At 73.1% G+C, this 54,715-nt stretch carries 56 protein-coding genes, 1 rRNA gene and 1 riboswitch (1 of these 58 cut by a window edge); of the genes, 20 read left to right on the top strand and 37 right to left on the bottom strand.

Features of this window, described 5'->3' with window-relative positions; all coding sequences use genetic code 11:
* A protein-coding gene (locus tag ACIQUT_RS08345; RefSeq protein ID WP_403560742.1) for a YigZ family protein crosses the window boundary here: on the bottom strand, positions 1 to 47 show its 5' end (the start). Its footprint begins 580 nt before the window's first position; only the first 47 of its 627 coding nucleotides appear in the window; the start codon lies at positions 45 to 47; its stop codon lies off the left edge, out of view.
* 114 nt (positions 48 to 161) lie between these two features.
* Here ACIQUT_RS08345 and ACIQUT_RS08340 point away from each other — a divergent pair, with 114 nt between their 5' ends.
* Positions 162 to 566 carry a CoA-binding protein gene (locus ACIQUT_RS08340; RefSeq protein ID WP_403560740.1) on the top strand — a complete coding sequence of 135 codons (405 nt, stop codon included), beginning with the start codon at positions 162 to 164 and terminating at the stop codon, positions 564 to 566.
* On the opposite strand, the gene ACIQUT_RS08335 is transcribed toward ACIQUT_RS08340, so the two are convergent.
* The gene (locus ACIQUT_RS08335; RefSeq protein ID WP_403561635.1) at positions 544 to 1,143 is read right to left on the bottom strand and encodes a helix-turn-helix domain-containing protein; all 600 of its coding nucleotides are present in this window, start codon (positions 1,141 to 1,143) and stop codon (positions 544 to 546) included. The genes ACIQUT_RS08340 and ACIQUT_RS08335 overlap by 23 nt on opposite strands.
* Positions 1,144 to 1,250: 107 nt before the next feature.
* Here ACIQUT_RS08335 and ACIQUT_RS08330 point away from each other — a divergent pair, with 107 nt between their 5' ends.
* Positions 1,251 to 2,117, top strand: coding sequence for an EamA family transporter (locus tag ACIQUT_RS08330; RefSeq protein ID WP_403560738.1), 867 nt, complete (start codon positions 1,251 to 1,253; stop codon positions 2,115 to 2,117).
* 9 nt (positions 2,118 to 2,126) lie between these two features.
* Here the strand turns inward: ACIQUT_RS08330 and ACIQUT_RS08325 are convergent, their stop codons facing one another.
* Positions 2,127 to 3,032, bottom strand: coding sequence for an acyltransferase (locus ACIQUT_RS08325; RefSeq protein WP_403560736.1), 906 nt, complete (start codon positions 3,030 to 3,032; stop codon positions 2,127 to 2,129).
* Between the two features lie 155 nt (positions 3,033 to 3,187).
* Here ACIQUT_RS08325 and ACIQUT_RS08320 point away from each other — a divergent pair, with 155 nt between their 5' ends.
* A complete protein-coding gene (locus ACIQUT_RS08320) occupies positions 3,188 to 3,748 on the top strand; it encodes a gamma carbonic anhydrase family protein (protein ID WP_403560734.1) in 561 nt (186 codons plus the stop codon).
* A gap of 51 nt (positions 3,749 to 3,799) precedes the next feature.
* Here the strand turns inward: ACIQUT_RS08320 and ACIQUT_RS08315 are convergent, their stop codons facing one another.
* From ACIQUT_RS08315 to ACIQUT_RS08300, 4 genes are all read right to left on the bottom strand, one after another.
* Positions 3,800 to 4,468 (bottom strand): DedA family protein, encoded by a 669-nt coding sequence (locus tag ACIQUT_RS08315; protein ID WP_403560732.1) that lies wholly within the window; start codon positions 4,466 to 4,468, stop codon positions 3,800 to 3,802.
* 77 nt (positions 4,469 to 4,545) lie between these two features.
* Complete coding sequence (locus tag ACIQUT_RS08310) at positions 4,546 to 7,098, bottom strand: beta-glucosidase (protein WP_403560730.1); 2,553 nt, start codon at positions 7,096 to 7,098, stop codon at positions 4,546 to 4,548.
* A gap of 115 nt (positions 7,099 to 7,213) precedes the next feature.
* Positions 7,214 to 7,420 (bottom strand): hypothetical protein, encoded by a 207-nt coding sequence (locus ACIQUT_RS08305; RefSeq protein WP_403560728.1) that lies wholly within the window; start codon positions 7,418 to 7,420, stop codon positions 7,214 to 7,216.
* Positions 7,417 to 7,869: a DUF4442 domain-containing protein gene (locus ACIQUT_RS08300; protein WP_403560726.1), complete on the bottom strand. Its 453-nt coding sequence runs from the start codon at positions 7,867 to 7,869 to the stop codon at positions 7,417 to 7,419. Before ACIQUT_RS08300 ends, ACIQUT_RS08305 begins: the two co-directional genes overlap by 4 nt.
* A gap of 96 nt (positions 7,870 to 7,965) precedes the next feature.
* Between ACIQUT_RS08300 and ACIQUT_RS08295 the strand changes: the two genes are divergently transcribed.
* Positions 7,966 to 9,003, top strand: a complete 1,038-nt coding sequence (locus tag ACIQUT_RS08295; RefSeq protein ID WP_403560724.1) for a hypothetical protein — start codon at positions 7,966 to 7,968, stop codon at positions 9,001 to 9,003.
* A gap of 132 nt (positions 9,004 to 9,135) precedes the next feature.
* Complete coding sequence (locus tag ACIQUT_RS08290; RefSeq protein ID WP_403561634.1) at positions 9,136 to 10,437, top strand: MFS transporter; 1,302 nt, start codon at positions 9,136 to 9,138, stop codon at positions 10,435 to 10,437.
* A 38-nt stretch (positions 10,438 to 10,475) separates the two neighbouring features.
* Here the strand turns inward: ACIQUT_RS08290 and ACIQUT_RS08285 are convergent, their stop codons facing one another.
* From ACIQUT_RS08285 to tuf, 3 genes are all read right to left on the bottom strand, one after another.
* On the bottom strand, positions 10,476 to 11,267 hold the full coding sequence (locus ACIQUT_RS08285) for a spermidine synthase (protein ID WP_403561632.1): 792 nt from the start codon (positions 11,265 to 11,267) through the stop codon (positions 10,476 to 10,478).
* Positions 11,268 to 11,438: 171 nt separating this feature from the next.
* Positions 11,439 to 12,287 (bottom strand): patatin-like phospholipase family protein, encoded by an 849-nt coding sequence (locus ACIQUT_RS08280; protein ID WP_403560722.1) that lies wholly within the window; start codon positions 12,285 to 12,287, stop codon positions 11,439 to 11,441.
* Positions 12,288 to 12,408: 121 nt separating this feature from the next.
* A complete protein-coding gene (gene tuf / locus ACIQUT_RS08275) occupies positions 12,409 to 13,590 on the bottom strand; it encodes an elongation factor Tu (RefSeq protein WP_403560720.1) in 1,182 nt (393 codons plus the stop codon).
* A gap of 436 nt (positions 13,591 to 14,026) precedes the next feature.
* Between tuf and ACIQUT_RS08270 the strand changes: the two genes are divergently transcribed.
* The 5 genes from ACIQUT_RS08270 to lnt all read left to right on the top strand — a co-directional run bounded on the left by ACIQUT_RS08270 (position 14,027) and on the right by lnt (position 18,258).
* Positions 14,027 to 14,752: a TVP38/TMEM64 family protein gene (locus ACIQUT_RS08270; RefSeq protein WP_403560718.1), complete on the top strand. Its 726-nt coding sequence runs from the start codon at positions 14,027 to 14,029 to the stop codon at positions 14,750 to 14,752.
* 48 nt (positions 14,753 to 14,800) lie between these two features.
* Positions 14,801 to 15,673, top strand: a complete 873-nt coding sequence (locus ACIQUT_RS08265; RefSeq protein WP_403560716.1) for an undecaprenyl-diphosphate phosphatase — start codon at positions 14,801 to 14,803, stop codon at positions 15,671 to 15,673.
* A gap of 145 nt (positions 15,674 to 15,818) precedes the next feature.
* Positions 15,819 to 15,995, top strand: coding sequence for a hypothetical protein (locus tag ACIQUT_RS08260; RefSeq protein ID WP_360637197.1), 177 nt, complete (start codon positions 15,819 to 15,821; stop codon positions 15,993 to 15,995).
* Between the two features lie 84 nt (positions 15,996 to 16,079).
* Complete coding sequence (locus ACIQUT_RS08255) at positions 16,080 to 16,550, top strand: nuclear transport factor 2 family protein (RefSeq protein WP_403560714.1); 471 nt, start codon at positions 16,080 to 16,082, stop codon at positions 16,548 to 16,550.
* Between the two features lie 43 nt (positions 16,551 to 16,593).
* The gene (gene lnt / locus ACIQUT_RS08250) at positions 16,594 to 18,258 is read left to right on the top strand and encodes an apolipoprotein N-acyltransferase (RefSeq protein WP_403560712.1); all 1,665 of its coding nucleotides are present in this window, start codon (positions 16,594 to 16,596) and stop codon (positions 18,256 to 18,258) included.
* On the opposite strand, the gene ACIQUT_RS08245 is transcribed toward lnt, so the two are convergent.
* Entirely contained in the window at positions 18,182 to 19,087 is a 906-nt protein-coding gene (locus ACIQUT_RS08245; RefSeq protein ID WP_403560710.1) for a Gfo/Idh/MocA family protein, read from the bottom strand. The genes lnt and ACIQUT_RS08245 overlap by 77 nt on opposite strands.
* A 105-nt stretch (positions 19,088 to 19,192) precedes the next feature.
* On the opposite strand from ACIQUT_RS08245, the gene ACIQUT_RS08240 reads away from it, so the two are divergent.
* Both ACIQUT_RS08240 and ACIQUT_RS08235 read left to right on the top strand, forming a co-directional pair.
* The gene (locus ACIQUT_RS08240; protein WP_403560708.1) at positions 19,193 to 19,717 is read left to right on the top strand and encodes a DinB family protein; all 525 of its coding nucleotides are present in this window, start codon (positions 19,193 to 19,195) and stop codon (positions 19,715 to 19,717) included.
* Between the two features lie 106 nt (positions 19,718 to 19,823).
* The gene (locus ACIQUT_RS08235) at positions 19,824 to 20,381 is read left to right on the top strand and encodes a hypothetical protein (RefSeq protein WP_403560706.1); all 558 of its coding nucleotides are present in this window, start codon (positions 19,824 to 19,826) and stop codon (positions 20,379 to 20,381) included.
* A gap of 122 nt (positions 20,382 to 20,503) precedes the next feature.
* Here the strand turns inward: ACIQUT_RS08235 and ACIQUT_RS08230 are convergent, their stop codons facing one another.
* The 8 genes from ACIQUT_RS08230 to ACIQUT_RS08195 form a co-directional block, all read right to left on the bottom strand.
* Positions 20,504 to 21,127 carry a hypothetical protein gene (locus ACIQUT_RS08230; protein WP_403561630.1) on the bottom strand — a complete coding sequence of 208 codons (624 nt, stop codon included), beginning with the start codon at positions 21,125 to 21,127 and terminating at the stop codon, positions 20,504 to 20,506.
* Between the two features lie 95 nt (positions 21,128 to 21,222).
* Positions 21,223 to 21,891: a uracil-DNA glycosylase gene (locus ACIQUT_RS08225; RefSeq protein WP_403561629.1), complete on the bottom strand. Its 669-nt coding sequence runs from the start codon at positions 21,889 to 21,891 to the stop codon at positions 21,223 to 21,225.
* Positions 21,892 to 22,018: 127 nt separating this feature from the next.
* Positions 22,019 to 23,608, bottom strand: coding sequence for an ABC transporter substrate-binding protein (locus ACIQUT_RS08220; RefSeq protein ID WP_403560704.1), 1,590 nt, complete (start codon positions 23,606 to 23,608; stop codon positions 22,019 to 22,021).
* A 146-nt stretch (positions 23,609 to 23,754) separates the two neighbouring features.
* The gene (locus ACIQUT_RS08215; protein ID WP_403560702.1) at positions 23,755 to 24,516 is read right to left on the bottom strand and encodes an SDR family oxidoreductase; all 762 of its coding nucleotides are present in this window, start codon (positions 24,514 to 24,516) and stop codon (positions 23,755 to 23,757) included.
* A 19-nt stretch (positions 24,517 to 24,535) separates the two neighbouring features.
* Positions 24,536 to 25,297, bottom strand: a complete 762-nt coding sequence (gene fabG, locus ACIQUT_RS08210) for a 3-oxoacyl-ACP reductase FabG (protein ID WP_403560700.1) — start codon at positions 25,295 to 25,297, stop codon at positions 24,536 to 24,538.
* Between the two features lie 142 nt (positions 25,298 to 25,439).
* A complete protein-coding gene (locus ACIQUT_RS08205; RefSeq protein WP_179174794.1) occupies positions 25,440 to 25,823 on the bottom strand; it encodes a DUF3037 domain-containing protein in 384 nt (127 codons plus the stop codon).
* A complete protein-coding gene (locus ACIQUT_RS08200) occupies positions 25,820 to 26,671 on the bottom strand; it encodes a HipA family kinase (protein ID WP_403560698.1) in 852 nt (283 codons plus the stop codon). The genes ACIQUT_RS08205 and ACIQUT_RS08200 overlap by 4 nt, the downstream gene beginning before the upstream one ends.
* Positions 26,672 to 26,689: 18 nt before the next feature.
* Complete coding sequence (locus ACIQUT_RS08195) at positions 26,690 to 27,322, bottom strand: cysteine hydrolase (RefSeq protein ID WP_403560696.1); 633 nt, start codon at positions 27,320 to 27,322, stop codon at positions 26,690 to 26,692.
* A gap of 76 nt (positions 27,323 to 27,398) precedes the next feature.
* Between ACIQUT_RS08195 and ACIQUT_RS08190 the strand changes: the two genes are divergently transcribed.
* Positions 27,399 to 27,866 carry a pyridoxamine 5'-phosphate oxidase family protein gene (locus tag ACIQUT_RS08190; protein WP_403560694.1) on the top strand — a complete coding sequence of 156 codons (468 nt, stop codon included), beginning with the start codon at positions 27,399 to 27,401 and terminating at the stop codon, positions 27,864 to 27,866.
* Between the two features lie 94 nt (positions 27,867 to 27,960).
* Here ACIQUT_RS08190 and ACIQUT_RS08185 read toward each other — a convergent pair whose 3' ends face one another.
* Positions 27,961 to 28,860 (bottom strand): LysR substrate-binding domain-containing protein, encoded by a 900-nt coding sequence (locus ACIQUT_RS08185; protein ID WP_403560692.1) that lies wholly within the window; start codon positions 28,858 to 28,860, stop codon positions 27,961 to 27,963.
* A gap of 74 nt (positions 28,861 to 28,934) precedes the next feature.
* Here ACIQUT_RS08185 and ACIQUT_RS08180 point away from each other — a divergent pair, with 74 nt between their 5' ends.
* Entirely contained in the window at positions 28,935 to 29,894 is a 960-nt protein-coding gene (locus ACIQUT_RS08180) for a DMT family transporter (RefSeq protein WP_403560690.1), read from the top strand.
* Positions 29,895 to 30,048: 154 nt separating this feature from the next.
* Here ACIQUT_RS08180 and ACIQUT_RS08175 read toward each other — a convergent pair whose 3' ends face one another.
* Complete coding sequence (locus tag ACIQUT_RS08175) at positions 30,049 to 31,383, bottom strand: aminotransferase class I/II-fold pyridoxal phosphate-dependent enzyme (protein ID WP_403560688.1); 1,335 nt, start codon at positions 31,381 to 31,383, stop codon at positions 30,049 to 30,051.
* A gap of 122 nt (positions 31,384 to 31,505) precedes the next feature.
* Here ACIQUT_RS08175 and ACIQUT_RS08170 point away from each other — a divergent pair, with 122 nt between their 5' ends.
* Complete coding sequence (locus tag ACIQUT_RS08170; protein ID WP_403561627.1) at positions 31,506 to 32,174, top strand: pyridoxamine 5'-phosphate oxidase family protein; 669 nt, start codon at positions 31,506 to 31,508, stop codon at positions 32,172 to 32,174.
* Here the strand turns inward: ACIQUT_RS08170 and ACIQUT_RS08165 are convergent.
* Both ACIQUT_RS08165 and ACIQUT_RS08160 read right to left on the bottom strand, forming a co-directional pair.
* A complete protein-coding gene (locus ACIQUT_RS08165; protein ID WP_403560686.1) occupies positions 32,156 to 33,265 on the bottom strand; it encodes a DMT family transporter in 1,110 nt (369 codons plus the stop codon). The genes ACIQUT_RS08170 and ACIQUT_RS08165 overlap by 19 nt on opposite strands.
* Before the next feature lie 166 nt (positions 33,266 to 33,431).
* On the bottom strand, positions 33,432 to 34,397 hold the full coding sequence (locus ACIQUT_RS08160) for an EamA family transporter (protein ID WP_403560685.1): 966 nt from the start codon (positions 34,395 to 34,397) through the stop codon (positions 33,432 to 33,434).
* Positions 34,398 to 34,569: 172 nt separating this feature from the next.
* On the opposite strand from ACIQUT_RS08160, the gene ACIQUT_RS08155 reads away from it, so the two are divergent.
* On the top strand, positions 34,570 to 34,998 hold the full coding sequence (locus ACIQUT_RS08155; protein ID WP_403560683.1) for an SRPBCC family protein: 429 nt from the start codon (positions 34,570 to 34,572) through the stop codon (positions 34,996 to 34,998).
* A 198-nt stretch (positions 34,999 to 35,196) separates the two neighbouring features.
* The gene (locus ACIQUT_RS08150; protein WP_403560681.1) at positions 35,197 to 36,015 is read left to right on the top strand and encodes a PhzF family phenazine biosynthesis protein; all 819 of its coding nucleotides are present in this window, start codon (positions 35,197 to 35,199) and stop codon (positions 36,013 to 36,015) included.
* A gap of 34 nt (positions 36,016 to 36,049) precedes the next feature.
* Here ACIQUT_RS08150 and ACIQUT_RS08145 read toward each other — a convergent pair whose 3' ends face one another.
* Positions 36,050 to 36,874 carry a CPBP family intramembrane glutamic endopeptidase gene (locus tag ACIQUT_RS08145; RefSeq protein WP_403560680.1) on the bottom strand — a complete coding sequence of 275 codons (825 nt, stop codon included), beginning with the start codon at positions 36,872 to 36,874 and terminating at the stop codon, positions 36,050 to 36,052.
* A 79-nt stretch (positions 36,875 to 36,953) separates the two neighbouring features.
* Positions 36,954 to 38,495 (bottom strand): glutamate-cysteine ligase family protein, encoded by a 1,542-nt coding sequence (locus tag ACIQUT_RS08140; RefSeq protein ID WP_403560679.1) that lies wholly within the window; start codon positions 38,493 to 38,495, stop codon positions 36,954 to 36,956.
* Between the two features lie 493 nt (positions 38,496 to 38,988).
* Between ACIQUT_RS08140 and ACIQUT_RS08135 the strand changes: the two genes are divergently transcribed.
* Positions 38,989 to 39,606, top strand: coding sequence for a hypothetical protein (locus tag ACIQUT_RS08135; RefSeq protein ID WP_403560677.1), 618 nt, complete (start codon positions 38,989 to 38,991; stop codon positions 39,604 to 39,606).
* Between the two features lie 267 nt (positions 39,607 to 39,873).
* Positions 39,874 to 40,071: a DUF5999 family protein gene (locus ACIQUT_RS08130; protein WP_403560675.1), complete on the top strand. Its 198-nt coding sequence runs from the start codon at positions 39,874 to 39,876 to the stop codon at positions 40,069 to 40,071.
* A gap of 142 nt (positions 40,072 to 40,213) precedes the next feature.
* Here ACIQUT_RS08130 and gcvP read toward each other — a convergent pair whose 3' ends face one another.
* Positions 40,214 to 43,099, bottom strand: coding sequence for an aminomethyl-transferring glycine dehydrogenase (gene gcvP / locus ACIQUT_RS08125; protein ID WP_403560673.1), 2,886 nt, complete (start codon positions 43,097 to 43,099; stop codon positions 40,214 to 40,216).
* A 197-nt stretch (positions 43,100 to 43,296) separates the two neighbouring features.
* A riboswitch (glycine riboswitch) is annotated at positions 43,297 to 43,394 on the bottom strand.
* Between the two features lie 113 nt (positions 43,395 to 43,507).
* Here gcvP and ACIQUT_RS08120 point away from each other — a divergent pair.
* Positions 43,508 to 43,888, top strand: a complete 381-nt coding sequence (locus ACIQUT_RS08120) for a PRC-barrel domain-containing protein (protein WP_403560671.1) — start codon at positions 43,508 to 43,510, stop codon at positions 43,886 to 43,888.
* 62 nt (positions 43,889 to 43,950) lie between these two features.
* Here ACIQUT_RS08120 and ACIQUT_RS08115 read toward each other — a convergent pair whose 3' ends face one another.
* From ACIQUT_RS08115 to rrf, 11 genes are all read right to left on the bottom strand, one after another.
* Positions 43,951 to 45,405 (bottom strand): DNA polymerase IV, encoded by a 1,455-nt coding sequence (locus ACIQUT_RS08115; RefSeq protein WP_403560669.1) that lies wholly within the window; start codon positions 45,403 to 45,405, stop codon positions 43,951 to 43,953.
* Positions 45,406 to 45,552: 147 nt separating this feature from the next.
* Complete coding sequence (locus ACIQUT_RS08110; RefSeq protein WP_403560667.1) at positions 45,553 to 46,191, bottom strand: MerR family transcriptional regulator; 639 nt, start codon at positions 46,189 to 46,191, stop codon at positions 45,553 to 45,555.
* Positions 46,192 to 46,372: 181 nt separating this feature from the next.
* Positions 46,373 to 46,849 carry a bifunctional nuclease family protein gene (locus tag ACIQUT_RS08105; RefSeq protein ID WP_403560665.1) on the bottom strand — a complete coding sequence of 159 codons (477 nt, stop codon included), beginning with the start codon at positions 46,847 to 46,849 and terminating at the stop codon, positions 46,373 to 46,375.
* Between the two features lie 52 nt (positions 46,850 to 46,901).
* Positions 46,902 to 47,663 (bottom strand): MerR family transcriptional regulator, encoded by a 762-nt coding sequence (locus tag ACIQUT_RS08100; RefSeq protein WP_403560663.1) that lies wholly within the window; start codon positions 47,661 to 47,663, stop codon positions 46,902 to 46,904.
* A gap of 42 nt (positions 47,664 to 47,705) precedes the next feature.
* Positions 47,706 to 48,647 (bottom strand): FHA domain-containing protein, encoded by a 942-nt coding sequence (locus ACIQUT_RS08095; protein WP_403561625.1) that lies wholly within the window; start codon positions 48,645 to 48,647, stop codon positions 47,706 to 47,708.
* Positions 48,648 to 48,729: 82 nt separating this feature from the next.
* On the bottom strand, positions 48,730 to 49,512 hold the full coding sequence (locus ACIQUT_RS08090; RefSeq protein ID WP_403561622.1) for a DUF881 domain-containing protein: 783 nt from the start codon (positions 49,510 to 49,512) through the stop codon (positions 48,730 to 48,732).
* 314 nt (positions 49,513 to 49,826) lie between these two features.
* On the bottom strand, positions 49,827 to 50,159 hold the full coding sequence (locus ACIQUT_RS08085) for a small basic family protein (protein WP_112452698.1): 333 nt from the start codon (positions 50,157 to 50,159) through the stop codon (positions 49,827 to 49,829).
* Positions 50,156 to 51,064, bottom strand: a complete 909-nt coding sequence (locus ACIQUT_RS08080) for a DUF881 domain-containing protein (protein ID WP_403560661.1) — start codon at positions 51,062 to 51,064, stop codon at positions 50,156 to 50,158. Before ACIQUT_RS08080 ends, ACIQUT_RS08085 begins: the two co-directional genes overlap by 4 nt.
* Positions 51,065 to 51,160: 96 nt before the next feature.
* Entirely contained in the window at positions 51,161 to 53,656 is a 2,496-nt protein-coding gene (locus ACIQUT_RS08075) for a sugar phosphate nucleotidyltransferase (protein WP_403560659.1), read from the bottom strand.
* A gap of 101 nt (positions 53,657 to 53,757) precedes the next feature.
* Positions 53,758 to 54,348 (bottom strand): CDP-alcohol phosphatidyltransferase family protein, encoded by a 591-nt coding sequence (locus ACIQUT_RS08070; RefSeq protein ID WP_403560657.1) that lies wholly within the window; start codon positions 54,346 to 54,348, stop codon positions 53,758 to 53,760.
* Positions 54,349 to 54,469: 121 nt separating this feature from the next.
* A 5S ribosomal RNA gene (gene rrf, locus ACIQUT_RS08065) occupies positions 54,470 to 54,586 on the bottom strand.
* Positions 54,587 to 54,715 lie beyond the last annotated feature (129 nt).

Below are 54,715 nucleotides of genomic sequence, written 5' to 3'. Positions count from 1 at the left end.
TCGTGCACACCCTCGCGGGCCACCGTCGCGTACTGGTCGGACTTCACCGCTCCACCCTACGGGGAATCGGACATGCGTCCTTTCTGTTGTCGAATGCTGCGGTGCGGATCACCGGCCGCAACCGACGGGCAGGGCCCGGACGACTTCAGGAGGCGGCACGCGTGTACGGCGACCCGGCAACCATCCGCAGGATCCTCACCGAGCTCGGCGACACCTGGGCCGTCGTCGGCCTGTCCGACAACCGGGACCGGGCCGCGTACGGGGTCGCGCGCGTGCTGCAGCGGTTCGGGAAGCGGGTGGTCCCCGTCCACCCGAAGGCGGAGGCGGTGCACGGGGAGCAGGGGTACGCCTCGCTCGCGGAGATCCCGTTCAAGGTGGACGTGGTGGACGTGTTCGTCAACAGCGCCCTGGCGGGGCAGGTCGCGGACGAGGCGGTGGCCGTGGGCGCGGACGCCGTGTGGTTCCAGCTCGACGTGGTCGACGACGCCGCGTTCGCCCGTACCCGCGAGGCCGGCCTGGAGATGGTGATGGACCGCTGCCCTGCTATTGAGATTCCCGCCCTGTAGCGGCGCTGCCGACGGGCGGGATGGAGACGGCCAGGGTCATCTCCACCGGCTCCCCGCCGTCGTTGCGGTACGCGTGCCGGGTGTCGGCCTCGAAGGAGACGGCTCCGCCGGCCGGGACGGCGTACCGCTCGTCGCCGACCAGCAGGGTCAGCTCCCCGGCGGTGACGTGCAGCATCTCGAAGGTGCCGGCCGGGTGCGGGTCGGAGTCCCTGCCCTCGCCCGGCGCCAGGCGGTAGCTCCACATCTCGACGGGGCCGCGCCGGTCGTCGCCGAGGAGCATGCTCGCACCGCTGCCCGCCCCGGTGGCCCACATCCGTACGCCCTGCCCGGGCAGCACGACGTGCACGCGCGGGGTGCGGTCGCGGTCCAGCAGGGTGGTGATGCTCACACCCAGGGCGTCGGCCAGCTTCACGGTCGTGCCGACGCTGGGGTTCGTACGGGCCTGCTCGATCTGGATGATCATCCCGCGGCTCACCCCGGCACGGGCGGCCAGGGCGTCCAGGGTGAAGCCCCGATCGCCGCGCCAGTGGCGGAGGTTCCGGGCGAGCGCCTGTGTGAGCTGTTCGAAGTCCGACACCATTCCGTCCAAGATTCTGGATTTCCAAGTCCAATAGACTGAACTATCGTGCGGCGTACTCGACACTGCACCCCACCGTTCACCGCACTGTACTGCGAGGCCCCCGCATGACCGCCCTCTTCGCCCTGGCCACGGCCCTCATGTGGGGCCTCGCGGACTTCGGCGGCGGACTGCTGACCCGCCGGCTGCCCGCCCTGACCGTGGTCGTGGCCTCGCAGGTGCTGGCCGTCCTCGTGCTCGGCTCCGTCGTGCTGGCCACCGGGGCCTGGCGGGAAGCCGGGCCGCAGCTGTGGTTCGCCGTGGCCGCGGGGCTGGTCGGGCCCGTCGCCATGTTCAGCTTCTACAAGGCGCTGGCGCTCGGCCCGATGGGAGTGGTCTCGCCGCTCGGCTCGCTCGGGGTGGTCGTACCCGTCGGGGTCGGGCTCGCGATGGGCGAGCAGCCCGGGCTCGGCCAGGTCACCGGCATCGCGATCGCCGTCGTCGGCATCGTCCTGGCGGGCGGCCCGGAGCTGCGCGGGGCGCCCGTGCAGCGCCAGGCCGTGGTGCTGACCCTGACGGCCGCCTTCGGCTTCGGCGCCGTGATGGCGCTGATCTCGGAGGCCTCCAGCTCCGTGACCGGGCTCTTCCTCGCCCTGTTCGTGCAGCGGGTCACCAACGTGGTCGCGGGCGGCAGCGTGCTGTGGGTCCAGAGCCTGCGCGGCACCCCGGCCCTGCCCGAGGGCACCGGCCTGCGGACCCTGTGGCGGCTGCTGCCGGCCCTGGCCTTCGTCGGGCTCGCCGACGTCGCGGCGAACGGCACCTACTCCGTCGCCGCCCAGAACGGCCCGGTCACCGTGGCCGCCGTCCTCTCCTCGCTGTACCCGGTGATCACCGCGCTCGCCGCCTTCGCCGTCCTCCGCGAACGGCTGCGCGCGGTCCAGGCGGCCGGCGCCGGGCTGGCCCTCGCCGGAACGGTTCTGCTGGCGGCCGGCTAGCGACCCCGGTCAGCCGGACCGGCCGGCCGCGGCCGCGTCGGCCGTCCGCTGCCGCTCCGCACCGGCCGCGGCATCCTGACCGGCCGCGGCACCCTGCGCCTCGGCCACGGCCTGCTCCGCGTCGGCAACGGCCTGCTCCGCGTCAGCCGCGTGCTGCTCCGCGTCGGCCGCGCGCTGCTCCGCCTCCGCGAACTCCGCCAGAGCCCGGAGCTGCCCGGAGGTCATCCCGTCCGGGATCGGCACCGGGGGCGGCGTGCGCAGCGGCGGCTGCCAGCCCGTCTCCTCGGTCCACCGGCGCACGATCCGCGCCGGGGCTCCGGCCACCACGGCGTGGTCGGGCACCTCGCCGCGGACCACGGACCCCGCGGCCACCACCACGTTGCGGCCGAGCCGCGCCCCCGGGAGGATCACCGCGCCCGTGCCGAGCCAGCAGCCGGGGCCTATCTCCACCGGCTCGCTGCGCGGCCACTGCCGGCCGATCGGCTCGTGCGGGTCGTCGTAGCTGTGGTTGGTGGAGGTGATGTACACCCCCGGCCCGCAGAAGGTGTTGTTGCCGATGGTGATCGGGGCGTCGGCGATGACGTGGCTGTCCCGGCCGAGGACGACGCCGTCGCCGAGGACCAGTACCGGCTCGGTGCCGAGGTCGAGGCCCGGCAGCATCCCGGCCGTCAGGGTGACCTGCTCCGCGATGATGCAGCACGCCCCGAGGCGGATCCACGGCTCGCCGAAGACGGTGCCCTGCGGGAAGGCCAGCCGGGTGCCCTCGCCGATCGCGCCGAAGCGGAGCCCGCCCGTGGTCCGGTCGGTGACCGCACCGGCCTGCCGCATCCACCGCCAGACGCCGTGGGCGATCCGGCCTGCGACGCGGCGGCGCAGGGTGGTCAGGGATGAGAACGTGTTCTGGTTCTTCGGCACCGGGCCACGGTAACGCGCCGGGTGCCCCGGCCGCGCCGTGATCTTCACCCCATCGCCGGCCCCCGCCCCCGCGTGCCCTACGGTGCCGGTAGCGCGACACGTCAGGCACACCGGGCACACCAGGCCCGGAGGACACAGGACTGAGGAAGAGGAACATGACGGAACACGCGGACCTCGGCACGGCCGGCCGGGCATTCGTCGCGGGCGTGGGCGGCAAGAGCCCGCGGATCGACCCCACCGCCTTCACGGCGCCCACCTCCGTGGTGGTCGGCGACGTCACCCTGGCCCCCGGCGCCAGCATCTGGTATTCGGCGGTGCTGCGCGCCGACTGCGGGCCGATCGTCCTCGGCGCCGACAGCAACGTGCAGGACAACTGCACCCTGCACGTGGACCCCGGCTTCCCGGTCACGGTCGGCGAGCGGGTCTCCATCGGCCACAACGCCGTCGTGCACGGCTGCACCGTCGAGGACGACTGCCTGATCGGCATGGGCGCGACCGTCCTCAACGGCGCGGTGATCGGCGCGGGCTCACTGGTGGCCGCGCAGGCGCTGGTGCCGCAGGGCATGGTGGTCCCGCCCGGCTCGCTGGTCGCCGGGGTGCCGGCGAAGGTGCGGCGCCCGCTGACGGACGAGGAGCGCGAGGGCCTCAAGGTCAATGCCGCGATGTACGTGGAGCTGGCCGAGCAGCACCGCGCCGCGGTCGCCCCGGGCGAGTAGCGCGCCGGGCCGGGCCGGAGCATCCAGCCTGCCCGGCCCCGGCCCCTGCGCTCAGTGCTCGGCGGGCGCAGGCTCCGCAGCAGGCCCGGCAACGGGGTCGGTCGCAGGCCCGGCGGCGGCCGCCTTCTTCATCCGGCTGCGCATCACCAGCATCACGGTGACGCCGATGACCACGGCCAGCACCAGCGCCACCCACGAGAAGCCCTTCAGCCACGGCTCCGCGACGATCCCGATGGAGTAGATGACGGCCGTCGTGCCGCCCGCCCAGAGGATCCCGCCGAAGACGTTCGCGATGAGGAACTTCCAGTACGGCATGTGCAGCACGCCCGCCAGCGGCCCGGCGAAGATCCGCAGCAGCGCCACGAACCGCCCGAAGAACACGGCCCACATGCCCCACCGCTCGAAGGCGTGCTCCGCCTGGGCCACCTGGGCCGGCCCGAAGTGCTTGGGGAAGCGCCGCCCCAGCCGCTCCAGCAGCGGCTTCCCGCCCCGACGGCCGATCGCGTAGCCGATCGAGTCGCCCACGATCGCGCCGGTGGTCGCGCAGATCCCGAGGACCACGGGGTCGATCTCCCCGTGCTGGGAGGCCAGCAGCGCCGAGCTGACGAGGATGATCTCCCCCGGCAGCGGGATGCCGAGGCTCTCCAGCCCGATGACCAGGCCCACCAGGAGATAGATGCTGACCGCCGGAATATGCTCCAGCCATTCCTGGACGTGCACCGGTGCGCCCTCCTGATTCGTCCCGCCTCAAAGGCTCGCGTCCCGGCGCGTCCCGCGTGACACGCCGAACGAGCAGCCTATCTGTTCCCGGCGCCTGCCTCGACGACTGCCTCGGCGCGCAGGGGCAGGTCCCGGGAGGAGCGGCCCGCGAACACCGTGCGCCGGCCGGTCCCCGGCACCCACGCGTGCCGCTCCGGATCCCACGAGGACAGCGCCCGCGCATCGACGGCGACGGCGACCCGCCGGGTCTCGCCCGGTGCCAGGGTGAGCCGCCGGTAGCCGGCCAGCGCGCGCACCGGCTGGTCGAGGTCCAGCTCCGCGGAGGGGCCCACGTACACCTGGGCCACCTCGGTCCCCTTGCGGCGCCCGGTGTTGCGGACGGCGAACTCCGCGCGCAGTCCGCCGCGCTCCGGCCGCACCACCAGGTCCCGGTACTCCCAGCTCGTGTACGAGAGCCCGTGCCCGAAAGCGAACAGCGGCTCCACGCGCTGCGCGTCGTACCAGCGGTGGCCGGCGTGGACGCCCTCGGAGTACTCCTGCCGGCCGCCCACCCCGGGGTAGCGCAGCGGGTCCCCGCCGACCGGGGTCTGCTTCTCGTCGGCCGGGAAGGTCTGGGTGAGCCGCCCGCCCGGGTCCGTGTCCCCGAAGAGGACGGCCGCCGTGGCCGCGGCCCCCTCCTGGCCCGGGTAGTACATCTGCAGGACGGCTCCGGTGCGGGAGAGCCAGGGCATGGTCGTGCCGGAGGAGGTGTTGAGCACGACCGCCGTGCGGGGATTGGCCGCGGCGACGGCCTCGATCAGCCGGGCCTGGCCGCCGGGCAGCCCCAGCGAGGTGCGGTCGCTGCCCTCGCCGGTGTCCTCGTAGGCGAAGAGGACCACGCTGCGGGCGGCCTTCGCCGCCTTCACGGCCTCGGCGACATCGGCGGCCCTGGTCGCCCCCGTCGTGTGGCGCAGCCGGAACCGCCCGCCCGTGCCGCCGCCCTCCGCGAAGACGGCGAGGCGGTGGGCGCCCGCCGCGAGGGCGAGGGTGCGGCGGCGGACACTGAGCCCGTCGGGCGCGGAGCCGAGCAGTCCGCCCGCGAAGGACTCGGCCGCGCCCTGTCGTACGGGGAACAGCTCCTCCCCGTCGAGGCGCACGCTCGGCCGCCTGCCGGTGTAGTGGACGAGCAGCGTCCACTCGTCGTCCTCGGCGAGGGTGAACTCCCCTTCGTGGCTCCAGGTCCGCCCGGCGGGCACGGTCCGGTCGTCCAGGCCCGCGGCCGGGACCAGCAGGTCCGCGGGCAGCGTCCGGCCGTACAGGTCCTCGCCGAGGGCGTGGCGCACGGTGGCGCCGCTGCCGGCCCGGCGCCTGATCGCGGTGAGCGGGGCGGCCGCCCGGTCGGGCACCACGTGCGCGCTGCCGCCGCCGCTGACGAAGGGCACCTGCGCGGTGGGCCCGATCACGGCGATGGAGCGGGCGGCGGCTCCGGACAGCGGCAGGGTGGCGCGCTCGTTCCGGAGCAGGACCGCGCCGGCGGTGGCGACCCGGCGGGCGGTCCGCGCCCCGGCGCCCGGGTCGCGGGCGGGGCGGGGCGGGCGCTTGGCGTCGAGCAGCCCGAACCGGTCCATGGCGGCCAGGATCCGGCGTACGGCAAGGTCGACGGCGTCCTCGGGGACGGTTCCGGCGCGCACCGCCTCCCGGAGCGGGGAGCCGAAGTGCGTGCCGCCGGGCAGTTCCATGTCGAGACCCGCGCCGAGGGCGGCGACGGTGCTGTGCGCGGCGTCCGGGGCGGACACCACCCAGCCGTCGAACCCCCAGCGGCCGCGCAGCAGTTCGTCGAGCAGCGGCCGGCTCTCGCAGGCGCGGGTTCCGTTGACCTTGTGGTGCGCGCCCATCACGGCGCCCGCCCCGGCGGTGACGGCCGCCTCGAAGCCGCGCAGTTCCGTTTCGTGGAGGGTGCGTTCGCCGGCGATGACGTCGACGGTGTCGCGGCCGTGCTCCTGGTGGCCGGGGGCGAAGTGCTTGACGGCGGCGATCGCACCCTCGTCCTGGATGCCGCGGACGACCTCCGCGACCAGGTCGGCCGTCAGCCGCGGGTCCTCGGAGAAGGCCTCGGAGTTCCGGCCGGCGTACGGGGTGCGGATCAGGTTGGCCACGGGCGCGAGCAGGACGTCCTGGCCCAGGGCCCGGGCCTCCCGGCCGAGGGTCCTGCCGTACTCGCGGGCCAGCGCCGGGTCGAAGGCGGAGGCGAGCATGACCGGCGCGGGCAGCGCGGTGGCGGGGTGCGTGACGCGTACGCCGGCGGGCCCGTCGGCGAGCCGCAGCGGCGGGATGCCGACGCGCGGCACGCCGGGGAGGTAGCCGGTCTGGCCGAGCGGGGCCGGGTCGCGGCCGCCGTGCAGGAGGGCGGTCTTCTCGTCGAGGGTGAGCCGGTCGAGCAGGGCGTCGATGCGGGCCGTGCTCCCGGGCCGCGCGGGGCCGCCGGCCGGGGAGGCCGGGGCGAGCGGGCCGGGCAGGGCGGATGCGGCGGACGGGCCGGTACGGAGGTTGGCGCCGGGCGGCACCGCGGGGGTGCAGCCGGCCGCGCCGAGTGCCGCGCCCACCGCTGCGATCAGCCGCAGCGCGGATCGTCTGGGCACGGCCTCGCTCATGGCGCTCCCTGCGGCTCCGGTCTGCGGGAGCGGCCCGCGCCGGACCGCTCCCGGCGCCCACTGTGCCGTCGCACCGGCGCCCGGGCCCGGGGGCGCGCCACCGCGGTGTGCAGGTTCAGCCCTGCGGCGGCGGCCCGACGGTGCCGGCGGGGCGCCGGGCACCGTCCTGCACCTGCACGCGCGCCTCGGTGCGGTGCCCGCGGGCGTGGGCGCCGCGGCGGCGTTCGCAGGGGTTCCGGCCGTGCGGGAGCGCCCCGGAACGCGGGTGGGGCCGCGCCGTGACGGCGCGGCCCCACTCCTCCCCCGGGGAACGTGTGGTCATGCGTTGGGGCGCAGGGTCCACACGACGGTCATCTCGCCGGTCACGGCCTCGTCGTCGCGCTGGATGGCGATGGTGACCGGGAACTCGGGGCGGCCGCCCGCGTCGAGCTCGGCGACGACCTCGGCGGCCGGGCGGCCGAGGGTGGCGGTGGCCGTCACGACGCCCTTGGCGAGCTTCTTGTAGGCGATCTCGGCCTTCACGGCGAGCGGCACGGCGCGCGAGAGCTGGTCGCGGAAGGCGGCCAGGACGATGGCGCCGCTGGCGGACTCGGCGAGGGTGAACATGGCGCCGGCGTGCGGACCGCCCACGTGGTTGTGGTAGTCGGGCTGGTCCGGCAGGCGGACGACCGCGCGCTCCGGGGTGGTCTCCAGGAACTGGAGGTTCAGGGTCCGGGCCATCGGCACGGTCGCGGCGAGCAGTTCGCCCACATTCATCTGGTCTGCGCTCATGAGAGGCGATGTTACCCACGAGTAGATGCGCTTGACCAGACCTGTCAGGGGGGCGGCCGTGGCCCCTGTCGGCCACTCCCACTATCGTTACCGGCCATGTGGCCAGGACAGCAGCAGCCGCCCGGGGGACAGCAGGACCCTCAGGACGCGCAACACAATCCGTACCAGCAGCAGCCGCCGGGGCAGCCGGGACAGCCGAACCCGTACCAGCAGCAGCCCGGTTACGGGTACCCGCAGGCGGGCTACCAGGCGCCGACCCAGCCGTGGACCCAGCCCCAGCAGGCCGTACCGGCACCGCCGAGCGGCGGCGGTGGCGGTGGCGGTGGCGGCGGGCTCTCCACCAAGACGATCGCCATCGTCGCCGCGTCCGCGGTCGTCGTCGCGGCGGCCGCGACCGGCGCGTTCGTCCTGACCCGGGACGACGGCACGAACGACGTGGCCGACAACAATCCCCCGGCCTCGTCCGCCGCGCCGCAGTCGCCCGCAGCGTCCTCGCCGAGCGACAACCCGCGCGCCGGCGGCGACATCCAGCCCGTGATCCCGGGCTGGAAGGTCGTCGTCAACCCGAAGTACGGCACCGCCTTCGACATCCCGCCGGAGTGGAACGTCTCCAGCCCCGGTGTCATCGCCAGCTTCACGGACGACGTGAAGAAGGACGGCAAGCCGCTCATCAGCTTCTCCGCGCCGGCCTTCCTCAAGGAGGACTGGTGCGTGATCGACTCCGACAAGGACGGCCGCGAGGAGAAGACCGAGCTGGCCGGCAGCGGCACCAAGGGCGGCCAGGGCGCCAAGGACACCGCCGAGGCCGTGAAGAACGAGGCCGCCAACTGGGCGTTCGCCGCGTTCGCACAGAAGGCCCCGAAGGGCACGGTCAAGGTCTCCGAGCCGAAGGAGTACACCACTTCCTCCGGTCTCAAGGGCCACATGGCGACCGCGACCGCGATCGGTGTGCCCAAGGAGAACAAGTGCTCGCGCGACGGCAAGTCCATCGCGTTCAGCTTCAAGAACGCCACGGGCGACTTCTCCAGCTGGATCCTGTTCAGCGCCGCCGGCGTCCCGGGTGAGGTCCCGCAGGACACCATGGACAAGGTGCTCAGCTCGGTGCGCCTGCACGGCAACGGCACCAACGGCTGATCCGGAAGGACGCCTCCGGGCCCCGCGCCCGCCCGCACGACCACACGCCCCGGTCCGGTAATCGGTTTGGATTACCGGGCCGGGGCGTGAATAGTCCGAGGGGTGAGTCCTCCCCCCGCCTCGCCGTCCCGCATGCCCGGCCGCGGCCGGCCCTCCTGGGCCGGCCGCAACTACACGCTGCTGACGGCCGCCGCCGTCATCACCAACCTCGGCAGCCACGGAGCGCTCATCGCCTCGGCGTTCGCCGTCCTGGAGGACGGCGGATCCGCCGGCGACGTCGGCTTAGTGGCAGCGGCCCGCACCCTCCCGCTCGTCCTCTTCCTCCTGATCGGCGGCGCGGTCGCCGACCGGCTGCCGCGCCACCGCGTGATGGTCGCGGCCAACGCCCTCAACTGCGTCTCGCAGGGCGCCTTCGCCCTCCTCGTCCTCACCGGGGACCCGCAGCTCTGGCAGATGATGCTGCTCACCGCGCTCTGCGGCACCGGCACGGCCTTCTTCAACCCGGCCGCCGAGGGCATGCTGTTCGCCACCGTCTCCGCCGAGCACGCGAACCGCGCCTTCGCCCTCTTCCGGATGGCAGTCAGCGGCGCCGGCATCGGCGGGGCCGCCCTCGGCGGAGCGCTGATCGCCGCTTTCGGCCCCGGCTGGGTACTGGCCGTGGACGCGGCCGCGTTCGCCCTGGCCGGGCTCCTGCGCGCCGGCCTGGACGTGGGCCGGGTGACGGAGCGCGCGCCCGGCGGCGGCCTGCTGGCCGATCTGCGCGAGGGCTGGGTGGAGTTCCGGACCCGCCCCTGGCTGTGGGGGATCGTGCTCCAGTTCTCCGTGGTCGTCGCCGTCGTCGGCGCCGCGGACGCCGTGTACGGGCCCCTCGTGGCCCGCGACCGGCTGGGCGGGCCCGCCCCCTGGGGCCTCGCGCTGTCCCTCTTCGGTGTCGGCACCATCGCCGGCGCCGTGCTGATGATGGTGTGGAAGCCGCGCCGACTGCTGCTGGTGGGCACCCTGTGCGTGTTCCCGCTCGCGCTGCCGTCGGCGGGCCTGGCCGTGCCGCTGCCCGTGTGGGCGCTGTGCGCGGTGATGTTCGTCAGCGGCACGGCCATCGAGGTGTTCGGCGTGAACTGGATGACGGCCCTGCACCAGGAGATACCGGAGGAGAAGTTCTCCCGGGTCTCGGCCTACGACTGGTTCGGCTCGGTGTCGCTGCTGCCGCTGGCCACGGCCGTGGCCGGGCCCGTGGAGTCGGCCTTCGGCCGCACCGCCGCGCTGTGGGGCTGCGCCACGCTGGTCGTGGTGGTCACCGCCGCGGTCCTCACCGTCCCGGACGTCCGCCGGCTCACCCGCAGGCCCGGACCCGCGAAGGCCGGCTCGGCCGGAGTCCCGGCGGCCGCGCAGGATTCCGCCCCGGCGGCCGACGCCCGCGACAGGGCCGGGGACTGACCCCGCACCACACAGCGGCCGGCCCGCACGACACGGGCTCAGCCGATGCCGAACGTCCCGCCGGGCGGTTCCGGGGAGCCGGCGGCGTCCGCGTCGGCCACCGGCGCGGCACCCCGGACGAACCGGTCCAGCTCGGGGCCTGCCACCACCCGCGCCGGGAAGGCGTCCGCCGCGCACCGCCGGGCCACGGCGTCCACCGGAAGCTCCTGATCGGCGGCGAGCAGCACGGCGTTGCCGAACCGGCGCCCGCGCAGTACGCCCGGCTCCGCGACGAGCGCGACCTGCGCGAACACCGCGCGGAAGCCGGCCAGCTGGCTCCGCAGGAAGCCGAACGGCGCCCCGTCGGCCAGGTTCGCGGCGTACACCCCGCCCGGCCGCAGGACCCGCGCCGCCTCCCGCGCGTACTCCAGGGAAGTCAGCTGGGCCGGCACCCGCGAGCCGCCGAACACGTCGGCCACGATCACGTCCGCGGCCGCGGAGTCCGCGCCCTCCAGCCAGGCCCGCGCGTCGGCGGCGTGCACCGTGATCCCTGACCCGGCAAGCAGCGGCAGGTGCTCCTCGACCAGGGCGACGAGCTCCACGTCGAACTCCACGACGGTCTGCCGGGAGCCCGGGCGGGTCGCCGCCGCGTACCGGGGCAGGGTGAGCGCGCCGCCGCCCAGGTGCAGCAGGTCCAGGGCGGTGCCGGGCTCCGCGGCACAGTCCAGGACGTGCGCGAGGCGGCGTGCGTACTCGAACTCCAGGTGCTCCGGATCGTCGAGATCCACGTAGGACTGCGGGGCGCCGTCGACGGTCAGCAGCCAGGCCCGGTCCCGGTCCACGTCCGGCATCAGCTTGGCGGTGCCCTGCTCCACGGCCCGGATCACCGGGATCTGTTCCTCATTCACCGCACCATTGTCCGACGGCCGCGCCGAACGCCCGTACGCCTGGATGCACGTACGCCCGTACGCCCGGATGCCCGGACGAGGGCCGGCCCGCGGGCCGGAGGCGTCCGTACGCCGTCAGCCCGCCCAGACCTCGGCCGCCTCGGCGGCGTGCCGCGCGGCCTGGGCGAGTCCGGCGCGCGCCGCCGGGGCCCGCCGCGCCGGGTCCAGGACGTTGCGGCCGATGGCCTTGCGGGCCTCGGCGGACGGCGTGATCAGCAGCACCCGGGCGCCCGCCTCCCGCAGCCGCGCCGCCTGGGCGGCGGGCGCGGGGACGTGCCCGGAGCCGAGGGTCATCGGCGCGAGGATCACCACCCGGTCGCAGCCGGCGGCCAGGTCCGCGTTGGCCGCGGAGCGGATCCCGCCGTCGATGTAGCGGCGCTCCCCCACCGTCACCGGCGGCCAGACCCCGGGCACCGCGCAGCTCGCCGCGACGGCGTCGACCAGCCCGGCACCGCTCTCCCGGTCGAAGGCCGCGAGTTTCCCGCTCAGCGCGTCGACCGCGGTGACCAGGAGCCGGCGCCCGGCGGGCCATTCGTGGGAGACCAGCCGGGCCGCTATCACCCTGCGCCGCTCCGCCTCCTCGCCGGTGCCGGCGGCCAGGGCCATCGCCCCGACCCGCCTGCGGTACTCCTCCCCGTCGCGCGAGCGGAGCATGGCCAGCGCGTACCGGGCGACGAGCCCGCTCCCGAACCGGGCCACGGCCTCGCCCGCGGGGTCGACGAGCTGGCGCTCGTACAGCTCGCGCGGGTTGAGCAGGCCCGAGGTCAGCTGGGCGCCGACGAGCGAGCCCGCGGAGGTGCCGATGACGAGGCCGGCGCCGAAGAGGTCGACGCCCGCCTGCGCGAGCCCGTACAGGATCCCGGACTCCCAGCCGATGCCGGTCAGCCCTCCGCCGCCGAGCACCAGTGCCGTCCCGCCGCCCATGAGCCCGCGCCTCCTCGTGTCACGCCCTGTGGTGACGGCAGTCTGGCGTACCGGGACCGCCGCCACCACGCCGGGGGCACCTCGGCCGGGGCGCCCCGGCCGGGCGCCTCAGCCGGGCGCCTCAGCCGAGGACGGCCGTCACCGTCCCCGCGCCGACCGTGCGCCCGCCCTCGCGGATCGCGAAGCCGAGCCCCGCCTCCAGGGGCACGTCCCGGCCGAGCTCGACGGTCATCGTGACCGTCTGCCCGGGCCGGGCCACCGCGGCCGCGCCCAGGTCCACGTCACCCACCACGTCGGCGGTGCGGATGTAGAACTGCGGCCGGTACCCGGTCGACAGCGGGGTGGTGCGCCCTCCCTCCCGCGCGGAGAGCACGTACACCTGCGCCGTGAAGCGCCGCCTCGGCTCCACGCTGCCGGGCGCGGCCACCACCTGCCCGCGGCGCACCCCGTCGCGCGGCACCCCGCGCAGCAGCAGCGCCACGTTGTCCCCGGCCTCGGCGGACTCCATCGGCTTGCCGAAGGTCTCCAGGCCGGTCACGACGGTCTCCACCGGCTCGCCGTCGCCGCCGAGGACGCCGACGCGGTCGCCCGGGCGCACGCGCCCGCGCTCGACGGATCCGGTGACGACGGTCCCGCGCCCGGTGATGGTCAGCACGTTCTCCACCGGCAGCAGGAACGGCGCGTCCGTGTACCGCACCGGCATCGGGACGTACGTGTCCACCGCGTCCAGCAGCGCCTCGATCGCCCCGGTCCACCGCGGGTCGCCCTCCAGGGCCCCGAGCCCGGAGACCCGTACGACCGGCGCGCCGTCCCCGCCGTAGCCGTGGGCGGTGAGCAGCTCGCGGACCTCCAGCTCGACCAGGTCGGTCAGCTCGGGGTCCCCGGCGTCGGCCTTGTTCAGGGCGACGACGATGTGGTCGACGCCGACCTGCCGGGCGAGGAGCACGTGCTCGGCGGTCTGCGGCATGACCCCGTCGAGTGCGGAGACGACGAGGATCGCCCCGTCGAGCTGGGCGGCGCCGGTGACCATGTTCTTGACGTAGTCGGCGTGCCCGGGCATGTCGACGTGGGCGTAGTGCCGGGTGTCGGTCTCGTACTCGACGTGCGCGAGGTTGATGGTGATGCCGCGCCGGGCCTCCTCCGGGGCCCGGTCGATGCGGTCGAACGGCACGAAGGAGGCGCCGCCGCGTGCGGCGAGGACCTTGGTGATGGCGGCGGTGAGGGTGGTCTTGCCGTGGTCGACGTGACCCATGGTGCCGATGTTGAGGTGCGGCTTGGTGCGTACGAAGGCCGTCTTGGCCATGATGTCTCTTCCCGTGTACATCGCACTGCTACGACCGGCCGAAGCCGGAACGGGACCCCTGAGGCCGCGCCGACCCTCCCCCTGCGGGGTCCGCTGGACTGTCCGGGAAGGGTCAGCGTCGGACGCCGTCGAACGCGGCGAAGGCGAGTGCTTCGAAGAGCAGGACGGCAGCCTTCGGCGCGTCCGCGACTGCGGACGGCGCTGCGGGGAAGGCGTGCCGGGACATGCGGCCGATCCTGCCGGGCCGGCGGCGTCGCCGTCGAATGAATTTCCTTCGAATGAACTTTCGCTGAATTCCCGTACGGCGCGGGCCTCGTGCAGCGGGACGGCCGGGACCCGGGGGGCGCCCCGCCGGGCCCGCCGCGGAGGCCGGCCGTTCCTCCCCATGAGGCCTGGATTACGGCGGGGCGCCGCATACGTCGGATACCCTCCCCGGATGTCCCTCCTCCTGGCGCCGTGGACCCGGCTGTCGCTCCTCGCCGTGCTGCTGCTCACGTCCGGCGTGTGCATGCTGCTGTTCGAGCCGCAGCGCATCCTGTCGGAGGGGTGGCCCCCCGGGCTGCCGGTGGGGTTGGCGGCGCTGTTGTTCGCAGGCGCGTACGGTCTGGGCACGGCAGCCCTCGCGCCGCGGCCGCTGCTGAACCTGGCCGCGGGGGCCGTGTTCGGCATCCCGTTCGGCCTGGCCGCCGCGGTGGCCGGCTCCGTCCTGGGCGCCGGGATCTCCTTCGGCCTGGGCCGGGCCATGGGCCGGGACGCGCTGCGCCCGCTGCTGCGCGGGCGCTGGCTGCTGGCGGCCGACGACCAGCTGGCCCGGCACGGCTTCCGCTCGATACTGGCGGTGCGCATCTTCCCCGGGCTGCCGTTCGCAGCCGCCAACTACTGTGCCGCGGTGTCCCGCTGCGGCTGGCTGCCGTTCCTGGCCGCCACCGGCATCGGTGTCGTGCCGAACACCGCGGCGTACGTCGTCGCCGGGGCCACCGCCTCGACGCCGGGATCGCCCGCCTTCCTCGTCTCGTTCGGCTTCATCGCAGCGTCCCTGGTGGCGGCCGCCGTGGTCGGATGGCGCAAGCGGCACCGGCTCGCCCGCCCGGCGCGACCCGCGGCCCCGGAGGCCCTGCACGAGCGTCCCCCTGTGGTCGGAGCAGCCTCCCACGGGCCCTAGCATCGGACCCGAACTGCCCGACGACGACAAGGACGAGCGCACCCCGACATGAGCTGGTTCGAATCCCTAATCCTCGGTCTCGTCCAGGGGCTTACGGAGTTCCTCCCGATCTCCTCCAGCGCCCATCTCCGGCTGACCGCGGCATTCGCCGGCTGGGAGGACCCGGGCGCGGCCTTCACGGCGATCACGCAGATCGGCACCGAGGCCGCCGTGCTGATCTACTTCCGCAAGGACATCGCGAAGATCGTCTCCACCTGGTTCCGCTCGCTGTACACGAAGTCGCTGCGTGCGGACCAGGACGCCAAGATGGGCTGGCTGGTGATCATCGGCTCGGTCCCGATCGGCGTGCTGGGCCTGCTGTTCAAGGACCAGATCGAGGGTCCCTTCCGCGACCTGCGGCTGACCGCCACCACCCTGATCGTCATGGGTGTCGTCCTCGGTGTCGCCGACCGGCTGGCGGCCCGGGACGAGGAGGGCGGCCGGCACCGCGCCGTGCGGGAGCGCAAGACCCTGCGGGAGCTGGGCGTCAGGGACGGCCTGATCTTCGGTGTGTGCCAGGCGATGGCGCTGGTCCCGGGTGTCTCCCGGTCCGGTGCGACGATCTCCGGCGGTCTGCTGATGGGCTTCACCCGCGAGGCCGCCGCCCGCTACTCCTTCCTCCTCGCCATCCCGGCCGTCCTGGCCTCCGGCGGGCTGGAGCTGAAGCACATCGGCGAGGGACCCGTCTCCTGGGGCCAGACGATCTTCGCGACGGTCATCGCCTTCGCCGTCGGCTACGCCGTCATCGCCTGGTTCATGAAGTTCATCACCACCAAGAGCTTCATGCCGTTCGTGATCTACCGCATCCTGCTGGGCATCCTGCTCTTCGTCCTCGTCGGCATGGGCGTGCTGAGCCCGCACGCCGCCGAGTCCGCGGGCTAGGACGCCCGGTCCGCGGGCTAGGACGCCCGCCCGCTCACCGCTTCGCGTGAACCGCCAGGCCGCCCGGGAACGTTCCCGGGCGGCCTTCGCGTCGTTGTGCCCGAAGAGTGTCGGAGTCCCGAAACCGAGCAGCAGGGGGTGCCCCATGGGACGAGTGGTGCTGGAGCGGTTCCCGGCGGGGAGCCCGAGGGGAAGCTGGCCCGCCGAGGAGTACGCCGCCCAGCGGATGCGCGAGGGCGTACCCGCGGAGGTGGTGATGGACCTGGCCAGTGACGCGTTCCTGGTCGTCGTCCGGCAGCGCGAGCCGTATTCGGGCCACTGACCTTCCGGCCCCTGCCTGCGGCCCGTCCGGACTGGCCGACGCACGCCCCTTGGCCTGGCCGCCCGCCGCCCCCACACTGACCCGATGACGCAGCGTGTGGATCTCGCCTCGGTCATGGACCGGCTGGCGATCGACGAGGTGGTCACGGGGTACGCGAGGGCCGTCGACGACGGCGACTGGCCAGCGTACCGGGCGCTCTTCGCGCCCGGCGGGCGCGCCGACTACAGCTCGGCCGGCGGGATCGAGGGCCCGGCCGAGGAGGTGGCCGACTGGCTCGCCGAGGCCATGCAGCTCTTCCCGGTGCGCCAGCACCTGATCGTCAACCGGCTGATCCGGCTGGGCGAAGGCGGCGGCTGGGCCGCCGACCGGGCCGAGGTCCTGGCCGACTTCGTCAACCCGATGCGGCTCGACGGCGGCGGCGCCGGAGGGCCGGCGACCGCCCCGAACTTCGCCGCTGCCGGCCGCTACACCTTCGTCCTGGCCCGCACCGCCCTCGCCGGCTGGCGGCTGACCCGGGTCACCGTGCACGAGAAGTGGCGCCACCTCTCCGCCTGAGCGGCCGCTACGGCCCTGTCCCACACTGGAAGCGGAGGCGCTCATGGTCACGGTCCCGCGGGTGGTCACGGTCCCCAGGCGTACCCGGCTCTGGCGTGCGGCCGCCGCGGCCGCCGCCGGGGCACTGCCGTGCCTCGCCTTCCCCGCACCCGCGCTGTGGTGGTGGGCGTACGTCGCCCTCGTGCCCTGGATGCTGCTGCTGAGGTCGGCCCCGACCGGGCGGCGGGCGGCCTGGGAGGGCTGGCTGGGCGGCGCCGGGTTCATCGTGGCCGTCCACCACTGGCTGCTGCCCAGCCTGCACGTGTTCCTGCTGCCCGTCGCGGCCCTGCTCGGCCTGCTCTGGATCCCCTGGGCGCTGCTCGTGCGCGAGCTCCTCGGCGGGTCCCCGGGGCCGGGCCGGGCGGTCGCGGCGATGGTGCTCGTCCCCGCGGGCTGGCTGCTGTCGGAGCTGGCCCGGTCCTGGCAGGGGCTGGGCGGGCCGTGGGGGCTGCTGGGGGCGAGCCAGTGGCAGGTGCCGCCGGTGCTGCGGCTCGCCTCGCTGGGCGGGGTGTGGCTGGTGAGTCTGCTGGTGGTGGCGGTGAACTGCGCGGTGGTGCTGCTGATCGCGGTTCCGCGGGCCCGGGTCCCGGCGGTGGCCGGGATGGCGGGGTGCGCGGTGCTGACGGGGGCGGTGTGGCTGTGGCTGCCGCGGGCCGAGGTCTCGGGGGGCTCGGGCCTGCTGCGGGTGGCCGTCGTCCAGCCGGGCCCGGTGGCGGACGGCCCCGACAGCACGGAGCGGCGCTTCGCCGCCGGGGAGCGGCTGACGCGGACGCTGGCCGGCCGGCCGGTGGACCTGGTGGTGTGGGGGGAGAGCAGCGTCGGCGCGGACCTGGCGGCCCGCCCGGACCTGTCGCGGCGGCTGGCCGCGCTGTCCGCGGAGGTGGGGGCTCCGCTGCTGGTGAACGTCGACGCCCGGCAGCCGGCGGCCCCCCGCCCGGCGGCCGCGGCCGCGCAGGGTCACCCGGCCGGCGGCGGGGGCGGTGGGGACGGCATCTTCAAGAGCTCCGTGCTCGTCGGCCCGCGCGGCCCGACCGGCGACCGGTACGACAAGATGCGCCTGGTGCCCTTCGGCGAGTACGTGCCGGCCCGCTCCCTGCTCGGCTGGGCCACCTCGGTCGGCAGGGCGGCGGGCGAGGACCGGCGCCGCGGCGCGGCCCCCGTGCTGATGGACCTGCCGGGCGGGCCGGACGGGCTGCGGATCGGCCCGCTGGTCTGCTTCGAGTCGGCCTTCCCCGACATGAGCCGCCGCCTCGTCCGCGACGGGGCGGGCCTCCTCGTCGCCCAGTCGGCCACCTCCACCTTCCAGACCAGCTGGGCCCCGGCGCAGCACGCCTCGCTCGGCGCGCTGCGCGCCGCGGAGACCGGCCGCCCGGTGGTGCACGCCACCCTGACCGGCATCAGCTCCGTGTACGGGCCGGACGGCGCCCGGACCGGCCCGCCGCTGCCCGTCTCGGCGAGCACGGCGCAGGTGTACGAGGTCCCGCTCGCCCGGGGGACGACGCCCTTCGTCCGCTTCGGCGACTGGCCGGTGGGCGTCGCCCTCGGGCTGCTCGCGGTGTACTGCACCGTCGAGGGGACCCGTGCGCTGGGGCTCAGGAAGCCTGCTCCAGAGCGGCCAGCACCACCCGCTCGCACAGCTCGTGGGTCAGCAGGGCGTCCCGGGCGCTGACCGCCTTCCCGGCCTCGACGGCCTCCAGGAAGGCGTCGACGGCCTGCTCGATGCCGCGCTGGCGGGCGACCGGCACCCAGTCCCCGCGGCGGCGCACGGTCGGCTGGCCGCGGTGGTCGACGACCTCGGCGAGGTTCACGACCTGCCGCTTGGTGTCCTGCCCGGACACTTCGAGGATCTCCTCGGCCGACCCGGACCGCCGGTTCATGATCCCGAGCGCGGTGAAGCCGGGCCCGGACATCTGGAGCACGACCTGGTCCATCAGCCCGCCCCGCACCCGGGCCCGGACGTCGATGTGGTCGGCCTCGCCGGGCAGCAGGAAGCGCAGGGTGTCCACGACGTGGATGAAGTCGTCGAGGACGAGGGTCCGCGGGTCCTCGGGCAGCCCCACCCGGTTCTTCTGCAGGACGATCAGGTCGCGGGGGTGCTCGGCGCACTGGGCGTAGCCGGGCGCGTGGCGGCGGTTGAAGCCCACGGCGAGCGGGACCCCGCGCTCCTCCGCGAGATCCACCAGGCGCCGTGAGTCGGCGAGCTCGTAGGCCAGCGGCTTGTCCACGTACGTCGGCACGCCCGCCTGGAGCAGCCGGGTGACGATCTCGGGGTGGACGCCGGTCGGGGCGTGCACGAACGCCGCGCCGAGGCCCTCGGCCAGCAGGGCGTCGAGGTCGGTGTGGCGGCGCTCCGCCGGGACGTGGTGGCTCTCCCCGACCCGCTCCAGGGTGGCGGGGGTACGGGTCTGCAGGTGCAGCTCCAGGCCGGGGCGGGCCGTGAGGACGGGCAGGTACGCCTTCCGGGCGATGTCGCCCAGTCCGATGACGCCGACCTTCACCGCGGACCTCCAGGTGGTTCCTTGTGGGACCCCCGCAGCTTAATCCCTGGTGGAGACCGGTTAATCCCTGGTGGAGACCGGCCGGTTGGCCCGAGGACGGCGGCCATGACGATGACTTCGGGCTCCCACCGCACCGAGCCCTCCACCTCCGCCGACGAGCCCGCGATGCTGGAGGGCTGGCTGGACTACCACCGCGCCACCCTCGCCTGGAAGTGCGAGGGCCTCGGGGAGGAGGAGCTGCGCCGCATGCCGCTGCCGCCCTCCGAACTGAGCCTGCTGGGCCTCGTCCGGCACATGGCGGAGGTGGAGCGGTACTGGTTCCGGGAGATCATGCTGGGCGAGGACCTGCCCGACCTGTACAGCACCCGGGAGGACCGGGACGGCGACTTCCACTTCACCGCGCAGGACACCTTCGCCGAGGCGGAGCAGGTGTGGCGGACCGAGGTGGAACGGGCCCGGGAGGCCGCGGCGGGCCGTCCGCTGGACCTGATGTCGAAGCCGGAGAGCCACCACCGGGGCGAGGCGTTCAGCCTGCGCTGGGTCTACACGCACATGATCGAGGAGTACGCCCGCCACAACGGCCACGCGGACCTGCTGCGCGAGCAGATCGACGGCGCCGCGGGCGTCTGACAGGGGTCCGGGCGGCAGGTGTCCGGAGGACGCGGCGTCACCCGTGCGGAGTGAATATCGGCTCCGGGTTTCCGCAACGGGGTCCTCGCCCAGCAGAGTTGCGCGAGTGCACCCAACCCGAACCACGACGAAGCTGCTGCTCTCCGTCGCCTGCGCCGTCTCGGCGGTGTCCGGCTGTGTGAATGTGGCCCCCGCCCCGATGCAGCCGGCGGGCGCTCCCGGAACCACGGGCGCCCTGCCGCGGCACGAGCCGCGCGGGGGCCCGGAAGCGGCTCCGGTGGAGGTCCAGGCGCCCGCCCTGGAGGCGCTGAAGGCGCTGCCGCAGCAGTCCGCGCGGCCCGCGGCCCCGGCCCCGGTCGGCCGCGGCCCGGCACCGGGGGCCTCGGCGGGGACCGCGGCAGCGGTGGAGGCGGCCGGCGGGAAGGCCCCGAGAGGGGTGCCGCCGGTTCCGGACATTCCCGAGCCGCGCGCGGCGGCGAAGCCGGCCCCGGGCAGCAGGGCGAACCGCCCCGACCCGCCGGATCCGAAGCCCGGGGTGGCACGCGGGCTGGCGGAGAAGCTGCCCGTGCGGCCCGCCGATGTGTGCGCGATGGGCCGCACGCACGGCCGCTGGGCCCCGGACAGCCCGGAGGCCCGGATCTGCGCGGGCGTCCAGGGCGGCTGACGCTCCCGCCCGCGCCGGACCGACCGGACGCCCCGGGAGGCCCCGCACGGCCCGGGGAGGGGCCCGCACGGCCCGCGGGACGCCTCAGGGGCCTCCTGCGGGCGCCTCGGGCCCGTCGGCTGTCAGGGGTGCTGCTCCGGGAACGGCCGGAGTCCCCCGCCGGGTTCCCCGGCCAGCAGCCGTTCCAGGCGCGCCAGGGCGGCCCGTACGCCGTTGCCGTACCCGTACCCGTCGTCCGGGAGCACGCCGGCGGCGGCCCGGGCGCGGGCCAAGTGGATCCGCGCCTCCTCGGGCCGCTGGAGCTTGAGGTAGTCGGCGGCCAGGCTCAGGTGCAGGGAGGGGTAGAGCACCCGCACGGCCGGGTCCGGCTCCTCCGGGACACAGGGCCGGCCTCCGGAGCCGCCGGCGCCGTCCCCGGACCGGTCCTCCGGCCCCTCCGCGGGCTCCGCCTCCGGCTGCTCCCCCGCCCCCTCCCCCGGCTCCGCCTGCGGCCCGTCCCGCGGCGCGCAGACGGCGGTAAGGGCGCGCAGGTCCCAGGCCAGCTCGTCGGCGGGGTCGTCCTGGGCGTCGGCCATGTAGTGCGCGAGCGTGCACCGGTGCAGGCCGGCGCCGTCCTCGCCGAGCTCGCTCCACAGCTCGCGGAGCCGGTTGCGGGCCTCCTCGCGGTCCCCGGCGTGCAGCAGGATGACCGCCTGGCCGATCCGGGTCATGACGGCGTCCTCGGACGCCTCCTGCTGCTCGGTCACCGCGGCCTCCGGCTCGGTCTGCCGGACCTGCTCCGGTCCGGTCGTCACGACGCTAGCCGGAGGTACCGCCCGCGCCGCCGAGGCGCGGTCGGCGCTCAGCCCAGGTCCGGGATCCGCCAGTCGATCGGCTCATGGCCCTGCGCGGCGACGGCCTCGTTGATCTGCGTGAAGGGCCGGGAGCCGAAGAACTTCTTGGCCGACAGCGGGGACGGGTGGGCGCCCTTGACGACCACGTGCCGCTCCTCGTCGATCAGCGGGAGCTTCTTCTGCGCGTACGCGCCCCAGAGCACGAAGACGGCCGGGTCCGGGCGGTCGGCCACCGCGCGGATCACCGCGTCGGTGAACTTCTCCCAGCCCTTGCCCTTGTGCGAGTTGGGCTCGGCCTCGCGGACGGTGAGCACCGCGTTGAGCAGCAGGACGCCCTGCTCGGCCCACGGCATCAGGTAGCCGTTGTCCGGGATGGGGGTGCCGAGCTCCGCGTGCATCTCCTTGTAGATGTTGCGCAGCGAGGGCGGCGTCTTGACGCCCGGCCGGACGGAGAAGCACAGGCCGTGGCCCTGGCCGGCGCCGTGGTACGGGTCCTGGCCGAGGACCAGGACCTTCACCTTCTCGAAGGGGGTGGCCTCCAGGGCCGCGAAGACCTGCTCGCGGGGCGGGTAGACCGGCCCGTTCGCCCGTTCCTTCTCGACGAACTCGGTGAGCTCCTTGAAGTAGGGCTGCTCCAGCTCCTCGCCGAGGACGGGGAGCCAGGACTCGGGCAGCATCTGGGTCACGGCGACAACCTCCGGTAGTACAAGTCTGCGCAACTGCGTGGTGCGACAGCTCCAGAACCTACCGGTGCCCACTGACAACGCTTCACCCGCCGGGGTCCGAAGACCCCGGCGGAGGCGGCTACCAGCTGGTCTTGCGGTACAGCTCCCACATCTGGAAGACGGTCTGCGGGTCCAGCGCCCGCTCGGCGCCCGCGATGTCCTCGCGTGCGGCGACGTACAGCTTGCCCTGCCAGAGCGGCAGCAGCCGGACGTCGTCCGCGAAGATCTGCTGCGCGCGCTCGAACTGCTGGACGCCGGCGGCGCGGTCGCCCTCGCGGCGGGACTTGGGCAGCAGGTCGGTGAGGATCTCGGTCGGCTCGTACGGGGTACCGACCGCGTTCTCCTTGCCGATGAACGGCGCGATGAAGTTGTCCGGGTCCGGGAAGTCGGGGAACCAGCCTCGGCCGAAGACCGGGTACTGGCCGTTCTTGTAGCCCTCCTGGAAGGTCTTCCAGGGCTGGCTGCGCAGGGTGACCTTGAAGAGTCCGCTCTCGTCCAGCTGGCGCTTGATCTCGGTGAACTCGTCGGCCGTGGAGGCGCCGTAGCGGTCGGTGGTGTACCAGAAGGTCAGCTCGACCTGCTGGTTGATCCCGGCGTCCTTGAGGATCTTCTTGGCCTTGGGGATGTCGGCCTGGCCGTACTTGTCGTAGAAGGGCGTCTTGTGGCCCACGACCCCCTTGGGGACCATCGAGTACAGCGGCTCGGCGGTGCCCTGGTAGACCTTGGAGACGATCGCCCCGCGGTCGATGACCTGGGCGATCGCCTGGCGCACCGGGAGCTTGTTGACGTTGGGGTCCTGGGGGTTGAAGACCAGGTAGCGGATCTCGGCGCCGACGTTCTCGACGACCTGGACGCCCTGCGCGTGGACGGCGGGGCTCTGCAGTTCCTTGATCTGCGGGGCCGACAGGCCTCGGTAGGTGGCGTCGACCTCCTTGTTCTTCAGCGCGGCGACCATCTGGGAGGCGTCGGCGAAGTAGCGGATGGTGACGCCGTCGTTACGCAGGCTCGCGAAACCGGTGTAGGTCGTGTTCTTGTTGAGGACGGCCTCGCTGCCCTCCTTGTAGGACTCGAGCAGGTACGGGCCGGAGCCGGTGACCTTGCCGTCCTCGCGGACCTTGTCGGCCGGGTAGTCCTTGGGCGCGACCAGCGAGGCGGCGGGCGAGCCGAGGACGAAGGGGAAGGTCGCGTCGGGCGTCTTCAGGTGGAAGACGACGGTCTGCGCGTCGGGGGTCTCGATCTTGTCGAGGCTGCCGAAGAGGTCCTTGGGGCCGACCTTGGAGCCGATGGTCCGGATCCGGTCGAGGGAGTACTTGACGGCCTTGGCGTCGAGCACCTCGCCGTTGGAGAACTTCAGGCCCTTGCGCAGGGTGCACCGGTACGACTCGTTCGCGGAGTCGGTGAACTCGCAGTTCTGGGCGGCGTCCGGCTGGGGCTTGGAGGAGCCCGTGGGGAACGCCAGCAGGGTCTGGTAGACGTTGCGGTACAGCTCCCAGGAGCCGTCCCATGCGGCGGCGGGATCGAGGGTGCTCGGGGCGCTCGTCGTGCCGACGACGATCTTCTTCTCGGCGTCTTTGCTGTCGTCGGAAAGCATGCCGCATCCGGCGAGCAGGGATATGGACGCAAGGGCCGCAGTGATCTGCAGGCTTCTGGTCCGGTTGGACACGTGCACGCTCCTCGATCTGCCAGGGGTGCGGCAAACCCTAGCGCAGTGCGTCACAAATCCAATGGGTAGGTTTGGTGTGACACTTGACCGATTTCGCGCCTGTTCGATACGTATTTGCCTCCTGTCGGGAGGCAAATACGTCCGATTATCGATCAGTGGACTCCGGCATTGAGGAACATTCCTCCGTCAACGACCAGTGTTTGACCGGTGATCCATTCCGCTTGTGCGGAGGTAAGAAAAGCCGCGGCTCCGCCGATGTCGGCCGGAACGCCCAGGCGCCCCAGCGGGTAGGCCGCGGCGGCCTCCGCCTCCCGGCCCTCGTAGAGCGCCTGCGCGAACCTGGTCTTGACCACCGCGGGTGCGATCGCGTTGACCCGGACCCCCGGCGCCATCTCGTGCGCGAGCTGCAGGGTGAGGTTGACCATGGCGGCCTTGCTCATCCCGTAGGCGCCGATGAAGGGCGAGGCGGAGATGCCGGCGATCGAGGCGATGTTCACGATCGCGCCGCCGTTGTCCTTCTGCCAGGCGTGCCAGGTGCGCTGGGCGAAGCCGAGCGCGGAGATCACGTTGGTCTCGAAGACCTTGCGGGCGACGTTCAGGTCCAGGTCCGCGATCGGACCGAAGACCGGGTTGGTCCCCGCGTTGTTGATCAGGAAGTCGACCCGTCCGAAGGCCTCCATCGTGCGCTCGACGGCGACGACCTGGTGGTCCGCGTCGTGCGCCTTGCCGGCGACGCCGATCACCCGGTCCGCGCCGAGACGCTCGACGGCCTCCTTGAGCGCCTCCTCGTTGCGGCCGGTGATGCACACCCGGTCGCCCCGGCCCACCAGCGCCTCGGCGATGCCGTAGCCGATGCCCCGGCTCGCGCCGGTGATCAGCGCGACCCTGCCGCTGTCCGTTCCTTCGTACGCCATGGCCGTGACCTGCCTCTCGTCAGTTGAGCGGGCCGCCGGCCACGTACAGGACCTGGCCCGAGACGAAGCCCGCGGCCTCGCCCGTGAAGAACGCGATCGCGTTGGCGATGTCGTCCGGGTTCCCGACCCGCTGGACGGGGATCTGCGTGGCCGCGGCGGCCTGGAACTCCTCGAAGCCCATGCCGACGCGGGCCGCCGTCCGGGCGGTCATCTCCGTGGCGATGAAACCGGGGGCGACGGCGTTGGCCGTGACCCCGAACTTGCCGAGCTCGATGGCCAGGGTCTTGGTGAAGCCCTGCAACCCCGCCTTGGCGGCGGAGTAGTTGAGCTGGCCGCGGTTGCCGAGGGCCGAACTGCTCGACAGGTTGACGATGCGGCCGAACTTGGCGTCCACCATGTACTTCTGACAGGCCCTCGACATCAGGAACGCGCCGCGCAGGTGGACGTTCATGACGGTGTCCCAGTCGCTGTCGCTCATCTTGAACAGCAGGTTGTCGCGCAGCACACCGGCGTTGTTGACCAGGATGGTCGGGGCGCCCAGCCCGCTCGCGACACGCTCGACGGCCGCCTCCACCTGCGCCGCGTCCGAGACGTCGCAGCCGACCGCCAGGGCCTTGCCGCCGATGCGCGTGATGGCCTCGACGGTGTCCTTGCAGGCCGCCTCGTCGAGGTCGAGTACGGCGACCGCCCGGCCCTCGGCGGCCAGGCGCACGGCGGTGGCCGCGCCGATGCCCCGGGCCGCCCCGGTCACGACGGCGACGCGCTGCTCGGTGGTGGACATGCTGGATCTCCTCGCCCTTGGAATCCTCTTGGCGGCCGCCCAGGGATGAGCAACCGCTTAGTAGCTTCAGCTGAGGAGACGCTAGGAGCCCCGGCACCCGGTGTCAACGGCGCCGGGCCCGGGGCCCCCGGGGTCGAACGGATCAGCGCACCAACAGGTCGAGCAGCCGTTCCACTTCGGCTTCGGGATCGGCCGTCAGCCCGGTGTGCACCGGCCCCGGCTGCACCACCGTGCTGCGCGGCGCGATCAGCCAGCGGAACCGGCGGCCCGGTTCGTCGCCCGCCGCCTGGCCGGCCTGCTCCCCGCCGCTGCACACGCCCTCCACGCCGCGCAGGGCGGCCCGTACGCCGGTCACGTCGGCCTCCGGGTCCAGCGCGAGGAGCTTCGCCTCGTCGAGGTGGGTGCGCGCGGCGACGTACGAGCGCGCCCGGCAGTAGACGATCACTCCCGCGTTGAAGCACTCGCCGCGCTCCACCCGGGGCACCACGCGCACCAGCGCGTACTCGAACACGTCCCGCTTGGTCACTCGTTGCCGCTCTTCTGCTTGTTCCTGGTCTTGTGGGGCCACTCGGTGAGGTGATCGGTCAGCCAGCCCGGCGGCTTCTGCTCCGCCTTCACCTGCGGCTCCATGGAGATCCTCTCGTGGATCCCGGCCGCGCGGGGCAGCAGGGCCGCCACGTAGGCGCGTCGCACCGCGTCGGCCGAGTCGAAGCCGGGCTCGTCGGCCAGCCACGCGTCGGGGACGTCGGCGGCCACCTCGGTCAGCAGCTCCTCGGTGACCAGGGGTGCGAGCTCGGCGGCGGCCGCCGCGAAGTCCGGGCCGACGGGGGCCAGGGCGTGGTCGGAGGCGTTGTAGGGCTTGGCGGCGGCGCTCTGCGCGGTGGGCCAGTTGTGGTGCCAGATCATGGTCGCGCCGTGGTCGATGAGCCACAGCTTCCCGTGCCAGACCAGCATGTTCGGGTTGCGCCAGGACCGGTCGACGTTGTTGACGAGGGCGTCGAACCAGACCACGCGGCCGGCCTCGACCGGATCGACCTGGTAGGCGAGCGGATCGAAGCCGATCGACCCGGGCAGGTAGTCCATCCCGAGGTTGAGGCCGCCGCTGGCCTTGAGCAGCTCCTGCACCTCCTGGTCGGGCTCGGCGAGCCCGATGACGGGATCGAGCTGCATCTGCACCAGGCGCGGCACCCGCAGCCCCAGCCGCTGGGCCAGGCGGCCGCAGATGACCTCGGCGACCAGCGTCTTGCGACCCTGGCCGGCTCCGGTGAATTTCATGACGTAGGTACCGAGGTCGTCGGCCTCGACGATTCCCGGGAGCGAGCCGCCCTCACGCAGGGGCGTGACGTAGCGGGTCGCGATCACTTCGGACAGCATCCGCCCAGGTTACGGCGGTCAGCCCGGGGGAGCCCACGCATATACGAGCGCGGCGGTGGTGGTCGGCTCGGCGACCAGGGAGAGCGAGTGGCGGACCACCTCCGCGGTGTAGGCGGCGGGCACCCCGGCGATGGCGTCGGCGGGGACCACGACCCGGTAGCCGAGGTTGACGGCGTCGAAGACGGTGTTCGGGATCGCGATGTTGGAGGAGACGCCGGCGACGACGAGGGTGCGGACGCCGAGGTTGCGCAGCAGGGCGTCCACGTCGGTCCCGGCCATCGGCGAGAGGCCGTGCAGGCGGCGTACCACGAGGTCCCCCTCGGCGACCCGGATGGGCGGCGCGATCCGGACCGCCGCGCTCCCGGACAGCTGGCGCACCGGGAGCCGGCCCGCGGCCCGGAACAGCCGGGCGTTGGTGTTGGCCCCGAGCCCGTCCGGCCGCCGCTCGGCCACCGCATGCAGCACCTGGACGCCCGCCGTGTGCGCGGCGTCGACCAGCGCGGCCACGCGCGCCAGCATCCCGGAGTCCCGGGCCTCCTTCGCGAGCTCGGGCAGGGCGCTCTCCTCCCCGACGACCCCGTTCTGGCACTCGACGGTGAGCAGCACGGTGGTGGCGGGATCGAGTTCGGGCGCGGGATCGGACTGCGTCATGGCTCCCCCTGGCGTCTCGGCCGCGGAGCCCGCATGATTCCTGACATACAGTCAGATGTGAAGGGGTGCGGGACCGATGGACTCAGCACGCTCGACCCAGCGGCGGGGCCGCCGCGTCATGATGACGGACGAGGAGGTCGACGCCTTCCTGCGCGGGCAGCGCACCTGCCGGGTGGCGACCGTCTCGCCGGACGGCCGCCCGCACGTGGGCGCCCTGTGGTTCGCCTGGGACGGCACCTCGCTGTGGCTGTACTCGATCACGCGCAGCCGCCGCTGGTCCGACCTGCGCCGGGACCCGCGGATCTCGGTGGTCGTGGACGCGGGCGAGGCGTACGGGGAGCTGCGCGGGGTCGAGCTGTCGGGCCGTGCCGTCTTCGTCGGCGAGGCCCCGCGCACGGGCGAGCCGTGCCCGGAGCTGGCGGAGGTGGAGCGGATCTTCCCGGCCAAGAACTTCGGCATCGCCGAGATGCCGCACGACGGGCGCCACGCCTGGATCCGCCTCACCCCGGATGCGGTCGTCTCCTGGGACTTCCGCAAGCTCTAGGGGCTGCCGCGAGCTCCAGGGGCTGCCGCGAGCTCCAGGGGCTGCCGCGAGCGAAGCCCGTACGCCGTGTCAGAGCGTCAAAGCCCCGCGACCGTCAGAGCCCCGCGGCGACCTCGCGGAGGGCGTCGATGGCGGCCCGGATCGACGGCCGCCGGTCGGCGTCGGCCCGCCAGACCACGTAGACGTGCCGACGGACGGCATCGGACACGGGCAGCAGGCGCACGCCGGGCGGGACCGGCCCGCGGCCGAGCCGCGGGGTCACGCACACCCCGAGCCCGGCCTCGACGAAGGCCAGCTGGGTGTGGTGCTCCTCGGCGATGTGCCGGATGCGGGGCTCCACACCGAGACCGCGCAGGGTGTAGACGAGCCATTCGTGGCAGAACTGGCCCTCGTTCCAGGAGATCCACTCGTCGGCGGCGAACTCTCCGAGGGAGATCCGCGCCCGGTCGGCCAGCGGGTGGCCGACGGGCACCGCGATGTCGCAGGCGTCGTCGAGGAGGTGGGCGCGGGCGAGCTCCGCCGGCACCGGCATCCGCTTGTTGTGCCAGTCGATGGCGAGGGCCAGATCGAGGTCGCCCCGGACGACCGCCGCCATGCTCTCCTCCGGCTCCTGCTCGCGCACCAGGGGCCGCAGTCCGGGGTGGGCGGCGGCCAGCGCGGTCAGCGTCCCGGGCAGCAGCCCGCGCATCCCGGTGGGGAACGCCCCGATCCGCAGCTCGCCGACGGCGCACCCGCGCTGGGCCTCGACGTCGGCCTGGGCCACCTCCACCTGGGAGAGGATCCGGGCCGCGTGGTCGGCGAGGAGCCGCCCGGCGTCGGTGAGCCGGACCCCGCGCCCGTTCTTGGCCAGCAGCGGCTGGCCGACCTCGCGCTCCAGCTTCGCCATCTGCTGCGACACTGCGGAGGTGGTGACGTGCAGACCGTCGGCCGCACCGCTGACCGAGCCGTGGCGGGCGAGGGCGTCGAGGGTGCGCAGGCGCTCCAGGTTCAACATGTAAGTGATGCTACGCCGTCACCCCAAAGAAGTCTCGCTTGTCCTACGTAGTTGAGCGGAGCAGAGTACTCCTCATGAGCGCACCCGCCACACCCCGCCCCGCCTCGTCCCAGGCCGCAGCCCACCCGTCGCCGTCCCCGCTCGCCCGGACCGCCCGCTCCGCCCTCGTGGACTGGCGCCTCCGCTTCGCGCTCCTCTCGGTGGTCTGGGGCTTCAGCTTCCTCCTGATCAAGGTGGGCACGCAGGGGTACGCCCCGTTCCACGTCGCCCTGGGCCGGGTGTTCTTCGGGGCGCTGGCCCTGCTGGCGGTGCTCCTGCTCCGGCGCGAACCGCTCCCCCGGGGCCGGCGCACCTGGGCCCACCTCACCGTGGCGGCGCTGCTGCTCAACACGCTGCCCTTCTCGCTCTTCTCGTACGCGGAGCTGACGATCCCCTCCGGCCTGGCGGGCATCTGCAACGCCACCTCCCCGCTGTGGGGGATGGCGCTGTCGCTCGTGGCGCTGTCCGAGGACCGCCCGACCCGGCGCCGCGTCGCCGGGCTCGGCCTCGGCTTCCTCGGGGTGCTGACGGTCCTCGGCGCCTGGCAGGGCTTCTCCGGCGTCGACGCCAAGGGCACCGCCTTCGCCCTGCTGGCCTCGCTCTGCTACCCCATCGGCTGGATCTACGTCCGCCGCACCCTGGCCTCGGTGCCGGGCTCCCCGGTGGCCCTGACCGCCGGGCAGCTGATGGTCTCCACGCTCCAACTGCTGCTGGTCAGCTCCCTCTTCACGGCGGCGCCGACGGGGCTGCCGCTGGGGCCGACGCTGGCCGTGATCGCCCTCGGCGCGCTCGGCACGGGCATGGCCCTGCAGATGCAGTACGGGCTGGTGGCGGAGGTCGGCCCGACCACGGCCCAGATGGTCACGTACTTCATCCCGGTCATCGCCACCACGGCGGGCGTCCTGCTGCTGGGCGAGCAACTCCACTGGAACACCCCGGTCGGCGCGGCGATCGTCCTGGCCGGCGCGGCCCTCACCCAGACCCGCCGCCGCTAGCACTCCGCCGACAGCCCGCCGGCAGTCCGGTCATGAAACCGCGGGCCGGCGGGGGCCGGCCGGATAACCTGGCCCCGCCCCGGACGGCCCCGGACCGCCAGACCGCCCCCGACGGCCCGACGGCCCGGGTCCGGCCGGTCGGCCGGCAGGCCGGTCAGCCGAAGCGGGCGGCCGGGGCGGGGCGTACCGCCGCCGCGAGGGCCTCGGCGAGGGAGGCCACCTCGGCGGCGTCCAGCCCGGACACCGTCACCCGCACGCCCGGCCCCGACTGCACCCGGAACCGGCTGCCCGGCGCCACCGCCCAGCCGGCCGCCAGCATCCGCGTCGCCACACCCGTCTCGTCGGCGACGGGCACCCACACGTTCATCCCGCTGCGCCCGTGCGCCCGTACCCCGCGCTCCGCCAGGGCCGCGACCAGGGCGTCCCGCCGCTCCCCGTACGAGCGCGCCACCGCCACCGGGTCGACCAGACCCGAGGACCACAGGTCCGCCACCGCGTACTGGAGCACCCGGCTCACCCACCCCGGCCCGAGCCGCTGGCGCCCGCGCACCCGGTCCAGGGTCACGTCGTCGCCGGTCAGCACGGCCAGCCGCAGGTCCGGCCCGTACGCCTTCGCCGTGGACCGCACCAGCGCCCAATGCCGGGTCACCCCGCCGAGCGGGTGCAGCGGCACGTCGACGATGCCGTGCCCGTGGTCGTCGTCGACCACCAGCACCTCGGGGTGGCCCGCCAGCAGCGCCCGCAGTTCCTGCGCGCGCCGCGCGCTCACGGCGGCTCCGGTCGGGTTCTGCGCCCGGGAGGTCACCACCAGCGCCCGCGCCCCCCGCTGCAGCGCCTGCTCCACGCCCGCGGCCGACGGCCCGTCGTCGTCCACGGCCACCGGCTCCACCCGCAGGCCCAGCGCCGCCACCAGGTCCAGCACGCTCCCCCAGCCCGGGTCTTCGAGGGCGACGGCGTCCCCGGGGCGCAGGTGCGCGTTCAGCACGCGCTCGATCCCGTCGAGCGCGCCCGAGGTGACCGCCACCGGGCCGTCCGGCACCCCGTCCGCGTCGAGCCCGGCGCGGGCCGGCCGCGCCAGCTCCGGCGCGACCGGGTCCTGCCCGTACAGGGTCGGCTGCCGCGCGTGGCGCGCCGCGGCCGCGGCCAGCGCGGCGTCCAGCGGCGGCAGCAGCCGCACGTCCGGATTGCCGGTGGCGACGTCGCGCGTGCCCGGCGGCATGGCGGGGAGCCGCAGCTCGTCCCGCGGGGCGGTGGCCGGCCTGCCCCGGACCCGGCTGCCGCGCCGCCCGTCGGTCTCGATGACCCCGCGCTCGCGCAGCGTGCGGTAGGCGGCGGCCACGGTGTTCGCGTTCACCCCCAGCACACCGGCGAGCTCCCGCAGCGGCGGCAGCAGCGTTCCGGGCGGGAGCGCGCCCGACCCGACGCCCGTCTCCACGCTGGCTGCGATGTCCGATGCGCGGCGGCCTGTGATCCGATACTCTCCTAGCACAAAGCCGATTATGCACTAGTTCAATGGAGGGCGCCATGACCGCCACGCCCGAGACCGTCCAGACCGTCGAGACCACCGGGACCGCCGAGACCACCGAGACCGCCGGGTCGGCCGAGCCGACCATGCCGGCCATGCCGACGGGCGCCTACGAGCCCACCGGCCGCACCATCCCGAGCCGCTCCCGCGAGCGGGCGCGCTACGACCGCGCGACCGTCCACGCGGTGCTCGACCAGGCCTACGTCTGCCACCTCGGCTTCGTCCGCGACGGCGCGCCGGTGGTCCTGCCGACGCTGTACGCACGGGTCGGCGAGACCCTGTACGTCCACGGCTCCACCGGCTCTCGCCCGCTGCTCGCCGCGGGCCAGGGCGACCCGGGACTGCCGGTCTGCCTGACCGTGACGCACGTGGACGGCCTGGTGCTGGCGCGCTCGGCGTTCCACCACTCGATCAACTACCGCTCGGTGATCGTGCACGGCACCGCCTACCAGGTGACCGACGAGGACGAGCGCCGCATGGCGCTGGACGCCCTGGTGGACCACGTGGTGCCGGGCCGCTCGGCCGACTGCCGGCCCGCGAACGGGAGGGAACTCGCCGCGACCGCCGTGATCCGCCTGGACCTGGCGGAGGTGTCCGCGAAGCTGCGGACCGGCGGCCCGAACGACGACCCCGAGGACCTGGACCTGCCCTACTGGTCGGGGGTGGTCCCGGTCGCGCCGGTGCACGGAACCCCCGTGCCGGCCGACGGCCTGGCCCCCGGGATCGCCGCCCCGGGCTACCTCGCGGCGCTCTGAGCCGGTGCGGCGGCGGGCCCGGCAGCGGCCGCCCCGCCGTCCGCCGGCCGGTCGCGCCCCGCCTCGCCGGCCGCGGGCACACCGCCCGCGGGCAGACCGTCAGTGGGGAGACCGCCCGCGGGACCGCCATCGGCGAGCCCACCGCCCGCCGGCCGCCGCGCCTCGGCGACGATCAGCCCGCCCACCGCACTCAGCAGCAGTACGGTGCCGAGCACCACCGCACCGGTCAGCCGCTCCCCGAGCACGAGCACGGCGATCACCGCCGCGCTGACCGGCTCGATCAGCATGATCACCGACACCGTCGCGGCCCGCACCGCCGCCGCCCCCGTGAAGTACAGGGCGTACGCGAGCGCCGTGGGCACGGTGGCGACGTACACCAGCAGCCACAGCACCCTCGCCGGCTCCGCGGTGTGCGGCAGCAGCCCCTCCACCGCGGCGAGCGGCAGCAGGCACAGCGCCCCCACCCCGGCCGACCAGGCGGTGGTGACCAGCGGGTCGCCGGCCGCCCCGCGCCGCCCGAGTGCGCGGGCCCGCAGGGTCATCCCGGCGTACCCGGCTGCCGAGGCCAGGGCCCAGCCGACACCGAGCGGCCGGACCTCCCCGGACTCGCCGCCGAGGACGAGCACGGCGAGCCCGGCGAGGGCCCCGGCGACGGCGGCCACACCGCCCGCGCCGAGCCGCTCGCCCATCCGGTACCAGGCCCCGACGGCGATCAGCACCGGCCCTGCGCCGAGGGTGACCACCGTGCCGACGGCGAGGCCGGTCTCCTGCACGGCGGCGAAGTACGCGGCCTGGAAGAGCGTGAACAGCAGCCCCGTTCCGACGAGCGAGCGTACGGAGGGGCGGGGCGCGGCGGCCGTGCCCCGGGGCCGGACCCCGCGGACGCGACGGACCCGGTGGACCCGGCGTACGGCGAGCACACCCAGCAGGACGGCGAGGCCGCCCGCGCAGCGCCAGAACGTCAGGGCGAGCGGACCGAGGTCACTGGCCAGGTAGAGGAGCGAGGCGGCGGCACCGGCGGTGCCCCAGGCGGCGCCGGCGATGACGAGGGAGAGCAGACTGCGCCCGTGAGCGGGCGAGGGATTCGACACGTGGTTCTCCGCGCATGCGTGAAGGATGAAAGAGGCGGCTCATCGCTTCGCGGGCAGCACGGACCGCCCGGGAGCCTCCCGGGCCGGGTCCTGGTTCACACGGTGTGGTGGCCGCCCGCGCTAGGCGGCGGGCGGCGGAAGCACGGTCGAATGCATGCCCGCCACCCTATGCGTTGGTCGTCGCCCGGTCCACCGGAACAGGTACGGGCTGCTCCGCTTCCGGCGCCGGCGCCGGCCGGACGGTCTGGGCGATGAAGGCTCCGCCCAGCACCAGCGCACCGCCGATGACCTGCGGCGTCGACAGGTGCTCGCCGAGCAGGATCCAGGCGAACACCGTGGCGACGACGGCCTCCAGGAAGGCGACGACCGCGGCCACCTGAGGCGAGAGGCTGCGCACCGACACCACACCCGTCAGGTAGGCGAGCACGGTCGCGACCAGCACGACCCACCCGAGCAGCAGCGGCGCGGGCACCGGCGTGTCCCCCATCAGGGCCTGGCCGCCCAGCACCTGCCAGTCGATCTCCCAGGGGCGGGCGATCACGGTCATCACCAGCGCGCCGATGAGCATGCCGTACGCGATCACGCCGAGCGGGTCGGGCGCGTCGTCACCGTCGGCGCCCTGGTCGGCGAAGATGAAGTAGAAGGCCTGGCAGCAGGCGGCGCAGAGGCCGAGCAGCACGCCCAGCGCGTCCAGTTTCAGCCCGGCCCACACCTCGACCACGCACGCCAGACCCGCGACGGCCACCGCGGCGCCGGCCGCGGCCGCCCGGGTCACCGGCTTGCGCTGCACGAAGCGGATCCAGCCGAGCAGCAGCGCCGGCCCCAGGTACTCCAGCAGCAGGGCGACGCCGACGGGGATCCGGGACAGGGAGGCGAAGTAGAAGGCCTGCACGCCCGCGACGGCGACGATGCCGAAGCCGGCGAGCAGCAGCGGTTTGCGGCGCAGCAGGGCCCGGTGCCGCCAGGCCAGCGGGGACAGCACCAGCGCCGCCCCGCCCACCCTGAGCCAGACCATGTGCAGCGGGTCCAGCCCCGCCTCGATCAGCGGCTTGGCCGCCACTCCCGAACCACCGAACGCGAACGCGGAGACCAGCGCGAGGCCGAGTCCGGCGTTCCTCCCAGACGCTTGCATCGGGCCATCATGACAGGGCTTGTCAGGACCGTCACGACCGTGACGCCTGTTGAGACAGAGGTGATACCTGCCGTGACCGGCCCCCGCCATCTGACGAGCCGTCAGTATTGAATGTTCCGCCCGCCGGGGCTACGTTCCGCCGCACGTACCCGACGAGAAGGGTGGTGGCGGCATGGCAGAGGTGACCGCGGAATCACGCATCGAGGCGTCCCCCGCGCGGCTCTGGGCCCAGCTGACGGACTGGCCGGCGTACGGCCGGTGGAGCATGACGCACACGGGCTTCCCGAAGGGCGGACCCGGGGCCCTCGCGATCGGCGTGACCTTCGAGGAGAACATGAAGATGATGGGCTTCCCCGCCGAGGTCGTCTGGACCGTCTCGGAACTGGAGGAGGAGCGCCTCTTCGCCATCACCGGCAAGGGCCCGATGGGGGTCGCCGTCCTCACCCGCTACACCCTGGTCCCCGACGGCGGGGCCACCGTCGTCCGCATCGACGGGGAGTTCACCGGCGCGGCCGTCTCCCTGATGGCGGGCAAGCTGAAGGACTCGGCCACCGCCGCCCTGAACGAATCGCTGCGCAAGCTCGCCGGCCTGGTCGCCTGACCTCCCTCCTGGACACCCCCCTCCCCTCCCGGGACACCCCCCTCCCGGGACACCTGCCGACAGGCCCCGGCGGCCGCCCACGGCAGGTACGGCGCACCCCGCGGGAAAGTCCCGCGGGGCGCGGCGCGCCCGCCGACCGGTCCAGTCCCCGCGGATTGGCCTTTGTCCACGATCAAGGAACGGCCCTACCGTCGGGCCATGCGCCTCCGAATCGTCGACGCCTTCACCGACCGCCCCTTCGCCGGCAACCCCGCCGGGGTGCTGCTCCTGGAGGACGGCTTCCCCCCGGACGCCTGGCTCCAGCAGGTCGCCGCCGAGGTCAACCTCTCCGAGACGGCCTTCGCCCACCCCCTGCCGCCCGGCGGGGACGCCGACTGGGCCCTGCGCTGGTTCACCCCGACCGCCGAGGTCGACATGTGCGGGCACGCCACCCTGGCCACCGCGCACGTCCTCGCCTCCGGCGGCCTCGCCCGGGGCCTGATCCGGTTCGCCGCCCGCTGCGGCATCCTCACAGCCGAGGCGGCCGAGGACGGCACCGTCACCCTGGACTTCCCGACCTCGGAGCTGACGCCCGTCGCACCCGAGCCGGCCGTACGCGAGGCGCTCGGCGCCGGCATCAGGTCCGTCCACGACACGTCCCCGCACGTCGGCGACCTGCTCGTCGAGCTGGCGGACGAGCGGACCGTACGCGGGCTCACCCCCGACATCGCCGCCCTGCGCGGCTACGCCCGGCGCGGCGTGATCGTCACCGCGACCGCCGAGGACCCCGCCCGCGGCTACGACTTCGTCTCCCGCGGCTTCTTCCCGGCCTTCGGGATCGACGAGGACCCGGTCACCGGCAGCGCCCACACCGCCCTCGCCCCGTTCTGGGCCGAGCGCCTGGGCCGTACGCGGCTGACCGGTCTCCAGGGCGGCGCCCGCACCGGCCTGGTACGGGTCACCCTGGCGGGCGACCGCACCCTCCTGACCGGGAACGCCGTCACCGTCATCGACGGCGAGCTGCTCACCCGCCCCTGATCCCCCGGTGCGGCGCCGACCCCCGGATCCGGGGCTACGAGGGGGTCGGCAGCCAGCCCACCTTGCCCGCGAGCAGCGCGTACCCGCCGAAGGCCACGATGTCGAGGAGGGCGTGCGCGACGACGAGCGGCATCACCCGCCCCCACCGGCGGTAGGCGAGCACGAAGACCGCGCCCATCACCATGTTCCCGATGAACCCGCCGATGCCCTGGTACAGGTGGTACGAGCCGCGCAGCACCGAGCTGGCCACCAGCGAGCCCGTCGGCGACCAGCCCAGCTGGTCGAGCCGGCGCAGCAGGTAGGCCAGCACGATGACCTCCTCCACCACGGAGTTCTGCACCGCGGAGAGGATCAGCACGGGGAACTTCCACCACACGTCCGGCAGCGCCTCGGGCACCACCGTGAGGTTGAACCCGCTCGCCCGCGCCGCCAGGTAGAACGCCAGCCCGGCGCTCCCGATCCCCGCCGCCACCAGCGCCCCGCGCGCCAGGTCCCAGCCGGGCCGGGTGCGGTCGAAGCCCAGCGCGCGCAGCCCCGGCACGCCCTCCCGCGTGAGCAGGTGGGCGACCAGCAGCACGGGCACCAGCGCGGTGCAGATCCCGAAGAGCTGCCAGGCCAGGTCGAGCCAGGGCCGGCCGGGGGCGTACGAGCCGTTGAGGGTGGCGGCCTGGTCCTTCAGACCGCCCGGCTTGGTCAGCGAGCCGATGAAACTGATCAGCGACGAGACGGCGCTCGCCCCCAGGGACAGGGCGAGCACAAGCAGCGTCTCGGTGCGCAGCAGGCTCCGCCGCCCGTCCTCGTCCAACGACCCGACCACCGGCTCCGGCTGCGCCCGCACGTCCGACTCCCGTCCCGCCATCCCGTTCCGACCACCCCATACTGCCTCTTCGGCGGCGGAACGGGATCACCGGACGGCGTTCCGGCGGCCGGGACCGGGCTCAGGGCCTCCGGGCCGTCGGTACGGGCGCCCCCTCCTCCCGGTCCGGCAGGCCGACCGGCCAGGTGTGCACGGGGTCGCCCTTGTGCATCAGCTCGCTGTAGCGGCGGGTGATCGCGGCGAGCGCCTCGTCCCGGTCCAGGCCGGCCGCGAGGGCCCGGTGGTAGGTGTCCACCTGCCAGGTCGAGCCGTTCACCCGCCGCCGGCAGCGTTCCTCGATGATGCCCAGGTAGTGGTCCCGGTCGGCCCGCTCGATGCCCCAGGCGTCCAGTCCGGCGGCGGCCATGGGCAGCAGCTCGTCCAGGACCAGCCGCACGGCGGGGACGCTGGCCAGGCCGCCGCCGCGGCCTCGGCGCGGCCACCGCAGCCGGGCGTCGATCCCGTACCGGCAGGCCGCGTCGAAGTTGGCCTCCGCCTCGGCGAACGGCAGCCGGGTCCACACCGGGCGCTGCTCGTCGGCGAGGGTGCGGACGAGCCCGTAGTAGAACGCGGCGTTCGCGACGACGTCGGCGACCGTCGGCCCGGCCGGCAGCACGCGGTTCTCCACCCGCAGGTGCGGCACCCCGTCGGCGACCCCGTACACGGGCCGGTTCCACCGGTAGATGGTGCCGTTGTGCAGGACCAGCTCCTGCAGGGAGGGGACCCCGCCCTCGGCGAGCACCCGCAGCGGCTCCTCCTCGTCGCAGATGGGCAGCAGGGCGGGGAAGAAGCGGACGTTCTCCGCGAAGAGCTCGTACACCGACTCCACCCACCGCTCCCCGAACCAGGTCCGGGGCCGCACGCCCTGCGCCTGCAGCTCGGGCGGCCGGGTGTCGGTGGCCTGCGTGAACAGCGGCGGGCGCGACTCCCGCCACAGCTCGTGCCCGAACAGGAAGGGCGAGTTGGCGCCGACGGCTATCTGGACGGCGGTCACCGCCTGGGCCGCGTTCCACACGTCGGCGAACCGGGCCGGCGTCACCTGCAGGTGCAGCTGCACGGAGGTGCAGGCGGCCTCCGGGACGATCGACCCGGTGCTCCAGGTCAACCGCTCCACCCCGTCGATGTCGAGGAGGAAGTCCTCGCCGCGCAGCATCAGGATCTGCTCGTTGAGCAGCGAGTAGCGGTCCACCGCCGAGAGGTTGGCGGTGACCAGGTCGGAGCGGGTGATCGTCGGCAGGATGCCGATCATCACCACGCCCGCGTCGACCGCCGCGGCCTGCCGGTGGGCATAGCCGAGCCCCGCGCTCAGCTCTTCGGCGAGCTGGTCGAAAACCCGGCCGCCGAGCCGGTGTGGAAGGACGTTCACCTCCAGGTTGAACATTCCGAGTTCGGTCTGGAAATCCTGGCTCGCAATGCGCTCGAGAACCTGGGCATTCAGCATTCTCGGCATCCCGTCGGCCCCCGCCAGATTCAGCTCGATCTCCAGCCCCATCATGTTCCTGGGGCGGTCGAACCGCTTCTCCGCCAGAAGCCGCTCCAGCCCCTCCAGGCACTCGCGGAGCTTCCTCCGGTACCGCCGGCGATCGGACAGGTCGAATCCGCCCGCCACGACCTTCTCCCCCATCGAAGCGTCCCTCCTCGAGTGGGCATCGCCCGGGCACCCGGACGCGCGTGTACGGTCGATGATGCCCCGGAGGCGAGATCGATAACGCGGCGGGGGCGGCGGGACGGGGAGCGTGCGCCGGTTTGGCCGAAGGGCGCCATGGCACATTCACCTGGCAAGCAACTGTATGCAAATTCCGCATCGGTTTTGCCGGTTCCGGATAATCGACGCTTTCCAGCCGAGCCCCCGTCAGGTAACCTCCGAGGTCAGCGCGACGTGTTCGCGTGTATCCGGCATGGACGCCATGTCAGCGGGACCGGTAAGCACCTTGCCTGCAATAGGCGGGCAGGCTAGCCGAAACACTGCGTGAACACATGTCGTATAAACTCCGCAAACGAGGCAGAGAGTTGGCGCGCGGCCATTGCCCCTCAGCCCCCCTCTGGCCCCAGAATGCGACAGCGCCGTCCGCACTGCCCCCCGATCCACAGGTCTCCCAAGTGAGAGGCGACCCACCATGCCGCTGCATGTCCCCCCGGCTCCCGCGCCTGCCCTGCGCAGCGTCCTCGCGGCACTCGGTTCCCCCGCAGCCGTCGCGGCGGGCACCCCCGCCCTGCGCGCCGCGCAGGGTCCGTTGACCGCCGAGCTGCCGCTGCCGGTCCACGTCCTCGACCGGCTCGGCATGTCCCAGCCGGCCGCCCCGGCCCGCCCGCCCCGCACGCGGCTGACCGGCTGGCGGTTCCTGATCCGCAGCGGCGACCGGCACATCGCCGCCGCGGACACCCGGCTGACCGCGGACGGCTGGGTCTTCTCCCATTTCTTCGAGGGCCCCTACGTCGCCGCCACCGAGCGGGCGCTGCGCCAGGCGGAGGCGCTCGGCAATCACTACCAGCCCCGGCTGCTGTCCGTACCGGAGCTGTACATGCTGACGCTCTGGCTGCACGGGGCGGTCGGGGCCGATGCCTCCGCAGGCCTGCCGGCGGCCGCGGACCTGCTGGTGCCCCTGGCCCCGGCCCCTCCCGGCATCGCCCCGTACCGGCCTCATCCGGTGTCCGAACTGCTGCCGGTGATGACCCACCGGCTCACCCCGCCGGCCCCGCCGATGAGGCCGCCGCTGGCCGCTCCGGCCGCCTGATCAGGCCCCTCCCCCCGGACGGCCCATCCGGCGTAGTCCCACCGGGCCACCCGTGAACCACCCAAAATGACAGGGGAGTTGGGCTGAACCGCCCGCACGGGTGATGCGTCATCAATCTGTGAGGACAGCTACCGGAAATCCCTGCGGACCGAGGTCCGGAGGGCAACACTGGGACCGACCACTTCACGTCGTCGACCACGGGGGGCGGCCATGAACCAGGCATCGAGCCGCAGCACACAGACCACACCGCAGCGAAAGAACGCATCCATGTGCCAGCACCAGCCAGCGTGCCCGTCAGCAGACTCCGCCGACCGGGAGGCCGCGAAGCCCGTGGCCAACCACCCGGAACAGGGCTGGAGCCTGCTGTGCAATGGTGTCCTGCTCTTCGAGGACACCGGTGAGCTGCTGCCGGACGGCCAGATCATCGCTCCGCACCGCCCGCTGGTGGCGGCGCACGCGGCCTAGCCGACGCCGGTTCGACAGAACGCCGGCTCGACGGAACGCCGGAACAGCCGAAGCCGAAGGGGCCGGTCCGGGAGCAATTCTCCCGGACCGGCCCCTTCAGCGTGCAGTCAGCTCATGCTTTTGTGTCAGGTCGCCGCACGGCTCAGTTGTCGTACTCGTCCAGCGGCGGGCAGGAGCAGACCAGGTTCCGGTCGCCGAAGGCGCCGTCGATACGGCGCACCGGCGGCCAGTACTTCTCCGCCGCCGAGACGCCGCCGGGGAAGACCGCCTCGTCCCGGGTGTACGCGTGCGCCCACTCGCCGCCCAGCGCCGCCGCGGTGTGCGGGGCGTTGCTCAGCGGGTTGTCGTCGGCCGGCCACTCGCCGGACGCGACCCGCTCGATCTCGGCGCGGATGGCGATCATCGCGTCGCAGAACCGGTCGATCTCGAAAAGGTCCTCGGACTCCGTCGGCTCGATCATCAGCGTGCCGGCCACCGGGAAGGACATGGTCGGGGCGTGGAAGCCGTAGTCGATCAGGCGCTTGGCGATGTCGTCGACGCTGACGCCCGTCTCCTTCGACAGCGGGCGCAGGTCGATGATGCACTCGTGCGCGACCAGGTCGCCCGGGCCGGTGTAGAGCACCGGGTAGTGCGGCTCCAGGCGCTTGGCGATGTAGTTGGCGCCGAGCACGGCCACCTGGGTGGCGCGCTTGAGGCCCTCGCCGCCCATGAGGCGCACGTACGACCAGGAGATCGGCAGGATGCCGGCGGAGCCCCACGGCGCGGCCGAGATCGGGCCGACGCCGGTCTCCGGGCCGGCGGTCGGCTGCAGCGGGTGGTTCGGCAGGTACGGGGCCAGGTGGGCCCGGACACCGACCGGGCCGACGCCCGGACCGCCGCCGCCGTGCGGGATGCAGAAGGTCTTGTGCAGGTTCAGGTGCGAGACGTCGCCGCCGAAGTGGCCCGGCTTGGCGAGGCCGACCAGGGCGTTCAGGTTGGCGCCGTCGACGTAGACCTGGCCGCCGGCCTCGTGGACCTGGGCGCAGATGTCGGCGACGTGCTCCTCGAACACACCGTGCGTGGACGGGTACGTGATCATCAGCACGGCGAGCTCGTCGCGGTACTGCTCGATCTTGGCGCGCAGGTCGTCCGTGTCCACCTCGCCGTCGTCCGCCGTCTTGACGACGACGACCTTCATGCCGGCCATCACGGCGCTGGCGGCGTTGGTGCCGTGCGCGGAGGACGGGATGAGGCAGACGGTGCGCTGCTCGTCGCCGTTCGCGCGGTGGTAGGCGCGGACGGCGAGGAGGCCTGCGAGCTCGCCCTGGGAGCCGGCGTTCGGCTGGATGGAGACCTTGTCGTAGCCGGTGACCTCGCAGAGACGTTCCTCCAGCTCGCTGATGAGCGTGAGGTACCCCTCGGCCTGCTCGACCGGGGCGAACGGGTGCAGCTGGCCGAACTCGGGCCAGGTCACCGGCTCCATCTCGGTGGTCGCGTTGAGCTTCATCGTGCAGGAGCCCAGCGGGATCATGCCGCGGTCCAGCGCGTAGTCCTTGTCCGCGAGCTTGCGCAGGTAGCGCAGCATCGCGGTCTCGGAGCGGTGCTGGTGGAAGACCGGGTGCGTGAGGTACGCGTCCGAGCGCAGCAGGCCCTCGGGCAGCGCGTCGGCGGCGGTCCCGTCGAGCGCCTCGATGTCCGCGGTGACGCCGAACGCGGCCCAGACGGCCTCGATGTCGGCGCGCAGGGTGGTCTCGTCGACGGAGACGGAGACGTGGTCGGCGTCGACCTGGAACAGGTTGACCCCGGCCTCGCGGGCGGCGGCGACGACCTCGGCGGCCTTGCCGGGCACGCGGGCGGTCAGTGTGTCGAAGTACGCGCCGTGCACGAGCTCGACCCCGCCGGCCGTCAGACCGGCGGCGAGCAGCGCGGTGTAGCGGTGGGTGCGGCGCGCGATCGTCTTCAGGCCCTCGGGGCCGTGGTAGACGGCGTACATGCCGGCCATGACGGCGAGCAGCACCTGCGCGGTGCAGATGTTGCTGGTGGCCTTCTCACGGCGGATGTGCTGCTCGCGGGTCTGCAGGGCCAGGCGGTACGCCTTGTTGCCGTCCGCGTCCACGGAGACGCCCACGAGGCGGCCGGGCAGCGAGCGGGCGTGCTTGTCCTGGACGGCCATGTAGCCGGCGTGCGGGCCGCCGAAGCCCATCGGGACGCCGAAGCGCTGGGTGGTGCCGACGGCGATGTCCGCACCCAGGGCGCCCGGGGAGGTCAGCAGGGTCAGCGCGAGCAGGTCGGCGGCGACGGCGACGATCGCGCCGAGCCCGTGGGCCTGGTCGATGACCGGCTTGATGTCGCGGACGGCACCGGAGGCGCCCGGGTACTGGACGAGGACGCCGTAGATGCCGCGCTCGGCGATCTCGGCCGGGATGCCGTCGGACAGGTCGGCGACGACGACCTCGATGCCGATCGGCTCGGCGCGGGTCTCGACCACGGCGATGGTCTGCGGCAGGGCGTCGGCGTCGACGAGGAACACGTTGCCCTTGGCCTTGCCGACGCGGCGGGCCAGGGTCATGGCCTCGGCGGCGGCGGTGCCCTCGTCGAGGAGGGAGGCGCCCGAAGTCGGCAGGCCGGTCAGGTCGGCGACGACGGTCTGGAAGTTCAGCAGGGCTTCGAGGCGGCCCTGGGAGATCTCGGGCTGGTACGGCGTGTACGCCGTGTACCAGGCCGGGTTCTCCATCACGTTGCGCAGGATCACCGGCGGGGTGAAGGTCCCGTAGTAGCCGAGACCGATCATCGAGGTCATGACCTGGTTACGGCCGGCCAGGTGGCGCAGCTCGGCCAGCACCTCGGCCTCGGTCCGCGCCTCGGGCAGGTTCAGCGCCTCGGCGGTCTTGATGACGTCCGGTACCGCGGCGGCGGTCAGTTCGTCGAGCGAGCCGTAGCCCACCTGGGCGAGCATCTTGGCCTGCGCCTCGGCGTCCGGGCCGATGTGGCGCTGCTCGAAGGGGATGCCTCGCTCCAGCTGGGAGAGCGGAATGCGGTTGGCGGTCATGTACGGAGGCCTCCTGGGTCGTACGACCTGCGAGGGGCACCACGGCGCGGGCGCCCGGACGGCCTCCCCCTCTGTCATCTCAACCTGAGAGCTTCACCGGCTCCAGCGGAGTTCGTCCGCGGGGTCCGGCTTTCACCGTCGGTGAGGGGTGGAACCGGCACTGCGGGCCCGGCACCGCCCCTGCTTTCCAGAGTGGCCTCGTCCGTGCGGTACGTATGCCTGAGAGATTCCGGGGAGGATTTGCTCCTTCGGCGCCTCCGTCGAGCTCGGTGGAGGACTCTCCCGCACAGGGTCAGCAGCCATCACCCAGCCTACCAGCGAGGTTCCCGGACCACCTTCGAGTGGCCCCCTCCAGGGAAATGGCCTTTTGTAGTCATTACGGAGGAGTTGCGACCACGTGGAGGGACCGTGCAGACAGATATCGATCCCCGCAGCCTGATCGGCCGCAAGGCGTTCGACCGCAACGGCACCAAGATCGGAACCGTTGACGAGGTCTACCTCGACGATGCCACCGGCGTCCCGGAGTGGGCCGCCGTCCGGACCGGTTTGTTCAGCCGGGACGCCTTCGTCCCCCTGGAGCCGAGCGAGTTGGTCGGCGACACCCTGCGCGTCCCCTTCGAGCGCGCCCTGATCAAGGACGCCCCGGACTTCGGCGTGGGCCGCCACCTGTCCCCCGAGCAGGAGCTGCAGCTCTACCACCACTACGGGCTGGACGTCTCCCTCCCGTCCGACTTCACGTTCAAGGGTGATTTCGGCCACCTGGCCAACGGCGAGCAGGGCGAGGAGTAGCCCCCGCCCCGGTCACGCGGCCCGGTCACCCGGCCCGGTCACCCGGCACGTCACTCGGCACGTCACCCGGCCCGGCCCACCAGGGGCAGCGGATCGGACGGCTCCAGATCGGGGTCGTCCACCTGGAAGGTGCGGACCCGGCCCGGGGCCGATCCTGGCTGCTCGAACCGCACGGTCACCCGCCCGATCCCGCTGCCCTGCACCCACCCCGGCCCGTAGACGGCATGTCGGACGTCCTTCCCGGCCGCCCAGTGCCGCTCACGGGCGCGCTCCGGCAGGTCGGCGGACCCATCGGTCGGCCCGTCCCCCGCAACCGCCTCAGAAGCCCCCTGGGCCCCTTCCGGACCCCCACCCCCGTCGGCCCCCGGAAGCCCTTCGGCCCCTCCCGCCCCGGCGGACGCGTCCGGGGCGCTCTCCGGAGCCTCGGCGGCCGCGGCGGCGGCCTGGGACTGCGCGAACAGGTCCTCCTGCGTATAGTCCGCGAGCCCGGTCACGCCGACGCCCAGCAGCCGCACCCCGCCGGTGGTGTCCACCGCCTCCAGCAGCCGCGCCGCGGCCTCCCGCACCACCGCCGGATCGTCGGTCGGCCCCCGCAGCGTCTCGGAGCGGGTCAGCGTCGAGAAGTCGTACCTGCGCACCTTCAGCACGATCGTGCGCCCCGAGTGCCCGGACCCCCGCAGCCGCCGCACGCACCGGTCGGCGAGCCGCTGCACCTCGGTCCGGATCCGCACCCGGTCGTGCAGGTCCACGTCGAAGGTGTCCTCCACCGACACCGACTTCGCGTCGCGCTCGGCGACCACCGGCCGGTCGTCCAGGCCCAGCGCCATCCGGTACAGCCCCACCCCGTGCGACCGCCCGATCAGCCGGACCAGCTCGTCCTCGCCGGCCTCGGCGAGCTCCCCGACCGTGGTGATCCCGGCCCGCCGCAGGTGCTCCCCGGTGGCGGGCCCGACCCCGGGCAGGGTGCGTACGGACATCGGCGCCAGCAGCTCCCGCTCCGTGCCCGGCTCGATCAGCAGCAGCCCGTCCGGCTTGGCCTCCTCGGAGGCCACCTTGGCCAGCATCTTCGACCCGGCCAGCCCCACCGACCCGGTCAGGCCCGTCGCGGCCAGGATGTCCGCCCGCAGCCGCTCTCCGGTCTCCCGCGCGGAACGGGAGTCCCGGACACCGCCGTCGCCCGCCTCCAGGTCCACGAAGGCCTCGTCCAGGCTCAGCGGTTCCACGAGCGGGGAGAGCTCCCGCAGCAGGGCCATCACGATGTCGCTGACCGACCGGTACAGCTCGAAGCGGGGGAACAGGTAGGCCCCGTTCGGGCAGAGCCGCCTGGCCTGGGCCGTCGGCATCGCCGAGTGCACGCCGAAGCGCCTGGCCTCGTAGGACGCGGTGGCGACGACCCCCCGCGGCCCGAGCCCGCCGACGATCACGGCCTTCCCGCGCAGGCTCGGCTTCGACGCCTGCTCCACCGAGGCGTAGAAGGCGTCCATGTCGAGATGGAGGATGGTCGGCGCGGCTCTCACAGCCCCGATGCTGCCTTACGCCACTGACAATGCCGAGGCCGGAGGGCAACAGCCCGGCCGGGCATCGGCCGCGCCGCGCACCGGGCGTCGCGGGCGGCGGGCGGCGGGCGGCGGGCGGCGGGCGGCGGGCGGCGGGCGGCGGGCGGCTCAGCCGGCCCGGTTGCGCCGTGCCGCCAGTTCGTCCGCCGGGTTGTGCCCGATCACCGTCTCGCCGGTGTCGACCCGCTCGCCGTGCAGCTGCGACAGGGCCTTCTCCACGTCCCGCCAGACCACGCCCACGGCGATGCCGAAGATCCCCTGGCCGCCCTGGAGCAGCCGTACCACCTGCTCCGGCGAGGTGCACTCGTACACGGTGGCGCCGTCGCTCATCAGCGTCATGCGCTCCAGGTCCGAGAAGCCGCGGTCCCGCAGGTGCTGCACGGCGTTGCGGATGTTCTGCAGCGCGACACCGGTGTCCAGGAAACGCTTCACGATCTTGAGGACGACCACGTCCCGGAAGCTGTAGAGGCGCTGGGTCCCGGAGCCGTGCGCGGGGCGGACCGTGGGCTCCACCAGCCCGGTCCGCGCCCAGTAGTCGAGCTGCCGGTACGTGATGCCGGCCGCCGCGCACGCGGTCGGCCCGCGGTAGCCCACCTGCTCGGCCGCCTGGATGCCGGCCGCCGACGCTGTCGGCGAGGTCTCCGGCTGGCGGCGCGGGGCGCCCGCCGCACTCCCGAGGAGCGGGTACGGCCCACCGTCACTGCGTGCGGGGATGCCCCCGGTCGTACCGTCGCCCGTGACTCTCACGCCGACCCTCCGTCCTTGACCTGCCCCCTCGAAGGTAGGCAGTCACCCGGGGTGCGTCAACGATCGCCACACTCGGCACGCCGAGTGATAATCACCCTGAGAGTGGTTTCCCGTGCCCCTTGGAGGGGCAAGGCTAACCGAATGGGGCGGCGGTCTCACCGCCTTTGACAAGACCGGTGTCTCACTGCTGCGGCCCGGTGCCGAAGTCCTCCGGGGAAATCTGGTCGAGGAACTCGCGGAACTTCTCCACCTCGTCCTCCTGCTCGTCCGGGATGGCGATTCCGGCGTCGTCCAGCACGCCATCGCTGCCGTAGATCGGCGTTCCCGTCCGCAGGGCCAGCGCTATGGCGTCGGACGGCCGCGCGCTCACCTCGACCCCGCTGGCAAAGACCAGCTCCGCATAGAAGACGCCCTCCCGCAGATCCGTGATCCGGACCTCGGTGAGCTCCTCGCCGAGCGCCTCCAGCACGTCCTTGAACAGGTCGTGGGTCAGCGGACGGGCGGGGGCCATGCCCTGCTGCGCGAAGGCGATCGCGGTCGCCTCCCCGGGTCCGATCCAGATGGGGAGGTACCGGTCGCCTCCCACTTCACGCAGGAGCACGATCGGCTGGTTGGAGGGCATTTCCACCCGGACACCCACAACGTCGAGCTCGTTCACACAGCAACCCTAGGACCTGCCCGGCAGGTTTGGGTAGTCGGGACCCTGCCGGTCAGTGCAGCCGTACCCCGAGGGCGGCCTGGACAAGGGCCTCGTGGAGCCGTACGGACAGCCCCGCGAGCTCTTTCACGGTGGCCTCCGCATGCGCCCTGGTCTGGGGGTTGCGATGGCGCCGCAGCGGGGCGACGACCTGCTCCACCAGGCCCGCCTCCCGGTCCGCGGCCGCCTTCATGGCCCTCAGGTGCCGGGGCTCCAGCCCGAAGCGGCCCAGATCGGCCACCAGCCGGGCCACGGCGAGCGCATCGGCGTCGTACCCGCCGCCCGCGGCCTCCGCGAGCAGCCCGTACGACTCCCATTCGGCCAGCCGGGCCTCGTCCGCCTCGGCCGCGGCGATCAGCTCGGCCCGCCCGACGCGGGCACCGGCCGGCAGCTCCCGCCCCGGCCCGGCCGGGAGGGAGCCGGACGCGGCGGGCTCCGCGCCCTCCCCGTGGGGCGTGGGCGCCGGGATCCGCACCTGCTCACCGCGGTCCAGCGCGTCCAGCTGCTCGCGGATGACCTTCAGCGGCAGGTAGTGGTCGCGCTGCAGGCGCAGGATGCGGCTCAGCCGCTCGACGTCCTCCGTGCTGAACTTGCGGTATCCGGACGGTGTGCGTCTGGGCTCGACAAGGCCCTCCGCCTCCAGGAAGCGGATCTTCGAGATCGTGACCTCGGGGAATTCGTCGCGCAGCATCGTGAGCACCGTGCCGATGCTCACCAGCCGCCCGGCCGAGGCGGCGGTGCCGTTTCCGGCACCGCCCGTCGGAGTACGCAGCACAGGACCTCCCTGGGGTTCCCCCCGGACGGAGTCCGGGAAGGGTCAGACGCCCCGCAGGCTCGCGTAGAAGACCAGCCGGTACTTGCCGATCTGCACCTCGTCGCCATTGTGCAGCGGGACCGAGTCGATCGGCTCACGGTTGACGTACGTGCCGTTCAGGCTGCCGACGTCGGCGACGGTGAAGCCGCCCTCCTGGCTCCTGCGGAACTCGACATGCCGCCGGGAGACGGTGACGTCGTCCAGGAAGATGTCGCTCTGCGGGTGCCGGCCCGCCGTGGTCAGCTCGCCGTCCAGCAGGAAGCGGCTGCCCGAGTTGGGACCGCGCCGCACGATCAGCAGGGCGGAACCCGGCGGCAGTGCCTCCACCGCGGCCTGGGCCTCGGGGGACAGCGCCGTCGACACGTGTTGTCCCGTCACCTCGGCCTCGTAGGCCTCCAGGCCCGAGATCGAGATGGTGGACGTGGTCTCCGTGGCACGCTCCGGCGTCAGACCCGCCCGCAGCGGCGCCCCGCAGTTGGAGCAGAACCGGCTGGCCGCATCGCTGCGGTGCCCGCACCTGCTGCAAACCTGCTCGGCCGACATGGACGGCTCCTCGTGCCGCGGGTACCCCGCGGAGGCGTCGGTGGCATACGGGTCGGGAGCAAACCCGCCACCCGTATTCGAGGTTGATGATTCACCGAAACCTATGCGTCCGGTACCGGCAGGGTCAACAGCCGACGCGCCCGGCGCGCCCTGAACTCCACCCGCACCCGCGACCTCGTCCCGGAAGAGCGGCCGGTCCCCCTGACTCTGCGCCTCCCCCTGCGCGGCACGGGACTCTGCCGCGCCGCCTTCCTCGCGGTTCTTCTTTCCGAACAACTTCTCAAACAACTTCACGGGCGATTCCCCTTGAACGAAACAGACCCGCCCGTGGGGCAGGACGAACTCCGAATGCACACACCTGCCGACCCGGACATCCTCACAACGTCCGTAACCACCAGACAGTTTCCACCACGCACCACGACTTCTGTGCGCCGACCCCCCGCAGGCATCAGCCCGCGCTGGACCCTCCGCTCTCCGTCCCGCATCACGACGATGACGACCGAGCGTAGTCAGGCTGCTTCGCAGCCCGCAAGGCGTCCACAACGATCTTCGCCGACCGTGTGACGGCAACAGTGGCCTGTTCCTTCTCCAGTGTCTGCACCACACCGCCCGGGATGTTCAGCGCCGGCTCCAGGTCCTGCGGTTTGCCGATCACCTTGAACTCGTAGGGCTGTGTGATCTTCTTACCATCGATCGCGATCTGGCCGCCCTCGTCCGAGAAGTACGAGCCCGCCACCACACGCACCCCGTTGATCTGGATCGCCTCGGCCCCGGCGGCCCGCAGCTCCTGGAGCGCGTCCAGCAGCTGGTCGGACTCCACCTGCCCCCTCGGGTCCGTGATCTTCATGGTGATACCCGGGCCCTGAGCCGCCACCGTACCGGCCAGGATCCCGAGTTGGCGCTCCTTCTCGACGGTCTGCCGACGCGCCTCCTCGGCCTGGTTGGAGCTGCTCTCCAACTCCTTGCGCTGGTCCTCCAGCTGCTGCTTCTCGTCCTCCAGGCGCTTGGTCCGGCTGTCCAGCTCGTCGAGGATCCGGACGAGGTCCTCCTGGCGGGCCCCGCGCAGCGCACTGGAGTCGCTGTTCGACCGCACCTGGATGGCCAGACCCAGTCCCAGCACGAACAGCAGCAGCGCCACGATCAGTTGGGCCCGGCTCGCCCGCAGCGGCCACAGCCCGGCCGCGAGCCGCTGCCGCCCGGTCATCTCGGGCTCCGCCGACTCCGCCGACTCCGCCGACTCCGTCGGCTCGGCAGGCTCGGCGGGCACGGTCGGCTCGGTCGGCCCGGCAGGCTCGGCCGCCGCCGGGGCGGGCTGGACGGACGGGGCGGGCCGGTGCGGCTGGGCGGGCTCGGCCGCGGGCTCCCCGGGCCGGGGCCCGGCCGCCGGCTTCCCGGGCTGCGGCTCGGCCGCCGGCTTCCCGAGCCGGGGCCCGGCCGTCGGCTCCCCCGGCCGGGGCTCGGCCCCTGCCGCGGGCGGCTCCCCGGGCTGCGCACCCGGCGCGGTCTCGCGCGGGGGCTGCTCCGGGACCTTCGGCTCCTCGGGAGGCGTGTCGTTGTCGTTGTCGTTCGTACTCATCGGCCTCACGCCCGGAACACATGTCGGCGGATGGCCGCCGCGTTGGAGAAGATGCGGATGCCGAGCACGACCACGACGCCCGTGGACAGCTGCGAGCCGACGCCCAGCTTGTCGCCGAGGAAGACGATCAGCGCGGCCACGACCACGTTCGACAGGAACGACACCACGAAGACCTTGTCCACGAAGATGCCGTCCAGCATCGCGCGCAGGCCGCCGAAGACCGCGTCCAGCGCCGCCACCACGGCGATCGGCAGATAAGGCTCGACGACGGCCGGCACTTCGGGCCGGACCAGAAGTCCGACCACCACTCCGACCACGAGGCCCAGTACCGCGATCACGATGCACCCTTCTTCGGCTCTTCTGCTGTGGCTGTCCGTACGGTCAGGCTGGACGCGGCGGGCAGCCGCACGTCGTCCGCCGGGGACAGGGAGTACCGGATCCCGTAGCTCTCCTGGAGGACGCGCAGGTACTGGCCGTCCACGGAGTCCTGGAACGCGGTGCCGAGCCGCTTCTTGTCTCCCACCGCCAGCACCTCGTACGGCGGTACCAGCGGCCTGTTGTCGACCAGTATCGCGTCACCCGCGGCCCTGATCGCCGAGAGTGCGGTCAGCCGCTGCCCGTTGATGGAGATCGCCTCGGCCCCGGCCTGCCAGAGCCCGTTGACGATCCGCTGCATGTCCCGGTCCCGGAGCCGCCCGGTGTCGGAGAATCCGGTGTTCTCCCGCGGCTTGCCCCCGCCGGCCGCGGAGGAGCCCTTCGCGTCGTCCACGACCAGCTTGACTCCCGGACCGCGGACCTCCGAGGCGCCGGACAGCAGGGTCACCAGCTGCCCCTGATCCCCGCCGTGCTGCTTGAGCGCCTGGCGCTGGCGCCGCGCGACGTCCGCGCGCAGCCGCTCGATGTTCTGCTCCAGACCGTCCGCCCGCTCGTCGGCCACCTGGACGCGGTCGATCAGCTCCTGGCGCTCCTTGGCGAGTACCGGAGCGGAGAACTGCGCCTGGGCAGCGCCGAGCGTGACGACCATGGCGGCCAGGACGAGGCCGGCGGCCAGCGCCAGTTTGGCCTTGAGGGTCCGCGGAAGCCCTGCTGTGCCCTCGGCCTCACGCCGGGCCGACGCTTCCGCATAGCCCTCGTCGAGGCTGTGGTCCATCACGTGCGTCAGCAGCGACATGGACGCGTCCGGGCGCGCCGACGGCGTCGGCATCGAGCTCCGGTTGTGGGGCGGCTGCGACATGCCGCTCATCGTCGCACGTCGGCGCCGCCCGCACCGAATGCGCCCGAACGGTGGACCGGGCGCGACGCTCCGCACCCGGTCCACCACGGTCCTGCCTGCCCGGGGTCAGTGCCCGGAGCCGTCCAGCACTCCGGCCCACTCTTCCAGCAGGGCCTGCGCGGACGCGTCGTCGGGGCCTTCGGCCCACAGGTGTGTGACCGCCTCCGCCGGGTCCGGCAGGACCAGCGCCCACCGTCCGTCGGCCTCGACCACCCGCACTCCGTCGGTGGTGTCCACCTGCCGGTCGCCGGCGGCCTCCACGACCCGCCGCATGACGAGCCCCTTGACCGCCCACGGCGTGGGCACGTCCCGCTTGAGCACGTGCGCACGTGGTATCCGCGCATCGATCTGGCTCAGGGTGAGCTGGGTCCGCGCCACCAGCCCGATCAGCTGCACGAAGGCCGCCGACCCGTCGAAGACGCTGCTGAACTCCGGGACGATGTACCCGCCCCGCCCGTCCCCGCCGAAGATCGTGTTCTCGGCCCGGCCCACCCGGGTCAGGTCGTCGGGCGAGGTCGTGGTCCATTCGACCTGCGTCCCGTGGTACGCCGCCACCTGCTCGGCGATACGGGTCGTGGTGACGGGCAGCGCCACCTTGCCGCTGCGCTTCTCCGCGGCCACGAGGTCCAGGAGCACCAGCAGCGCCCGGTCGTCCTCGATGATCCGGCCGCGCTCGTCGACCAGTGAGATCCGCTCGCCGACGGGGTCGAAGCGCACCCCGAACGCGGCCCGCGCCGAGGCCACGATCTCGCCGAGCCGGACCAGCCCGGCCCGCCGGGACTCCGCGGTCTCCGTCGGCCGGGACTCGTCGAGCCCGGGGTTGATCGTCAGCGCGTCCACTTCGAGCCGGCCCAGGAGGCTGGGCAGGACGAGTCCGGCACTGCCGTTGGAGGCGTCCACGACGACCTTGAGCCCGGAGTCGGCGATGCCGGTGGTGTCGACCCGCCGCAGCAGCGAACCGGTGTAGGAGTCGAAGATGCTGGAGGGGAACTGGAGGTCGCCGATCTCTCCGGGGAACGCCCGCCGGTATTCCTGACGTGCGAAGACGCGGTCCAGCTTGCGCTGCTGTGCCTGCGACAGGTCGGCCCCGCGCTCGTCGAGGAACATGATGTCCACGGAGTCCGGGACACCGGGCGAGGTCCGCAGCATGATCCCGCCGGCGCTGCCCCGTGCGGTCTGCTGCCTCGCGACGGGCAGCGGCACGTTCTCCAGGTCCCGTACGTCGATCGCGCTGGCCTGGAGCGCCGAGATGACCGCGCGTTTGAGCGCGCGGGCGCCGCGGGAGTGGTCGCGGGCGGTGGTGACGATCGCACCCTTCTTGAGGGTGGTGGCGTATGCGCCGGCCAGCCGTACGACCAGCTCGGGGGTGATCTCCACGTTCAGGATGCCGCTGACGCCGCGGGCACCGAACAGGTGTGCCTGACCGCGGGACTCCCAGATGACCGAGGTGTTGACGAAGGCGCCGGCCTCGATCGTCTTGAAGGGGTAGACGCGTACGTTCCCCTGAACGATGGACTCCTCGCCGACGAGGCACTCGTCACCGATGACGGCGCCGTCCTCGATCCGGGCGGCCCGCATGATGTCGGTGTTCTTGCCGATGACGCAGCCGCGGAGGTTGCTGTGGGGGCCGATGTACACGTTGTCGTGGACCACGGCCTTGTGCAGGAAGGCGCCGCTCTTGACGACCACATTGGATCCGACGACCGTGTGCTCGCGGATCTCGACGCCGGCCTCGACCTTGGCGTAGTCCCCGACGTACAGCGGCCCGCGCAGGACCGCGTCGGGGCTCACCTCGGCGCCTTCTGCGATCCACACGCCGGGCGAGATCTCGAAGCCGTCCATTTCGATCTGGACCTTGCCCTCGAGTACGTCGGCTTGGGCCTTCACGTAGCTCTCGTGCGTGCCGACGTCCTCCCAGTAGCCCTCGGCGACATAGCCGTAGATCGGCTTGCCTTCCTTCATCAGCTGGGGGAAGACATCACCGGACCAGTCCACCGGAACATCCGGCTCCACGTAATTGAAGACCTCGGGCTCCATGACGTAGATGCCGGTGTTGACGGTGTCGGAGAACACCTGGCCCCAGGTCGGTTTCTCGAGGAAGCGCTCGACCTGTCCTTCCTCGTCGACGATGGTGATGCCGAATTCCAGCGGATTGGGCACCCGGGTGAGGCACACCGTGACGAGTGCGCCCTTCTGCTTGTGGAAGCGGATGAGGTCGGTGAGGTCGAAGTCGGTGAGCGCATCGCCGGAGATGACGAGGAATGCGTCGTCCTTCAGGGCCTCCTCGGCGTTCTTCACGCTGCCGGCAGTGCCGAGTGGCTTCTCCTCATTGGCATAGGTGAGCTCCATTCCGAGCTCTTCGCCGTCACCGAAATAGTTCTTGACGAGTGATGCCAGGAACTGCACGGTGACCACGGTTTCGCTGAGCCCATGCCGCTTGAGCAGCCTGAGCACGTGCTCCATGATCGGCCGGTTGGCCACCGGCAGGAGCGGCTTGGGCATGCTCGAGGTCATGGGGCGAAGACGAGTGCCTTCGCCACCGGCCATCACGACGGCCTTCATGTCGGAAGAGTCCTCCTCGGGGAGACGACGTTCCAGCCGACCTCACCCGGCCCGGGCGGTGACTCCGCAACTCTTCCGTGTCGGACCGGCAGCGAGCGGGCTCAATCGGCCGCGGCGTCCGCCTTCACGAGACGGCGGACCTGCACCACGTAAAGGATTCCTGCCCACCAGTAGAGCGTTGTACCCCATCCGGCGAACGCCCATCCGAAAACTGCCCCCATCCAGGCCAACCAACCCGTACCGTCACTGAGCAACAGCAACGGGAAGGCGTACATCAGGTTGAAGGTTGCGGCCTTGCCGAGGAAGTTGACCTGCGGCGGCGGATAGCCGTGGCGACGCAGGATCCAGACCATCACCAGCAGCATCAGATCGCGTGCGAGCAGGGCCCCGGTGAGCCACAGCGGCAGAATGTCTCGATAGGTCAGGCCGAAGAGCGTGGAGAGGATGTACAACCGGTCGGCGGCGGGATCCAGCAGCCGGCCGAGGCTGCTGATCTGATTCCAGCGCCGCGCCAGCTTGCCGTCCAGGTAGTCGCTGACCCCGCTGAGCATGAGGACGGCGAGCGCCCATCCGTCGTGCTCCTCCAGAATCAGCCAGAGGAACAGGGGCACGCCGGCGAGGCGGGCCATGCTCAGAATGTTCGGGATGGTGAAAATTCGGTCCGTCTGAACCCGAGTCTCCTGGACCTCCACCCGGGGGCCTCCACTGTTGAACGTACGAACGATGCCACTCGACCCTAGCAGGAAGGCGCGTGCCTCCAGAACGCAGAAAAGCCCCGCACCAGATCTGGTGCGGGGCTTTCCCGCAATGATTGTTCGGCGGCGTCCTACTCTCCCACAGGGTCCCCCCTGCAGTACCATCGGCGCTGAAAGGCTTAGCTTCCGGGTTCGGAATGTAACCGGGCGTTTCCCTAACGCTATGACCACCGAAACACTATGAAGTTGAACTCAAGCCGGCATGGCGAGTTCGTTGCTTCAGAACTAACACAGTGGACGCGAGCAACTGAGGACAAGCCCTCGGCCTATTAGTACCAGTCAGCTCCACCCGTTACCGGGCTTC

Source organism: Streptomyces sp. NPDC090445 (assembly GCF_044769385.1).
Lineage (GTDB): Bacteria > Actinomycetota > Actinomycetes > Streptomycetales > Streptomycetaceae > Streptomyces.
This window is presented reverse-complemented; position numbering and strand designations above follow the sequence as displayed.

Excerpts from the sequence above, each read along its gene's own strand:
- ACIQUT_RS08280 (WP_403560722.1), bottom strand. The coding sequence starts at position 12,287 with ATGGGCGGCGGGACGGCACTGGTGCTCGGCGGCGGAGGGCTGACCGGC.
- ACIQUT_RS08295 (WP_403560724.1), top strand. The coding sequence starts at position 7,966 with ATGTGGCCAGGACAGCAGCAGCCGCCCGGGGGACAGCAGGACCCTCAG.
- ACIQUT_RS08265 (WP_403560716.1), top strand. The coding sequence starts at position 14,801 with ATGAGCTGGTTCGAATCCCTAATCCTCGGTCTCGTCCAGGGGCTTACG.
- ACIQUT_RS08160 (WP_403560685.1), bottom strand. The coding sequence starts at position 34,397 with ATGCAAGCGTCTGGGAGGAACGCCGGACTCGGCCTCGCGCTGGTCTCC.
- ACIQUT_RS08310 (WP_403560730.1), bottom strand. The coding sequence starts at position 7,098 with ATGAGCGAGGCCGTGCCCAGACGATCCGCGCTGCGGCTGATCGCAGCG.
- gcvP (WP_403560673.1), bottom strand. The coding sequence starts at position 43,099 with ATGACCGCCAACCGCATTCCGCTCTCCCAGCTGGAGCGAGGCATCCCC.
- ACIQUT_RS08180 (WP_403560690.1), top strand. The coding sequence starts at position 28,935 with ATGAGCGCACCCGCCACACCCCGCCCCGCCTCGTCCCAGGCCGCAGCC.
- ACIQUT_RS08330 (WP_403560738.1), top strand. The coding sequence starts at position 1,251 with ATGACCGCCCTCTTCGCCCTGGCCACGGCCCTCATGTGGGGCCTCGCG.
- fabG (WP_403560700.1), bottom strand. The coding sequence starts at position 25,297 with ATGTCCACCACCGAGCAGCGCGTCGCCGTCGTGACCGGGGCGGCCCGG.
- ACIQUT_RS08285 (WP_403561632.1), bottom strand. The coding sequence starts at position 11,267 with ATGCCGGACGTGGACCGGGACCGGGCCTGGCTGCTGACCGTCGACGGC.
- ACIQUT_RS08200 (WP_403560698.1), bottom strand. The coding sequence starts at position 26,671 with ATGCTGTCCGAAGTGATCGCGACCCGCTACGTCACGCCCCTGCGTGAG.
- ACIQUT_RS08145 (WP_403560680.1), bottom strand. The coding sequence starts at position 36,874 with ATGGCGGGACGGGAGTCGGACGTGCGGGCGCAGCCGGAGCCGGTGGTC.
- ACIQUT_RS08300 (WP_403560726.1), bottom strand. The coding sequence starts at position 7,869 with ATGAGCGCAGACCAGATGAATGTGGGCGAACTGCTCGCCGCGACCGTG.
- ACIQUT_RS08305 (WP_403560728.1), bottom strand. The coding sequence starts at position 7,420 with ATGACCACACGTTCCCCGGGGGAGGAGTGGGGCCGCGCCGTCACGGCG.
- ACIQUT_RS08320 (WP_403560734.1), top strand. The coding sequence starts at position 3,188 with ATGACGGAACACGCGGACCTCGGCACGGCCGGCCGGGCATTCGTCGCG.
- ACIQUT_RS08150 (WP_403560681.1), top strand. The coding sequence starts at position 35,197 with ATGCGCCTCCGAATCGTCGACGCCTTCACCGACCGCCCCTTCGCCGGC.
- ACIQUT_RS08185 (WP_403560692.1), bottom strand. The coding sequence starts at position 28,860 with ATGTTGAACCTGGAGCGCCTGCGCACCCTCGACGCCCTCGCCCGCCAC.
- ACIQUT_RS08190 (WP_403560694.1), top strand. The coding sequence starts at position 27,399 with ATGGACTCAGCACGCTCGACCCAGCGGCGGGGCCGCCGCGTCATGATG.
- ACIQUT_RS08075 (WP_403560659.1), bottom strand. The coding sequence starts at position 53,656 with ATGAAGGCCGTCGTGATGGCCGGTGGCGAAGGCACTCGTCTTCGCCCC.
- ACIQUT_RS08170 (WP_403561627.1), top strand. The coding sequence starts at position 31,506 with ATGCCGGCCATGCCGACGGGCGCCTACGAGCCCACCGGCCGCACCATC.
- ACIQUT_RS08080 (WP_403560661.1), bottom strand. The coding sequence starts at position 51,064 with ATGAGCGGCATGTCGCAGCCGCCCCACAACCGGAGCTCGATGCCGACG.
- ACIQUT_RS08255 (WP_403560714.1), top strand. The coding sequence starts at position 16,080 with ATGACGCAGCGTGTGGATCTCGCCTCGGTCATGGACCGGCTGGCGATC.
- ACIQUT_RS08290 (WP_403561634.1), top strand. The coding sequence starts at position 9,136 with ATGCCCGGCCGCGGCCGGCCCTCCTGGGCCGGCCGCAACTACACGCTG.
- ACIQUT_RS08140 (WP_403560679.1), bottom strand. The coding sequence starts at position 38,495 with ATGGGGGAGAAGGTCGTGGCGGGCGGATTCGACCTGTCCGATCGCCGG.
- ACIQUT_RS08215 (WP_403560702.1), bottom strand. The coding sequence starts at position 24,516 with ATGGCGTACGAAGGAACGGACAGCGGCAGGGTCGCGCTGATCACCGGC.
- ACIQUT_RS08240 (WP_403560708.1), top strand. The coding sequence starts at position 19,193 with ATGACGATGACTTCGGGCTCCCACCGCACCGAGCCCTCCACCTCCGCC.
- ACIQUT_RS08225 (WP_403561629.1), bottom strand. The coding sequence starts at position 21,891 with ATGCTGCCCGAGTCCTGGCTCCCCGTCCTCGGCGAGGAGCTGGAGCAG.
- ACIQUT_RS08195 (WP_403560696.1), bottom strand. The coding sequence starts at position 27,322 with ATGACGCAGTCCGATCCCGCGCCCGAACTCGATCCCGCCACCACCGTG.
- ACIQUT_RS08270 (WP_403560718.1), top strand. The coding sequence starts at position 14,027 with ATGTCCCTCCTCCTGGCGCCGTGGACCCGGCTGTCGCTCCTCGCCGTG.
- tuf (WP_403560720.1), bottom strand. The coding sequence starts at position 13,590 with ATGGCCAAGACGGCCTTCGTACGCACCAAGCCGCACCTCAACATCGGC.
- lnt (WP_403560712.1), top strand. The coding sequence starts at position 16,594 with ATGGTCACGGTCCCGCGGGTGGTCACGGTCCCCAGGCGTACCCGGCTC.
- ACIQUT_RS08130 (WP_403560675.1), top strand. The coding sequence starts at position 39,874 with ATGTGCCAGCACCAGCCAGCGTGCCCGTCAGCAGACTCCGCCGACCGG.
- ACIQUT_RS08155 (WP_403560683.1), top strand. The coding sequence starts at position 34,570 with ATGGCAGAGGTGACCGCGGAATCACGCATCGAGGCGTCCCCCGCGCGG.
- ACIQUT_RS08260 (WP_360637197.1), top strand. The coding sequence starts at position 15,819 with ATGGGACGAGTGGTGCTGGAGCGGTTCCCGGCGGGGAGCCCGAGGGGA.
- ACIQUT_RS08135 (WP_403560677.1), top strand. The coding sequence starts at position 38,989 with ATGCCGCTGCATGTCCCCCCGGCTCCCGCGCCTGCCCTGCGCAGCGTC.